This is a genomic window from Mucilaginibacter sp. (assembly GCF_028288225.1).
Classification (GTDB): domain Bacteria; phylum Bacteroidota; class Bacteroidia; order Sphingobacteriales; family Sphingobacteriaceae; genus Mucilaginibacter.
The window spans coordinates 55,828-113,357 of sequence record NZ_JAQBOC010000031.1; the positions used below are offsets into that span (position 1 = coordinate 55,828).

Sequence of the window (57,530 nt, forward strand, 5' to 3'; positions counted from 1 at the left end):
AAGTCGATAGTCCATAGTCGATAGACCATAGAAGGAATTGGAATAATGTTACTATATACCCTGACATTCAGATGCCCTTGAAATTAAAACAACCATCTTAAACCATGGTCTATGGTCCATCGGCTATGGACAATAAAATACCTAATCCAAATGAACGCCCTCGTACACGACGATAAAACCTTTGACGAAATAAGCTATGCCGGCACAACTGTAAACGGCAAGGAGTTTAATGGCTGCATCTTTAAAAAATGCGATTTCAGCAATAGCAACTTCGGTAACAATAAATTTATCGACTGTGTTTTTGATGGCTGCAACCTGTCGGTTATGAAACTTATCAAAACCACTTTAAGCAGTGTTGAATTTAAGAACTGCAAAATTCTGGGCGTAAACTTTACCGAGTGCGTTGATTTTTTGTTCAGTGTTGGCTTTGATGGCTGCATATTAGACTATTCGTCGTTTATGCTTAAAAAAATGCTGAAAACCAAATTCAGCAAATCGACCTTAAAAGAAGTAACCTTTACCCAGGCCAACCTCGCCGGCTCCGTATTTGATGACTGTGACCTTAACGGCGCCATATTTAACCGTACAGATATCAGCAGCGCCAACTTCATCACCGCCTATAATTATGATATTGACCCCGAGATAAACCTCATTAAAAAAGCCAGTTTTTCGGCACAGGGCATTCATGGGCTGCTGAATAAGTACCAGTTGAAGATAGTTTAGCTTACAGCATTATAATGTTTTATAATGATAAGCATTGCCATAAGCAGCGATGCCAGTAAAGCCATTGCAAACCATGGGTTGGGGTGTTTAATTAAGTTCATATTGTTGTGGTTTAAAAATGAGGATTTATAACTTTAGTGCTTATAAACTATCGCAATGAATTTTCTACTCCGGCTTAAAGCGTGGCAAATGTTTCTTGTGCATATTTTGCCTTATTTATTTTCAATCTATTTCAGCCATACGCACATTGGGTTATCCTTATACTTTTTTTTAATGTTATACATGAGCTGGATATACGCCATTGGAGTTAAGATGAATGCATTGATGCCTGTTAAAATAAGGCCCGGGGTTATGTCATTTAGGATTCATTGTATACTATTAGTAATTGTTGCGGTATTTATGTATAATGATTTACATTATTTAGTAAGTCTAACTGGTGGCCACCGTTATGAATTAGTTGTTATTATTGCTTTTACATTAATCTATTTTTACCTATTGTTTTCAGTTTGGATGTTTGCATCCCGTATGCTCGAATCAATGGTTAAAGGTTATTTTGTTAACCGGAGCGATGCTTTAAAGAGTTTCTTCTACTTTTGGATCTTCTTTTATGGTGTATGGTATATTCAACCCGCTGTGCAAAGGGTGCTTGCCAAATGCGAGCTAAATAATTCAGAACCAGACTTTCCAGCTAAAAACACTTCCCGTTTTTCTTCTATTACCCTATCCAAATCCCCGTCCTCCAAAACAATGTTATTTAAAAAGGCATCCAGCGCCAGCTTTTTGGCACGCATTTTAACAAGCGTGAGCTGCTCTTCGTTAACAGGGGTATGTTCTGTAATAGCGTTGGTGTACGCTTCAATTTCCTTTTTAATAGCGGTGCGTTCAATATAGGGCGAAATGATCAGCTTGTATTTGAGTTCAGCTATCAGCTCGCGGGTGGCATCGGCCATTATATCATATTTTTCATTGGGAGTAAAATGCAGCAGGTTTAGCCTGTCTAAAAAATTATAAACCGAGCTTGAAATGCCGGAGATGTCCTTTTTCTCCTTTTTGCGCTGCATGGCGTACATTGCGTTGTTTTTAGCGGTAGCAAATTGTGTTTGCAGATCAGGCACCGGTTTGGGCACATCGTTTGCAGGGAGCGCCTTAACCATGCCCGTGCGCCTGGCCGACAGCAGGTACTGTTCAATAAACCGCAAAAAGGTTACCACGCTAAGTCCGTAAAACTCACCAAACTTGCCACGGATGCCCAGCGCAATAGCCTCCGGGATCTCATTTAAACGGATAGAGGGATGGTATTTAATAATGTTATCCGCAAGCTCATTCACCAGGTACTCGCGGTCGGCCTCGCTAATCTCTTTCACGTTCATATCGGCAAAGGCGCGGGCAACGCTCATTAAAACAATGTTAAACAAGTCGCGTTTAGGGAGCTGCACAACCATTTCCTGCTTCAGTATTGCCCAGCCGCCGGTTACCGGCTCTGCGTTTTTAATAGTAACCGTTCTTTCTAATCTTTTATCTGTAAGCTCTCCCATTACACCGCCTCCCTCATTTTAACATCTGCAAACTTCATCGCTACGGCAACGCCCCTTAACGGCTGCTCTTTGGCCGACCGGCCGGAACTTTCTTTTTTAGCGCAACTTTTTTCTTTTTGCCCTGCTGCAAGGTATTTAGGGAGCCAGTAATAAAAGTTTCGGGCTATTTCTTCAATAGTTTTGTTGTTAAGATCGCCAAGATCAATTTTTGAATCGTAGAAAGTTTTGAACAGTGTAAGCATGCCGGTATTATCCAGGCCGAAACGGTCTTTGAGCATGCGGTTATTTTTTGTTTCCACATAAAAAGCAAAAGCCTGATCACAGCTAATTGCTACTACTTGTTTTGGTTTTGGTTTATTGTTTTTATTTAGCGGATCATTATCTGTAACAAAACCCGGATCACTACCCGGCTCAGTACCTGCGTAATTGTTAGTGGTAACAGGTTGATTTCTATCCCGGTAGGCATGTTCAAGATCGGTTAATTTATAGGTTACGTTTGGTGTGCCATTTATCGAGCGGAAATTTAAGATGCCCGCCTTTTTTAGTTTGCTGCGCGATCTGAAAAATGTGGCCCTTGACAGGTGCAGATCAGCCATTACTTTGGCATTGTTGCGTTTAAAAGGATTTACCCAGTTAGTGCTGTTGCAAACCTCTAACAGGTAAAAGTACAACGCAGTATCGGTACTGTTCAGGGCATGCATTTCGTGTTGCAGCCAAAAGCCTTTTATTTGTGTGATGTAGTTCATGTGTATTTCGAATTTTCGATTTATCGTAAATATGTTTTATATGCTATTTGGCATATGTGATTAATATAAAACCATATCTTCGCCCAGTGTTTGCGTTTCAATAAGCTGGGTTAGCAAAAGTTTAAGCACTGTATCGCGGGTATATTGCTGCTCATAAAGGGAGGCATCGTCCTGGTACCAGCGAATGGGGGCGTTTATCTCAATGCTATCCTTATACAAATAGTTTTTTGTGGGATGCATTTTCGAGCCTTCGTAGCTATTGAAGCTTTCGTCTTTTATTATTTTGGCGAATTGCTTCAAAGGGATATCAACCTGCAGGCATTCGTCAAGCGTGTTTTTAAAATCGTGTTTGTCTTCAAGCCAAAGGGTTAACACATCTTCGGTCAGGTCGTGGTCTGCAATAGTAATGCGACTGTAATCGTAATCAACTGCGATGATGAGCCACCACAGTTTGTCTTTTAATTTTTGAGAGATTTTTATCATTGTTGTTCGTTTAGTCCATGGTCGATGATCCATAGACCATGGTGTGTTATTAAATTTAATTATAAGTATTTGCGCTATGGACTATTGTCCATTGACTATCGTCTCCCTCAACGAAACTTCGGTACCCAGCCGGGGATATACTTTTGGATTGCGGCTATTTCCTGCCTGAATTTTTCGCAGGTTGCCTGGTAAGCCTGGTAGCGCAACATTAATTCGTTATCCGGTGCGTGCTGTTCGTTTTGTGGCTGTATTATATTTGTTATTCTTAATGCGGAATATGCAAGGTTCATATTGTGATCGGTGAAATCCGGAAGGTCAGTAAAATCTAAAGGTCCGGGTTGGTGGTTTAGTTTAATGTAGTATAGTTTATTTACAGGCGGGATGCTTATGACATAGATGCTTTACGGATCAACCCGTCGCCTGTTTGGCAAAGAAAGGAACAGGAACCATTCACTTTCATGCCGCTTTACTTTAAAATACAATGTGATTAAGGCGGTTCTCTCCCATTAAAAAAATATTCTGTATATTCTTTAGTCATTTGTTTGGCTTTAATAAAATTTGTAGTACTTTAGAAAAAGATTACAATGCAAATATAAAGAATAATTTGTATATTTGTAAAGAAAATAAATTAAAATATTTATCAACATTATGGAAAATTCACAGAAGCCCAAAAAAGTAAAGCTTATAAGGCCCGAAACGCTTGAGTTTATAATATTGTATAATCAGCTTAGAGGTAAGGCATTTAACGGAAATGCGCAGCTTGCCGAGGTGCTTGGTTTTAATAATGCCAGCTCAATTACAGAAATAATAAAGAGCAGGCAAAATATTGATCCAGAAAAATTAAAAATATTTAAAGAAAAATACAGCGATTTCTTGGTTGGATTGAAAACCACAATGAAATCTGAATATAGTATGATCTCAAGGCCGTATGAAGGGATTCCAATGTATGAGGTAATAGCCACTGCATCAGGCGTTGAGGTTTACAGCGACATAAATTATAAAGAACCTATGGGGCACATGAACTTTCCCGGAATTGAGGATTGTGACTTTGCCCTGCCCGTTTGGGGACACTCCATGTATCCATATTTAGAGAATGGCTGCTGGGTGGCGCTAAAGGTAATTCACGATAGAAAGATCCTGCCCGGTGAAGTATATTATATTGAATGGGGCGACTACCGCATGTATAAACGCCTGTTGGCCGGCGATAATGAGGATGAGGTAATTGCCCATTCAGACAATATAACCGAAATTGTAGGCGACCGCCTTAAGTATGCCCCCTTTGTTGTAAAGATCTCTGAAATTAAAAAGCTTTGTTTGGTGAAAGATATTCATAAGAAGCATAATCACTAGAGGGGAGGTGAGTGGTTGATTGAGTTGGATTAGGTTGATTGAGTTGGATTAAGTTGGATTAAGTTGGATTAAGTTGGATTGGGTTGCTTGAGTTGGATTGGGTTGCTTGAGTTGGATGAGGTTGATTAATGTTGGTTTTTACTCCGGAGGAGTGTCCTGTTTATAGACAATCACAATATTTCTGTCGGGGTTCTATCGGAGCCTCCTTTTAATGTGCTTGTCCTGATATAATCACCTAATCATTTTAATCAAAGGTTAAAAGTAGTAAAATAGTAGTATTTACAAAAAGTGTGCGCTTATCTCACTAATAATCAATAGTATTGATAAACTCATCAATTATTGATCTAATCCTATTATTATGAAATATTATATTGAAGGCTGGAATGCTAAACAAGCGTGGATTGACCTGGGGCAGGAAGAAAGAGGCGCTTACATGGCGCAGCTTGCACCGGCAATACAGCAACTAAGCGAACAGGGGGTGGAAATACTTAGCTGGGGCATAAATGATGCTGATACCGATAAACGGCTGGCCTTTGATTTTTTTGCGATATGGAGATTCCCCACAGACGAGTTCGCGAAAACCTTTGAAACCATGGTTGCCGACGCCGGATGGCATAACTATTTTGAGCAACAAAACATGAAAGGCAGTCCGGCCAGTCCGCAGGATGTTATAGGTAAGCTTATTGGGATGTAGATGAAAGTTGGGTAAGCCTTTATAACCAGGAACATTTGGTAGATAGGGTTGATTGGTTTTTAATATTTAGGATGCTTCAGATCGGCTCTCCTTAATAATCTCTATAAACATTTTCTTTCGGACTTTCCCAACTTTCCTCACTATATTTATCCATGCCCAAGTCCATCAAATATCCCTACAGTTTAAGCTATAGTTTGGCCAGCTTTTTTGTGATGCTGGTATTAATGCTGCTGCTGCTTACCAATGTAATGGGGAGCAATAGCAAAGCCGGGTGGATAGTTTATGGCCTGTTGGTAATTGTATTTGTTTTGATAAGTGCATTGCTGATAATTAAACGGCTGATTCCGGCCATTAAAGGGGGAATTGCGCTTGAACTAAATGAAACCTGCCTGGTTGACTATATCCGCAATATCACAATTAACTGGACAGACATTAAGGAGATCAGCCTGATCCGCAGCAGAAGCTCATCCATCATCAGGGTTCATTTGAAATGGCTATCTGACTATGGCAGCGAAATAGCTATTCCGCTCCGCTTTATTAAAGGCAGGGATAATGATATTTATAACGAAGTGAAGGCCTATTTAGCCAATGCAGATGGCGATATCACATTATAATATTATTTCTGATTAGGGAGCGATGAAATTGCTGCAACTCAATTAAGATCCTTCTAAACCTTAAATCACCTGTTATGGCAACCACCACTGTTAATGATGTACTTGCGCAGCTTGAGGGCATAATTGCCGAAAGCATTAAAACCAATAACCGAATGGGTTATTTTGCGGCCTTATATTATAAGGTAACAGCCAGCGTAAAGGATGGGATAACCAAAGGGCAGTTTGCAAATGGCCCCCGGATGGAAAAGTTTGACGTGATGTTTGCCAGCCGGTACCTTGATGCTTTAACGGCATGGAACAATAAGCAACCGCTTTCAGCATCGTGGCAGGTGGCTTTTGAGGCTACTAAAAGCTCATCGGCATTAGTGCTGCAACAACTGCTGCTTGGCATGAACGCCCATATCAACCTTGATCTTGGTATTGCGGCAGCCGAAGTATCCGGTGGACAAATGGATGGCGTACAGGCAGATTTTGATTCTATAAATACCATTATATCCGCATTAACTTACCAGGTGGTGAATGATATTGCCCGTATGTCGCCCTTGTTATCGTTGCTGGGACTGCATTATAATAACCAAACATCAATACTAATACAGTTTAGCATTGATAATGCCCGCGATGGTGCCTGGTGTTTTGCTGAAGAGCTGGTGAAAAAACAAGGCGCTGACTATACCGCTTGTACTACCCAGCGCGACCAAACCATTAAAAAGCTTGCCGACGGACTGATCCACATGCAGGGCTTTATGCGCTTCACCGTTTGGCTCATCCACCTGTTTGAGTGGAAAAGCGCATCAAGAATTATTAAGGCATTGCATGAGGATAGTAAGCAGAAGATTGTGGTGGGATAGGATGGGTGAGGAAAAGTAATTTGAAGATTCTATAATTTCAAGCAAAAAAATGAATTTAATAAAAAGATAATCTGCATCTCATTAATTCGGTATACCGGTTTAAACTAGTTTCAAAAGGCAAAACGTATGTATTTTTGCTGACAATAAATCTACTTGCTTTGGCTATTTTTGCAGCGATTTGTGCTTTATCATAAATGCATTATCCTGAAAATCCTTTAAATCAAAAAATCGTGTCCATGCTCATCCGCCTCGCTACCCTTACAGACATCCCCCCAATAATGCAGCTTATTGCCGAAGTTGTGCCGGTTATGATTGCCGCAGATAATTTTCAGTGGGATAATACCTACCCAAATTCACAGGTATTTGAAAATGATATTGCCTTAAACCAGCTTTGGGTGGCTGATATTGACGGCAGCATCGCAGGTATAACCGCCATCACTACCGACCAGTCGCCGGAGTATGCTGATGTGGGCTGGGACATTACTGAAACTGCTATAGTTACACACAGGCTGGCTGTTAGTCCGCTGTTCCAGGGCAAGGGGGTTGCCGCGGCTTTGCTGGTACAGGCAGAGGTGGTTGCCATTAACCGCGGAATTAAAGTGTTACGCATTGATACCAACACCAATAACCACGCTACCCAAAAGCTTTTCCCAAAGCTAGGCTACCAGTTTGCGGGCGAGATAGGCCTGAACTTCAGGCCGGGGATGCGGTTTTTGTGTTACGAGAAGAAAGTTCATTAGTTGATGGTTCATAGTTCATAGCAGGAAGGTTTGGATAGCCAAAAATGGTTGTCAACAGCACCTCACCACGCTTAAACGCACTATTTATTAAAAACCATGTACCATGAACCATGATCAAAGAACTTTTTCAAAATATTTCTTCAAATAACGTAACTACTTAGCTGCCAATAACGTAAAAATAGATCAAACCATAAATATTTTGGATTAGGTTACTGATTAATTTTAAAGCTATGGACGTATTTTTTTTCTTTTTGGTAGCAGGCGTAACCATTATAGTATTGATCTTAAAGTTCGATAAAAAACAAGCTGTAAAAGTTAAAGCTGTTTTAAGAGAGAGCAGGAGCGTTCCGCCGATGTTTTTATTGAAATCGACAGAGCATAAAATAGAAGCTTTAAAAGTAACCTTGCGTTTTGATGATGTGCCGCAAAATATGGCTGCAGCAGCAAGCATGGCATCTCTTTATAATAACAAAAGCGAAAGCCTGAGGCTTTCAAAAGTGCAGGAGCTTAAATTGCTTTCGGCAAAATATAATAATGGCCAGATCTCTATCGAGGCCTATAATGCCAAGCTTGACGAATTGCTTGATGTAGTTCATCAACACAGCGGCGAATTTGTAATGGCAGGTTAATTTGAAATTGAATAGTTTGATTGGTTAGTGTTTTGTTGGGTTTTTTTGAAAGGCTATAGGTTGTTTTTACAACTTATGGCCTTTGTTTTTTTATAGCCATTTTTAATAAATTAATTAACCCAATTTAACTCAATCAACTAATAGCATTTACTTATTGACAATCCCGCTACTTTGTTTATTATTGCAATCTGAATGTCTGACGAAGCAATAGTAAAACGGCTAAAAGTAATTGTAAAGGAACATGGCGGGCAACTGGCTCTGGCCGGTGCAATTGGTGTTGACCAGGGTTTTATTAGCAAAGTAATTAATAAAAAGCAGGACGTTAGCTATTATCTTATCCGCAAGCTGTGTTTCCAGCTAAAATATTCGCCTGAGTGGCTCATACTCGGAACCGGCGAAAAAAAGATCAACAAGCCCGAATCGGCCAAACTTATTACCGAGATCCAGATGATGCGCACCGAAATGGATATTCTGCATGCCCGCATGCGCGCCTATGAACTTGAGCTTAAAGAGTTAAAGGAGCATGGGGTTATAGGGGATAAGAAGGTAGGGTAGAAGGGAAAGCTTAAAGCCGAAAGCTTAGCCGAAAGCTTAAAGCAAAAAGCTAAAACAGGATTAAAGCCGAAAGCAATACCATATTAAAGCTGAAAGCAAAATAGGATCAAGGCTGAAAGCTTAAAGCAATACCGAACTTACTTTAAGCTTTGGACTTTTGCGCTTTAAGCTTTCTGCTTTGCGCTTTCAGCTTCCTCCCCCTCACCTGTTTATCAAAATTATCTCCAGCACATCAGCGGTGTTTTTGCATTTGTTTACGGTAGTTTCTAGTGATTGCAATATTTCACGGTATTTAATAAGATTGATGGGGTCTTTATCATTCAAAAAAAGGTCGGCCACGGCATTGTAATAGGTTCTGTCGGCCTGGCGCTCATATGCCTTTACCTGGCGGCATGCAGTTATAATAACATCCGCCCGGTGATGCACCTTTAACAGGTTAACAGATTTTTGGATCTCGGCACATGCTTTTTGTATTAATATGGCAAGATCTTTCATAGGCCTATTAAAATCGATTATATTATACAGGTTTATCCGGTTGCTTCCTTCCTTTATAATATCGGCAACATCATCTATGGCGGCAGCTAAAGCGTGTATATCGTTACGGTTTAATGGTGTAAATACTATCCTGTCAAGCGCCAGGTATATCTTATGGGTTATACTATCGCCATAATGTTCCATCTTCTCTACCTGTTTAAACAAAATGCTGCGCTCATCAGCCTGTTCGGTGTTTACAATGGCAACCAGTAAAGTTGCCATATCTGCCGCGTTTTTGGCAGCCATATCAAGCTGATCGAAAAATAAACCCCTATTTGACAGAAAATCCTGGAATAACACCCTCATAAACAGTTTTATTATGGTAAAGCCCAAAAATAACGCTGCTATGTTAAACACATATTAAACAGAATATGCGCTATGTTAAATCTGTGTTATCAATTTTCGTATAGGGAAAATTGAATGCAAATATTTGTTTATCAGATTTTTATGAATTATTAAAATATAAAAAACCGCATTTATGCATGTATTTTAGGGGTTTTACAAGTTAAGTTAACATTTAAATAATATCATCAAAGATTAATGATTACTTAACATTAAGATAATGCTGCCGCCCCACTTTTGAGGAGAAATTTATTTAATCCTCAATTGATTATGAAAACAATGTTTACGAAGCTTTTTAGTGCAGCCTTACTAGCATCCTTAATAGTAGGCTACACTGCTAAGGCACAAACTACCAGCTTAAATGCTGACCCAGCTGTACCAGCTGCAACAACTACAGCCACTCCGGCATCTATCCCAGCTGAGCCAAAAACTGAAGCAAAAGCTACCGCAAATACAAAAGCCGAAGTAAAAGCACCTGTAAAGGCAGCAGAAGATACTTCATGGAAGCCACAAAGAAGAATTTGGGGATATGCCTTCGGTGATCTTTATTTTGCTCAACACGCTCCGGCAATAACTTCCAGCCAGGGCAAGGAAAATAACTATACCGGAGTGCCTACCGGTAGAAATGCTTTCCAATTCCGTCGTGTTTATTTAGGTTATGATTATGATATAACCAAAAAGTTTAAGGCTGAAGTATTGCTGTCATCAGAGCCAAGTGCAAGTACAGGCGTTAATGGTACAACCTCTATACAAAACGGTGATAACCTGGTTGATGGCAAGATGAGTTTTTTTATCAAAAACTTCAACTTAAGGGTTAGAGACCTTTGGAACGGAACAGACTTAGTTGTCGGTGAAATGAGCACTCCTACTTTCGCATTAAATGAGCCCGGTACAAATGCACCAACTTCATTAGCGGAAGCAACCTGGAGCTACCGTTCAATCGAAAGAACGATTACCGATTATCATAAAGACAACTCATATGATCTTGGCGCTGCTTTGCAAGGAACTTTTGATCCGCAAACTAAAAACTTTGGTTACGTTGCAATGGTTGGAAATAACAGTACTTCAAGCTTATTATCAGCTGCTAACGCTAATACGGGTTTCTATAAAATATTCTATGGTACTTTATGGGGTAAGTTCCTTGACAAAAAGTTATATGTAGACTTTTACGCAGATTATGCACAAACTGCGCCAAATACCCCTACAGTAGGTGCACAATCTCATAATATGTTTAAAGTATTTGCAGCCTATAATGCTAAACTCTTTACTATAGGTGCAGAAGCTTACACTCAGAAATTTACAAATGGGGTTACAAATAAAACAACCACCCTGGCAGAAGATGCAACTGCACACGGCCTTTCATTATGGATCAGAGGTGCAATTGTACAAGGCAAATGGGGTTACTTCGCCCGTTGGGATACTTATAATCCGGATACTCAATTTAACAGCGCTGATCCTTATGCTGTTAATACTAACTACGGCTCTTACGACCCAACTACCAAAGAGCAATTTGTTACAGCCGGTTTAGATTTTACTCCTGCTAAGAACATACACTTCATGCCTAACATTTGGTTTACACAATACAAAGATAAGTTAGCACCAACCACAGCAGGCTATTTACCTGATAACCATACTATGGTTTACAGAATGACTTTCTTTTACACCTTTGGTAAATAAAATATATCCCCTTTAAAATGCTGATCTTCTAATATGAGGATCAGCATTTTGAAAAAAAGGCAACTAAAATCTTTAGAATATACAAGGAACAAACTAAAACTCACACAACACAAAAACAAAATGAAAGTAATTAAAAGTTTAAAGATAGCCGCCATAGCAATTGCTGCAAGTGCGATATCATTATCAGCATCGGCGCAGGACAATACTTTGCTGGGTGCAGGCAGTACATTTGTGTACCCGCTGTTCTCAAAAATATTTGCCGAGTATGGTACTAAAGCAAACGTTAAAGTTAATTACCAGTCAATCGGTTCAGGTGGCGGTATTTTACAACTAACCAACAAAACTGTTGACTTTGGCGGATCAGACGCTCCTTTAAATGCCGACCAGGCCAAAAAGATCGGTGTTCCGGTTCTGCACATCCCAATGGCATCAGGCGCGGTTGTAATTACTTACAATGTGCCAGGACTTACCACCGGTTTAAATTTAAGCGGTGCTGTTTTAGGTGATATTTACTTAGGTAAAATTACTGTTTGGAATGATGCTAAGATTGCCGCACTAAATAAAGGCACTAAATTGCCTGAAACTCCAATAGTAGTTATTCACCGTTCAGACGGTAGCGGTACTTCTTTTATTTTTACGGACTTTTTAACAAAAGTAAATCCTGAATGGGCTTCAAAAGTAGGTAAGGCATCTGCCGTTAACTGGCCAGCTGGCTTAGGCGGCAAAGGTAACGAAGGTGTTGCCGGTTTGGTTAAACAAACTCCGGGCGCTATTGGTTACAATGAATTAGCTTATGCTATTCAAAACAAAATGGCTTATGCTGACATTCAAAACAAGACCGGTAAATTTATTACCCCAACGCTTGAAACAACTACAGCATCAAGCAATGTTGAGCTGCCTGCAAATGCCGAAGTATCATTAACAAATACCGATAACCCTAAAGGTTACCCTATTACCAGCTTTACCTGGGCTTTAATTTACAAAGAGCAAAACTACAGCGGCCGTACTGCTGACAAGGCAAAAATGTTATTAAAATTAATGTGGTATAACATTCATGACGGACAGAAAAATTGCGCTCCTTTAAACTATGCACCGCTTTCAAAATCGGCATTAAAAGTTGCTGAAAAAATATTAAAATCTGCTACTTTTGACGGCAAAGCAATATTATAATTAGAAGCAGGAAATCAAGAAAGGAAGCAAGAAATAATTCAGATCTTTTTCTCCTGATTCCTGACCTTTTGAATCTTAATAAAATAACAATTACCAGTTTCCTAATATTTAAGGGGGCTGGTAATTGTGTTGTATAACAAAACCCAAATTTTGTGAAAAATAAAAGATTAGACCTCTCGTACAGCCAGATGAAATGGGAAACCATTTTCAGGCGGATCTTGATCTTTATGAGTGTTGTTTTGGTGCTGATTGTTATCGGCATATTAATAACACTGATAAAGGAATCAATGCCTTCCATTAAATCATTAGGGATTGGATATTTGTGGGGCAAGGTGTGGGACCCGGTTCAAAACATTTACGGAGCTTATCCTTTTTTAATAGGCACGTTGTTAACATCATTTATTGCCCTTATCATTTCTATACCTTTTTCATACGCAATTTCTATTTATCTGGGCGAGTATAACCCTAAGGGCTGGCTTTCAAACCTGCTAAAAAACACCATCGAGCTTATTGCAGCCGTACCCTCAATTATTTATGGTTTTTGGGGTTTGTTTGTTTTAGTGCCGATGATCCGCGTATTTGAGGCAAAAATTGGTGTTGCTCCATACGGGATTGGTATTTTTACAGCATCATTAATACTGGCTGTAATGATAATTCCTTATGCTGCATCATTGGGCATAACACTTATCCGCATGGTGCCATCGCCATTAAAAGAAGGCGCTTATGCATTAGGCGCTACCCGTTTCGAGGTTATTCGCAGTGTAATTATGCCGTTCACAAGGTCGGGTTTGTTTGCAGGTGTACTATTGTCATTGGGCCGTGCCCTTGGCGAAACCATGGCCGTAACTATGCTGATAGGTAATACAAGTACTTTAGCCCATACCTTTAAAGATTTGATTTTTGGACCAAGCAATACCATGGCCAGCGTTATTGCCAATGAGTTTACCGAGGCCGACCATACAGTTTACCTTTCCGCGCTTATTGAGCTTGGTTTAGTGCTATTTTTTGTTACTGTGGTCATCAACCTAATAGGTAAAAGGATAATCACCAGATTTACCAACAATTAACTATATGGAAGCACGCATAAGAATTAGAAATACCAAGAGTATTTTATTTAAAGGGGTTATTGTTTTTTTTGCCTTTTTAATTACGCTGCCGCTGATTATTATATTGCTTTACATAATAAAGCAGGGTGTTACGCAGGTAAACTGGCACTTTTTAACGCACGTACCTGCGCCTGTTGGTGAAACAGGAGGCGGTATAGGCAATGCCCTGTTAGGCAGTTTTATAATGGTACTGATGTCATCGATACTGGCCATACCAGTAGGGATGCTGGCAGGTATTTACCTAAGCGAAAACCCGCACACCAAACTTGCTTATTACAGTGGTTTGTGTGTTGATATTTTGCAGGGGGTACCATCAATTGTTGTGGGTATTGTCATTTATTTTTGGATAGTTAAGCCGCTGGGTACTTTCAGCGCCTTATCAGGTAGTGTGGCACTTGCCATCATGATGCTGCCTATCGTTATCCGGTCAACTGAACAAACGCTACGCCTGTTGCCGCCATCACTAAAAGAAGCTGCACTTTCATTAGGAGTGCCATACCACCGGGTAATTTTAAAAGTTATTGTGCCTTGCGGTTTTGCCGGCATTCTGTCGGGTATTATGCTATCAATAGCGCGTATAATTGGCGAAACAGCACCTTTACTGTTCACGGCGTTTGGTAACCCTTATTTATCATCGTCAATTACTAAACCAATGGAGAGCTTGCCCCACCTGATATTTACTTATGCCACCAGTCCGTATGATGAATGGCATAACCTGGCCTGGGGGGCATCGTTCATATTATTAATGTTTGTTTTAACTTTAAACATAATTACAAAACTGATTACAAGAAAATGGAACATACAGTTGTAAGCTCTTCAAAATTTAACGCCTGGTTTGGCGATAATCACGTGGTAAAAGATGTAACCATCGGGATAGAAAAGAACCAGGTTATCGCAGTTATGGGTCCGTCCGGCTGTGGTAAAACTACCTTTTTGCGTTGCATAAACCGCATGCATGAGCTTATACCTGGCGCAACCGCTAAAGGCTCGATGAAATTATACGACGATGAGGTTTATACCATGAACCCCATTTACGTGAGGTATAAAATAGGCATGGTTTTCCAGAGGCCAAATCCTTTTCCCAACCTTAGCATATATGATAATGTGGTGGCCGGTTATAAGCTAAACGGACTTAAAATGGCCAAGGCAGATATGGACAACATTGTTGAAAAATCATTAACATCTGCCGCTCTGTGGAAAGAGGTTAAGGATTCACTGCACAAAAAAGGTACATTCCTTTCGGGCGGGCAGCAGCAGCGTTTGTGTATTGCACGTGCAATAGCTATGGAGCCTGAGGTAATATTGTTTGATGAGCCAACTTCGGCGCTCGATCCCATATCAACATCAAGTGTTGAGCAGCTGTTTCATGAGCTCAAGGAAAAGTATACGCTTATTATTGTAACACACAATATGCAGCAGGCTGCACGTGTAAGCGATAAAACAGCATTCTTTTACCTGGGCGAGCTGGTTGAATTTGATGATACAAAGCAAATGTTTACCGCGCCAACCGATGTGCGCACACAAAATTATATTACAGGAAGGTTTAGTTAGGTTGTAGTAGTTGTAAAAGTTGTAGTAGTTGTAAAGGTTAAACCGCCTTTCAATTTTACAACCCTTACAACCCTTACAACCCTTACAACATTTTAAACTAAAACAGAAATGACACCATTAGAAAACGAAATTACCGCGCTAAAAAAGGAATTGGTTAGCATGTGGATCTTAGTTCAGTCACAATTGAACAAGGCGAAAGATGCCATGGTACAATTTGATAAGGACCTTGCCCGCGAAGTTTTAATAAAAGAAAGACGGGTAAACTCTTTTGAGCTTAAGATTGACAGGGATTGTGAAAATATTTTCGCCCTGCATTGCCCTGTAGCGGTCGACCTAAGGTTTTTACTTGCAGCACTTAAAATAAACACCAACCTTGAGCGCATCGGCGATATTGCTGCCGGTATTGCGTTGTATGTGGTTGAATCGTCAGTAAACTTTGACATAAAGGCATTGGAAAGCACTTCGTTGCTGAGGATGTATGAAGAGGCCGTTAATATTTTAATTGATACCCGTACAGCGTTTGAAAAAGAAGATACCGTACTGGCCCGCAGCATTTTTAAAAGAGATGATGTGCTTGATGCTATTAATGAAAGTGCCCCCGCAAGCGTTGCTGAGGTTATTAAAGCTGACTTGAATAGTATTCCTGAGGCGCTTTACATCTTGTCGGTAATCCGCAAGTTGGAACGTGTTGGCGATCAGGCTAAGAATATTGCAGAAGAGATTATATTTTATGTTGAAGCCAAGATCTTGAAACACCTGGAAAGCAGCAGCAGGAAGCTTGAAGGGGAAGAAGAAGATTAAGGATTTCGGAATTCGGATGTTAGATTTCGGATTTTAATGATTTTCGGATTTAATAAATTACGATTTTAGATTTTTTTAAAGAGATTAATTAGGTTGATTGATTAATAAATGAGGGCAAGGCGGATAGTGATATCCGCCTTTGTTGTTGATAATAGTCCATATATAAAACTATCTCATTGCGAGGTACGAAGCAATCGCGAACTATGCATTACGCATTACAGATTCTACACCGTTCTACCCGTTCTGTACAGTTTGCGGTTGCCTCCTCTAATCAGCGGATCGCAATTGCCAAAATGTTTCAATCACTTATTAAAAGGAACCTCATTAACCCAATGAAACCCACGCTTTAAAAGCGAGAAGTTTTTAGGATCCAGCTTGTGCACCCTGACGGATATTGAATCCTTCTTCCAGATACCCTTTAGTATCATTATATCAGGTTTTTCAAAAGTGTAGTTTAATGTGACAGCGTTATTTACAACTATCTGGTGTTTTACGGTATCCATGGTTGCCGGGTAGAATTTTGTACTATCGTTCATCAGCTTAATTGTTATTCCATCGACATAGCTAATCCAAAATTTACTCCAGCGCAAGGTATCGGTTGTTAGTGGTGGTAAAGTATCGTTGTTTTTTATAAAGCGTTCTACATTATAAATTCCGTAAAGCGGCGGTTTTTTTGCGTTATCGCCGTACTGTTTTGCTAGTGAAATGCTGTTAGCAAAATTAGAGAACAACGTAAAAGCTACTAACAAATATTTAATGGCAGCAAGTGTAATGTTTTTCCATTTAGCTTTAAAACGGTGTGGCGACAGGTTAGATGGCAGCGCCTCCCTGTTCCTGAAAAAAAAATTGATTAAACGGGTTGTATCCCTTATCATTAAAAACAGGCACATAAAAACCAAAGCCGTTGAAAGTAATTTTACAGGCACATCAAAGCAATAATTAATGGCCATTATATTGCCTGCAACTACAAGCCCTACAATTGCACCCAGCGTAGTGGTTTTACGGAAAAAAAGCAGGAGCCCCGCAATTAATTCGGCAAAGCCGGTAAAATAATTAAACCCAACAGAGTATCCCATGTAGGTCCAGGCCAAGCCCATTGGCGACATGCTGCCAACAGGTTCTATTAACCGTCCAAATGATGGCGAGGGAAACTGCAGCTTAATAATTTTAGCACTGCCATAACTAACCATGGTAATTGCTACATAATAACGCACAATTACGGTAAGCCAGTAAAGCAGCTTGTTATAGTTGTGCGTTTTTCTGCCGGTTATTGACCATATTATTGCACCAATAGCTGATAGTGTTGTAAGAAACAAAAGAATTACATAATCGTACGTGGTATCGCCGCTGCCGCCGGTAAATTCTGTTATTGGCCGGGACAGGTGCAGCACATGTTTTGCCAGCCAGGGGATAAGAGCGTGAAAAGGCGCTATGTAAAGATTGAATAACCCAAAAGTGAATGGCGCTACGGCATTAGGATTTAACAAAACATACAGAACAAAAAATATCATGAAAAAGCGGAAGGTAATTTTCTGGGCGGTTGACCAATATGCGGGTTCGGCTGTTAAGGTTGTCATAAAGTTTTTAGGTTGTCAAATTGTGATTATCAACTTCTAAAATAATGAAAGAAATAACAATGTTAATGGGAGGAACTAATATTTAGAATTATTTAACATTTTTTTCATACCATGTAGCGAAATGGCTCATAATATCGTAATTAATTAGAAACCAGCTATAAACAATATGAAAACTAAATATTTACTATTAATTGGAACAGGCGTAGCCTTATGTTTAAATGCCTGTAAAAAAAATGACGATAATAGCTCCAACGGCCAACTCGTTGGAAAATGGTATGAAAACAAGCTTGTGCTGCATGAAATAACGGGCACTAATACCTTTCGTGATACTACTTTCACAAGCGCCGACTTTACCACTGACGATTATTTTCAATTTAACCCTAATAGCACTGCAGTTATCTCTAAAAGCGGCACTTTTAGCTTTTCGGGCAAATCTACCGTTGAGCTGGCCAATAGACTTTATGATTTTGTAACCCACTACAACTATAAAATTAAGGACTCGTTGATAACAATGACGCTAACAGATCTGATACCAACTGCAGTAACCGGCAGTGATAACTCAATTACCAGGATCGAGTCCATTGTTCAGCTGGATGCCAACCATTTAGTAATGCATATTGATATTATACCGCAGAGTTCAACAACCTATCCGCCGGGTTTAACTGCAACCGCTTATTTTACGAAGGAAAAATAAAATGAAAAAATATTATCTATTGGCGATTTTTTGCATTGTGCTAGGATTAGCAGCATGCAAAAAAAATAATACAAGCCCCGCGAATCCAATTATTGGCAAATGGTATGAAACCAAGCTAACAATACATGAATCTAACGGTACGGCTGTTGATCATGATACAACGTTTACGGGCAATTCATTTACTGCATCAGATTATGTTCAGTTTGATGCAAATAAAACAGCTGCAGTTTCGCAAAGCGGGATCTACACAATTACGGGCAAAGGCCAGGCAATTAGCGGGGGAACTATTGATGTATCATTAATAAACTACACCTATGAAATTTCGGATTCAACTTTAACATTAATGCCAGTGCTTCGTCATCCTACAAATGGAGGTGGCGGCAACGGAATGGAAAGTATAGTTCAGTTAGATGCCACTCATTTGGTTTTGCGCACCTATTACTATTCGCCGTTGCCTTTTAGCCATAGCGAAACCGCGTATTTTATAAAAAAGAGTTAGGGCTTTAAACAGCTTGCAATAAAATCTTTTGCGTAAGCTTTTATCAAATCACGTACTTTTCTAAACTCGTTCATTACCTGTTTAGCGTCCCCGCTTGCTTTTGCCGGATCGGGAAAGTTTTGGTGAAAGCGCCCAACATTACCGGGAAAGAACGGACAGGCCTCATTTGCGTTATCGCAAACAGTGATCACATAATCAAAGGGGATGCTAATATATTCATCTACGTTATTTGAGGTATGCTTGCTAATGTCTATGCTGTCTTCGGCCATCACCTGTATAGCTTTTGGGTTTACACCATGTGTTTCAATACCTGCGCTATAAATGTTTGCTTTATCGCCCGCAAAATGCCTTAAATAGCCTTCTGCTATCTGGCTGCGGCAGCTGTTGCCTGTACAAAGCACCAGTATGTTTTTCATGCGTTGATTGTTTTTATTTTTGTTGGATAATATTTTTTACGTAGCCAGAAAGCCACATTCACCAGCGCTATTAATGCCGGTACTTCAACCAGCGGACCTATTACACCTGCAAAGGCCTCACCTGAATTTATCCCAAATACGCCAATAGCAACCGCTATAGCCAACTCAAAATTGTTGCCTGTAGCTGTAAATGCTATTGAGGTGCTGCGCGAGTAATCTGCACCAAATGATTTGCCGATAAAAAAGCTAAGCAGGAACATAATGGTAAAATATACCACCAATGGGATAGCAATGCGCACAACATCAAGCGGAATGTGGACTATCAAATTGCCTTTAAGGCTAAACATCACTACGATAGTGAACAGCAAAGCAATTAGTGTGATAGGGGAGATGAACGGAACATATTTATTTTGAAACCATTCTTCGCCTTTAAGTTTTATCAGCGCATAACGGCTGATTATTCCGGCCGCAAACGGGATGCCCAAATAGATGCCAACACTTTTTGAAATTTGTAAAATGGTAATGTTAACCACCAGGCCTTTAAAACCAAAAAGCGGCGGCAATACGGTTATAAATACATAAGCATAAACACTGTATAACAATACCTGGAAAATGCTGTTTAGCGCAATTAAGCCGGCTGCATACTCCCTGTTTCCTTCGGCCAGTTCATTCCAAACAACCACCATTGCAATGCACCTGGCAAGGCCAATTAATATCAGTCCGATCATATATTCAGGATAGGCATGTAAAAAGGTAATGGCTAAAACAAACATTAAAATTGGGCCGATGATCCAATTAAGCACTAATGATGCACTTAATACTTTAGTATCTTTAAATACTTCGCCCATGTTTTCGTATTTCACTTTTGCCAGCGGCGGGTACATCATTAATATCAATCCAATTGCCAATGGTATGTTGGTTGTGCCACTTGAATAAGAATTTATAAAGGCAGATGATGATGGAAAAAAGTACCCTTCAGCAACACCGATAGCCATGGCTAGGAAGATCCACAAGGTTAAATAACGATCTAAAAAGCTCAGCTTTTTTCGTTCTGATGCCGGGGCATAATTATTTGCACACATTATAATTTGTTAATAGATTTTAGCATCGCTATAGCCGATTGCGGGCAAACATGGCTAAACTCAGATGATTGCTTTACTTCGGGCGGCACATCTTCCCTGGTGATCTTTTGATAACCTTTCCGGGTAAAATAACCGGATGCTGTTTCTGTAAGCAGGTAAATGGCTTTTAGGTTTTTTGCAGCAGCGAGTTGTTCAATATGCAGCAGCAGTTCATTTGCTATGCCTTGATTACGGAAATTATTATCTACAGCAAGAGAACGCAATAGTCCATAATCGCCATAAATTTCTAAACCGATTACTCCTGTTATTTCTTCATCCTGTTTGGTAACGGCAAAGTTTTCCAGTTGATCAGGCAGATCGGTAGCCGGCAGTTTTTCTGCTGTTAATAGAGCAATAATGCTTTCCCTGTATTTATCAGCTTGTTCTACTTTCATGAGTGTATTTTATTAGCAGCAGCCACCGCCAGGTGTACAGCAGCTTTCAGCCGCAACGGCCAGGTTCTTTAATTCAACTTTTGATTTTTCAATAGCCGGAGTGCAGCATTCTTCGCCGGTTGCTGTTGTCCCGCAGCTGCCACCGCGGCTGATTGCTTTACACTGAACAGTATCCGGGCGAAGATCAACCAGCAGGTTATCGCCGCTTACAGTAATTTCATTAGGGTACATTTGCCGGGTATCAAACTCTGAATTACCGAATTCAATTTTTACTGTTGCATTTGCATCCAATGGTAATAATTTTTCAACCACGTTTATAATTGATAATGCTTTGTCAACTTTCATGGCCCGTTCCTGTTGCCCGTCAGCAGGCTCCCAGAGCTGAACAATTACTTCCGTCCAGTTATTCATCACTCCGCCGCAATCAACGGAGGTGATAGGGGTTTGTTTAATTTCGGTAATGTGATAGGAGGCATCTACCCACTTGTTTTCTGCATATTGAAATTGCAGCTCTAAGCCGGGGTTTTGTAGCAATGCTGCTTTAAAAGCGCTCCAGTTTAATGATGTTGTATTGTTCATGGCTTTATATTTATTGCAATATTACGATGGATGGGGTCAATTTTTTTTTAACAGCAGTTAGGTTTCAAATCCGCTAAGTTTAAAAAGCCGTTTAGTTGTTCTTTGAATAGTACCCAGGCTTTTGGCTCAATGCAATAGCACACGCTTACGCCTTCAATGGTGCCCTGGATTAACCCGGCAGATTTTAACTCTTTTAAATGCTGGGATATGGTAGCCTGTGCCAGCCCAAGCTCGATAGAAAGATCGCCGCAGATGCAGGCGTTTGCTGCCATTATCTGCTGTAAAATGGCAATCCGGGCTGGGTGCGCCAATGCCTTAAGCATAATAGCCAGCCTGTTTTGCTCGTCGGTAAATATTTCTGTTTTAGTTAAGCCCATATATTATATTGCAATATTACGATGAATGGTTGGGATTAGCAAATGTTTAATAATAAATGATCGTTGAAATTTATTGTTGATATTTTTTAAGTCTATAGTATTATAAAATTAATTGTTTTTAAGGTTATAGTATTAATTAAAATTTGTTTTTTAATATTATAGTATTAAATTTGATATGGTTTTAAGTTTTAGTGTTATGAAAGATAAAAAACAACATTTATTAATTGAGCAAGTAGATAAAAAGCTGATGGTTTTTAAGCCAGCCGAAAATATGCTTGTTCCTTCAAAGGGATGGTTAAATGCTGTGCGGACATCTTTAAATATGACATTACAGCAATTAGGCCAGCGATTAAAAATTACACCCCAAAGTGTACGCGATCTGGAAATTCGTGAAGCAGAAGGTACAATAACCATTAACAGATTGCGCGAAGCCGCAATGGCGATGGATCTGAAATTGGTATATGGTCTTGTCCCAATGGATGGGTCAATCGATAAAAAAATTGAAAAAAAAGCAACGGAGGTGGCAAGGAAAATAGTTTTAAGAACATCCGACTCGATGAAACTTGAAGACCAGGAAAATTCAAAAGAAAGAATAGAGAAAGCCATACATGAAAAAGCGGCTGAAATAATAGATGAACTACCTAAATACATATGGGAATAGACTTTGCTTATGAGGAAGGACAAACCCCTTTGGACGAAGAGGAAAAGGACGGGTTACTTATTTCAACCGTAACTACCAGGGAAGAACTGGATGAATTTGAACAGTTGAATATTCAAAAAGCTATTGAGTGGACATTAAGAAGAAAATTTAAAAAAGAAAAGATCTTAACGGAAGATTTCATAAAAGCTTTGCATAAAAAAATGTTGGGCGATGTTTGGAGATGGGCTGGAACGTTCAGAAATTCAAACAAAAATATCGGGGTTGATCGTTTCCAGATTAGAACCGAATTTAGGAAATTATTAGATGATACTAAATATTGGATTGAGCATCAAATATATGAACCTGACGAAATTGCCATCCGTTTTAAACATCGGATCGTATCTATACATTGTTTTGCTAACGGAAATGGGCGGCATTCAAGGTTAATGGCTGATATCCTAATTGATCAGCTGTTTTCTTTGCCAGTCTATTCATGGGGAAGCTCTAACCTGGTTAAAGCAGATGAAATAAGGGCAGCGTATTTAACAGCTATCAGGCAGGCCGATATCGGCAATGTACAACCGTTGATAGCTTTTTCAAGATCTTCAACTTGAGTAATGTTCAGTTAATTCTAAAGTAATACGTATTTAGCCACAGCACGAATCCCCAGCCTGTATTGGCGGACACTTAACCGTACCATAACTGCAAAATACGCAGCAATCGCCGGGCAGAGGTTTTAAATGAGCCCGGCAGCCTTCGCAAATATAAAAATACTGACAAGCATCAACAGGCATTATTTCGGCCTTCTGATACCCGCAGGCAGGGCAGGTGAGGGTGGACTGTAATTGAATTTCTTTTGCCATAAATGCCCCTAATTTAAATTCATGGTATCCCTCTTCAAAGGTATCCCGTTTGAATGTTCCTTTACAACCATATTCTCTATTGATAAAGTCATCAAGCTCAATAAGGTCATTGTTTTTCTTCGTAGACATTCAATCAAATATAACTAAAAATAGCTTTAATGGGCAACCTTATAATGATGATTATGTATTGCAAACAAAAAAACCAACCCCGCAGGATTGGTTTTATCAATATTGAATGTTCTAACCTTTTAGCTTTTGCCTTTCAGCTTTCACCTCAAATTATTGCTGAGGCTGCTGCCTTTGTAAAACAGGAGCAAACTTATTGCTGTAATCTTTTAATTGCGCGCTAAGCTTGGCGCTTAAAGCTGTTTGGTGGTTATCACTAGTGATGCCTACCATCGCATTAATAAACGATACGCCGTACTGTACATTACGCAGATCTAAATTGCCTGAATTATTTTTCAGCAGGTTATAGTTATAATCAAGCTGGTCAACAATGTAATTATCTACGCTGGTTATAAACTTGTTGGCTAAAACATTATCATGCAGGCCATAGGCTGTTTGCGCCATAAATATTTTACGGTCGGCAACTTCCAGTCCGGGGTTTATATCAGGCATTACGTCATCAAATTTATGCAGGGCCTTTATTGCCAGGTCAGGGTGACCATCTTTTACCAATCCATCGGCCAGGTCAAGGAAGGTTGTTACCATAACCGGGTAAAACATAGTGGTAGACTCATGATCCAAATATTTGGCAGTTTTAAAGTTGCCATATTTAAACTTGGTCATCATGTTGTTATACATCACCAGGCTATTGATCTTACCTAACTGATCGTGGGTGCTGGTATCAGGCTTAAATGGTATCAGGTGATAGGTGAAGCCTTCTTTATAAAGATAAGGCTGCAATCCTATCAGGTTTTCGTTACCAATAGTTGTGGTAAAGCAAATAGGCCTTTTCCAGTTATTATGTGCCAATATGTCAAGCATAGCCAGGTTTTCTTTGGTCACATAGTTGGAGGTGTATTTCCACTCCATAACTGAAGCAAGCTTATCTTTCTGTTCGGGAGTTATTACATGGTTCTTTAATACATCATCAGGATTGATGGTGATCTTGAAGTTTTTAGTAGGCAGGTAGTTTCCATAATCGCCGCTTTGGTATTGTACCTGCGCAGCTTTATCATCTGACGATATAAAATCAAAAACCTCTTTTACCTCAACAGATCCCGCAATCTTTTTATCATCAAAATAAATAACATCACGTACACCTTCTTTATATTTATCATAAGGCATGGTAATAGGCAATGGTTCAGAAGCATTCATTTTACCCTGCATCTGGCGGATGTACCAATCGCCTGTAAATAAGCTCAGGTTAACTATGCGTACATCCGGACGGATGCCTTCAACTTCCTGGTCATACCATAACGAGTAAGTATCATTATCGCCATAAGTAAATAAGATAGCATTTGGCGGGCACGATATAAGGTAATTATAAGCCATATCATGCGGCGTCATTTTGGTTGAGCGGTCATGCGCTTTCCATTCCTGTTTTGCCATAATAACCGGGGCAGCCAGCAGACAAACAACGGTAGCTAAAATAGCAGCAACCTTAGGGCTTAACTTAACGCGGATAAGCTCGGCAAGAGCAATTACCCCAAGGCCTATCCATATAGCAAAGGCATAGAAAGAGCCAACATAGGAGTAGTCACGTTCGCGTGGTTGAATGCTCGGCTGGTTTACATATAATACAATGGCTAAGCCAGTAAAAAAGAACAGCAGCAGCACTACCAGCGCATCGCGTTTTTTACGTTGAAAATGATAGATGGCACCCAGTAAGCCAATAATTAAAGGCAAAGCATATAACGGGGTATAGGTGGTGCCTAACTGAATTCCCTGGTTTGGGATCTTTGGACCGCCCACAACAGATTTTGGCAGGTGTCTGCCGCCATCTAAAATGCCGCTTGTCCAGTTACCGTCAATGCCGGTCATGCTTTGTTGCCCGTCGGCATCGTTATAGCGGCCAACAAAGTTCCATAAAAAGTAGCGCACATACATTTGGTAAACCTGCCAGCTGGCCAGCCATTTTAGGTTGTCGGCAAATGTTGGGGCGGCGCCTTCATCCATTTGTAACCATTGACGATAAAATTGCGGGTCCTGACCTTCGCTGCTATACATACGCGGCAAAAAGGTGGTATGGTCATAAACATAATTTGTTTTTTTACCGGCATTTTCATAGCTGGTTTTACCTTTACGATAAAGCGTGCTGCCTTCGGTTTGATCAATAACCTTGGCATCAAAATACTGGCCGTATAACAAAGGTGCTTCGCCATACTGAATGCGGTTTAAATAACCATAAAGCGTAAAGGCATTATCCGGATGTGAGTTATTCAGATCGGGATTAGCTGTGGCCCTGATAGGGATATAAGCAAATGAGCTGTAACCTAAATAAACAAAAGATATACACAGGAATGCCAGGTTCATTAAAGGCTTTTTATTACGGATACTGTAAATAATACCAGCAACCAAAATGCCTGCAATTATAAGGAACCACACAAATGCACCGCTCCAGAACCCTGTACCTAATGAGTTTACAAAGAAAAGATCGAAGTAAGCGGCTATTTTTATAGAATATCCCCTTATGCCATATTGAACAAATACTAATATAAGCACACCTATTAAAAATGTACCGATAGCACCGCTTACGCTTATGTTTTTACCGCGGCGGAAATAATAAACCATAGCAATTGCCGGGATAGTTAACAGGTTGAGCAGGTGGATGCCTATTGAAAGGCCAATTATATAGGCTATAAATACCAGCCATTTATCTGCACCCGGCTCATCAGCATGGGCATCCCATTTCAATATCGCCCAAAAAACTACTGCAGTACATAGCATTGATAATGCAAACACGATGGTTTCAACAGCTGAGAACCAGAAAGTATCAGTATAGGTAAAGGCAAGTGCGCCAACCAAGCCTGCACCCATTATAAGAATTATGCGGTTTTGATCTTCCGGATCGCCGGGTTTGCCTGCTAACATTTTTTTAGCAATGGCAGTAATGCTCCAAAAAAGGAACATAATGGTTGCACCGCTGGCAATGGCCGACATTAAGTTAGTAAAGTAAGGCACCTTTGCATTGTTGCCAAATGATAACAACGAAAATACTTTACCCAGCATAGCAAACATTGGGTAGCCGGGCTGGTGGGCCACCTGTAAACGGTATGCGCAGGAGATAAACTCGCCGCAGTCCCAAAAACTTACAGAAGGCTCTAAAGTAAGGATGTAGGTAAGTGATGCTATGGCAAAACAAAGCCAGCCTAAAAGATTATTTATTTTTTTGTATTGCATGGATTACAAATAATGGTTTATTGCAGGGTAAATATCAGGATTTTTAACACTTTTTTCACTAAAACAGGTTCGGCTTAACAACTTTTAACATATTAATAGGCTGCACGGCTTTAAAAGTTGCAAATATGGTAAAAAAGTCGGGAAAATCAGTAAGGTCCGGAAGACCGTAAAGTACTAAAGAAGAAAAGGTAATTGCCATTTAAGGTTAAATACATTTACAAAAGTAGCCCAAATCAAATTTTTATTTCACCGTAAATAATACTTATTTTGTTGCGATGCAAAATATTGGCTGTTTACCTATGAGGAAACTAATACTACTTACTATAATTATAGCGTTTTCAGTCAATTTAAGTAAGGGGCAGTCTGTTTACCTGCCTTATTCATACCAGCTCGATCAAAAATTTAATTCAAGCGTTTATTCCATACAAAGTTCACTTCACACATCATTAAAGCCATTTTTAATAGACAGCACCTTAAGCTCCACGTATAATGCGATTATGAACCGGGGCGTTGATAGTAGCCGCAAAACTTGGATAGTGCGCAAAATATTTAATGAGCATGTGTTTGATGTAAAAACCAAAGAGTACACTTTTTATGCTGATTACCTGCCCGACCTGCTGATAGGCCGCGATTTTACAGACAAGGTTACCACTAACCTTAATACCCGGGGGTTCCAGGCCGGTGGTACAGTTGGCGATAAGTTTTCATTTTATACCAGCGGTTTTGAAAATTCGGCTAAGTTTCCCGGCTACTATAATGATGTTGTTAATAAATATGCCTTTATCCCTGGCCAGGCTTATAACAGAAGCTATCATGGACAACCTACAGGCTCGCAGGACTGGTCGTACGTAACGGCTATAATATCATATACACCTATAAAACAATTAAATATTACTTTAGGTACCGATAAAACATTTATTGGCGATGGCTACCGTTCATTGCTGCTCTCTGATTTTTCGGCCAATTACCCATTGCTGCGCTTAACTGCAAATCTGGGAAAGGTTCAGTATATGATGATGTGGGCATACCTGGAAGATATTAACCTGCATAAATTTGACACTTTTGGCAGCAATCGCCGTAAATGGGCAGTTTTTCACTATTTAGACTGGAACATTACAAACCGACTATCGTTAGGTTTTTTTAATGCCCTGATAGCACAGGAAGCTGATGACAATGGTAACTTTCATGGCTTTGATGTGAATTATGTAAATCCACTGTTTTTTTCAAGCTCGCTGGGGCCATCATCACAGCCTGATAATGTGCTGGTAGGCTTTACGGGTAAATATAAAATATTTGACAAAACAGCTGTTTACGGGCAATTACTTATAGATGATTTTAAAGCAAGCAATTTCTTTTCAGGCAGTAATACTACCGATAACACCAATGGTGTTCAGTTGGGCATCCGGGGTGCCGATTTGTTTAGGGTGAAAGGCTTTAACTACCTGCTTGAGTATAACAGCGTTAAACCATATACTTATGCAAGCCCACAGGCAATAACAAGCTATACTGATTATAGCCAGCCGCTCGGCGATCCGCTTGGAGCAAACTTCAGGGAGTTTATCGGGATCCTGAACTATTCGATCGGCAATTTTGATTTTACGGGTCAGTTTAATTATGCACGATACGGAGTTGACCCTGCAGATATGAATTTTGGTAAAGACCCTTTCAAACCTACTACTTCGGCATCAGCCACAACAACAGACATAGGGCAGGGACAAACTGCCAGCTTACATTATGCCGAAGGAACAGTATCATACCTTGTAAACCCTAAATATAACCTCCGTTTTGAGTTAGGCGGCCTTTACCGTGAAGAGAAGAACAACAGTACCGGCATCAGAAAAACATCATTAATTACCTTTGGCTTGCGCAGCACATTCAGAAGCATTTATCATGATTTTTAGGAGAAGTCCGAAAGTCGGTAAAGTCCGGAAGTCCGAAAGATAGGATGGTGTTATGTTGAAATTTAGCCTTGAGCCCAAAGTCGTTAGTCTTAAGCCAGGAAAAGAATAAAACTCACTTAAGACTAATAACTTTGACTTAACACCAATAAATTTCAACACAAATAATTTTTCTTTCGGACTTCCGGACTTTCCCGACTCCCTTCTAATTTTTGTTGCCTCAAATCAAATATAATCCGGCATTATAGCGTTATATATCCCGAAACCTGATTAAACCATTTATCAACAAACCAATCCAACTTAGTATAGCCGACACTTTTACAAAACTGATTGATTTAACTATGCTTAAGCGGATATTAATACTTGATGATAACCAGGATATATTAGACGTTGTTAAAGAAGCGCTATTATATGAGCGGTATGAAGTTACAATAACTTCAGAAACCGAAAATATTATTGAAGCCATACAGACCTGCAAACCCGACCTGGTTATGCTTGACTATAAATTGAACGGAACCAGGGGCGATGATATTTGTCGCCAGATAAAAGCCCACCAGCAGCTTAACAATATTCCCGTAATTATTTGCTCTGCTTACCTTAATAAAGATGACCTGCTTGCCTGCGGCTGCGATGCCATTATATCAAAACCCTTTGGTTTGGATGAACTTGTGGATACTGTGAATGGGTTGGTTTATTGTTAGTTTAAAAGAAAAAAAAAGAAGCCGCCTCTTGTGGATACAGCTTCTTTTTTCAATGCAATTATAAATTATTGAACAATTGTTACTGTCCCCATATCCCGTACAGAGCCATTTGCCACAGTAACGTTATTAACTACTTTTATAGCAAAAGGACTAACAGGTAAAAATTTAACACTATAAGTTCCTGCTGCAAGGCCTGAGAAATAAAATTTACCGGAAGCGTCAGCTACGGTGCCAACCGTATCGGTACCTGTTATTGCATACACTTTTGGGGAGGACAAAGCTGGGCTAACTATACCGGTTAACGCGCCGGAAACCGCCTCGGAATATGCGCGTATAACGGGTTTTAAAATATACTTACCATTACCTGTAAGCACAATTGACTGTGCTGCATCAAAATCAAGCTTCAAAGTATAGTCAATACCTGCAGTAAGGTTATCATGCAAATTTAGTTTTACTCCGGATGTTTGTCCGCTGGGTGTGGTTAAATCATACGAAGTTCCGTTCACAATAACAGTGTTGCCGGTTGTATTGAGCACTAAACGTACCTGTTGTATGGTGCCGGCTGGAATATCCTGCGATGCCAGCAAGGTATCTTTACCCAATCTGAAATGAAGAATATCAATTGGGCCCCCACCAACATTAAGGGTATGCTCACCTGTTGCGGTAACTATCACCACACTTTTTATATTTAATATAACAGCACCATAAAGCCCGGGCGCATCAGTTAATTTAACGTTAACATGTGCAGAGCCTGAGCCGGAACTATTTTTTTTGCACGACGAGAAACCTATACATAAAAATGCAGCGGCGAGTAAAATGTAATTTTTCATAGTAAAATTTAGTATTTAGTTTATATTATTCAGGCACAACGGAAATATTACACAATTGTTTCTTTACAATAAAATTGGTTGACTATCAATTACATAAAAACATGCGTTACATTTAGTAGCGTAAAGGGTATTTTTGCTTGTCGCTGTGTTGGTCTTTGGCTTTGTATTAATACACTTCATTTAAAAACAACTGCTTTCTTATTAAATCCAATCAATCAAAAAACACTATTTTTGCGCAAATTTTAGCGGGATGAGTAAAGTAAAAGTAGGTCTGGTACAAATGAGCTGTACTGCCAACAAACAGGAAAATTTAGATAAAGCGATTGTTAAAGTTAGGGAAGCAGCCCAAAAAGGCGCACAGATAGTTTGCTTGCAGGAGCTATTTACCTCGCTTTATTTTTGCGATGTTGAAGATTATGACAACTTTAAGCTGGCCGAGACTATTCCCGGTCCATCAACAGGTGCACTGTCGGCTGTGGCAAAGGAGCTTGGCGTGGTGATAATTGCATCTCTTTTTGAAAAACGTGCACAGGGACTTTACCATAATACTACCGCAGTTTTAGATGCCGACGGTGCTTATTTAGGTAAGTATCGCAAAATGCATATCCCTGATGATCCGGGTTTTTACGAAAAGTTTTACTTCACTCCCGGCGACCTGGGCTATAAAGTATTTAAAACCAAATTTGCTACCATAGGAGTGCTGATCTGCTGGGATCAATGGTACCCCGAAGCCGCCCGGATCACGGCGCTTATGGGTGCAGAGATCTTGTTTTACCCTACCGCAATAGGCTGGGCCACCACGCAGGACGAAGCAACAAACATTGAACAATACAACGCATGGCAAACCATCCAGCGCTCGCATGCAGTAGCTAATGGCGTACATGTGGTAAGTGTAAACAGGGTAGGTGAAGAAGCGGGTGTTAAGTTTTGGGGAGGATCATTCTTTGCCAATCCGTTTGGCGCTTTGATCCATCAAACATCAACTGATGACGAAGTGGTTGTAGTGCAGGAGCTTGATCTGGCTAAATCTGATTATTACAGGAGCCACTGGCCATTTATGCGCGATAGGAGAATTGACTCTTACCAGCCAATCACTAAAAGATTTTTAGACGAGGAGTAATTTAGTCCATGGTCGATGGTCCATAGACCATGGTAGGAAAATGCAAAGTAGATCATTCGGAATAGTCCATTGTAAAAGTTAATAAATAACTTAAATATTTTATGGCGTTTAAATTTGAAAATCTTCAGGTATGGCAAAAGGCATTAGACTTAACTGATGAAATTAACTTACTAACCAAAAGTACTTTCCCAAAGGATGAGTTATTTATTTTAACCTCACAAATAAAAAGAGCTGCAGAGTCCGTAGTGCTTAATATAGTCGAAGGATGTACCGGTCAAACTAATTTAGTTTTCAAAAATTTCCTTAGTTATGCATTAAGATCCGCTATTGAAGTGGTTGCCTGTTTATTTATTGCTAAACGAAGAAAGATAATTGGTAAAGATGATTTTCGAAAGCTGTACAATGAATATCAGTCGTTAACAAAAATGATCACTGCATTAAGAAATACATTATAACAACCCAAAAACTACTATGGACCATCGACCATCGACTATGGACAATTTTCATTTCCCCGCCGAGTGGGCAAAACACATCGCTACCTGGCTTAGCTGGCCGCATAAGGAAGCGTCATGGCCGGGTAAGATAGATCTGATCTACCCAAAATACTGCGAGTTTATTAAAGTAGTAAGTGAGGGTGAGTTGGTGCGCATTAATGTAAAGGATGAGCAAATGGCTGCCTTTGCCAAACAGCAATTGATGGTTGCCGGTGTTGATTTGAAACGCATTGAGTTTTTTGAGTTTGAAACCAATGATGCCTGGTGCAGGGATCATGGTCCGGCGTTTTTGATAAATAATGATACTAAGCAGAAGGCAATTGTTGACTGGGGCTATAATGCCTGGGGCGGCAAGTATCCGCCGTTTGATTTGGATGATGTTATCCCCACAAAAATAGGAAAGCATTTTGATTTGCCGGTATATCATCCCGGGATTGTGATGGAAGGCGGCTCGGTTGATTTTAACGGGAAAGGCACTTTAATAACCACAACAGCCTGTTTGCTTAATAAAAATCGTAATCCGCATTTAAACAAGCAGCAGATAGAAGAATACCTGCAAAACTATTATGGAGTGGAGCAGGTTTTATGGCTGGGCGATGGTATTGCAGGCGATGATACCGACGGCCATATTGATGATATTACCCGCTTTGTAAATGAGGATACCGTTGTTACTGTTGTTGAAGAAAACAGGAATGATGAGAATTATCACTTGCTGCAGGAAAATCTGCAGGAGTTAAAAACCATGCGCCTGCTTAACGGCAGGCAGCTGAATATTGTTGAGCTGCCAATGCCCGATGCGGTGATCTACGAAGATCAGCGATTACCCGCATCGTATGCTAACTTTTACATTGCCAACTTGGCCGTTGTGGTGCCTACCTATCGTTGTGCTAATGACGATAAAGCTCTTGCTATTTTACAAGACTCTTTCCCCGATAGAAAAGTTGTTGGCATTGATTCAACCGATATAATCTGGGGCCTGGGCAGTTTTCACTGTTTAAGCCAGCAAGAACCGGAGGTGTAAGGGCTTTCATTAGCTTAAGCTCTATGCTGTTCAATAACTTTGATTCGCTTTTATAATATTGATTTTTAGATATCTATAACTTGGTATAACAAGCTTTTGTTGTGCGTCACCATAGCTGTTAGGGAGATTATTCTGGAGGGTCTGTGCGATTCCCTCCCTTGGGAGGTGTATGGACCGGGTTTCTACACCAAGCTTTTACGCATGATTGGCCAGGGTATCATAGTTCGTGAAACCCCTACCTTCCCTTCCCCGAGGAAGGAATCGCACCTGCCACGGCTTGTTCTGATTCTTCAGGACAGTTTTGGGGCAATGATAAAGGAAAAGGAGCTGCTGAGTTATTATTCCAATTTTCTTGTTTCTTTTTCACCGACAATTTATCCCTCCACACCGATTTCTAGAAACACCTCGCCAACATTCCATTGTTGTGCTTTAAATACTGCTGTACTTTTAGGTAATATTTAAAACTTAATATAATGGAAACTATCATAAATAACCCAAACAAATATAGCGGCAAAACAATGGCCGGAATAATCATTGTTATCATTGGCGGTTTATTACTTATCGATCAGCTTGACCTGTTCTTTGTTCCTGACTGGTTGTATAGCTGGCCAATGTGGATAATAGGTTATGGTCTTTATATGGGCGGAAAATATAACTTCAAAAAACCAGTTTGGATCTGGATGATAGTTATAGGTACAGCCTTTTTATTCACCGAAAACATTGATAATGCCGACCGTGTAGTTTGGCCGTTAGCCATAATAGGTACAGGTGCATGGATGGTAATGAAACACAACAAACGAGCGGAAGCTCCTTACCAGGAAAGCAAATTTAAAGAGATCTAATAAAAAACATTTTTCATAGCGGTTGAGAGCTGCCCTGGTTATCCGGGGTGGCTTTCTTTTTAGTTGGAAAGTGTGTACCACGGTATGTTTAAGAGGCCTTTCTTCAAATAAACATCAATTCCATCGCCTTCCAAATACCTGTTAAACCTGGCTTGTGAAACTTCAATATCTTTTGGTGCGGGATCATCATCCCATGACACCAGTTTGAAATGATAATGGGTACGTTTATTGTATTCAGTGTACTTATTATAAACTTTGGTATGAATTAACGTTGGCGGCGCTTTATCCATTTCGCAATTTACTTGTACGGTGCTACCATAACCATAAAAGCAGGATAATACTATCATAAAAATTACCTGACCTTTTACCGCATCCGTATTTTTGTTGAAACCGGTTGCATACAACAGAAAAAAAACAATCACTCCAATCGGAACAGCAATTATCCAAATATGCCCATATCTTAAAATATCAAACTCTAATAACCCTTTAATAAACAATGTTAACGCCGGAATATAAAAGCCAAACATTACCCAAGGGTACACGCTTCTTTTCTTGTTAGAAATGAATTTTATCAGTCCGCCGCTAAACTTCATAACAACAATACCCAGCAGCGGATATATCAACGATAAAGCTGTTAGAACGGGGCTTTCAAAAATAATCATTGGAAGGCCAATTGCCGCACCTGCCACATTGTAAAATATAGCTACTTGCCGAGCTCTTTTCAATTTCTCCTCGTGTTCATTCTCTGTTGATCCAAAATCAGGGTCTTTCAGGAATAGCAGCTTTTCTTCGGCGAGATCTGCCTCATCTAAATCCGTAAAATTTTCTCTTAGCCAGTCAACTAGTTGTTCCGAACCTGCAAACTCGCTATAGTTTTTTATACTGAGCTTATATTCTGAAAAGGATTCAATTAAGATCAATTTGCTTCCGACTCTAATGCCTTTTACATCACTAAATAGCAACTCCTTATTTGTGAAGACGTTCACTTTTCTTATGCGGTCATCGTAAATAGATATTTTAGCTTTAAACTGATTGATAAGAATTAATATTCCACCAGCCAGTAATAAAATAGGAAGTATAAATATTAGTTGTTGGGCCCCCGCCTGCAGATTAGAAATTTTAAAAAGGAATAATGAAAAGAAAATCACTAAGATCCCTAAAATTGAATTAAATATTTTTGAGCCTTTTGATATTGTATACTCCGTCTCCATTTATATAAATTGTGATGCGCTAAATATATTAAAATCCATTAATTTGTGCGATCAATATCAATAATCAGCATGAATAAAACTTTACGAGCACTTATTTTCCTGGTAGCGCTTTTGTTTTTGGCAAGGTTCTCATCGGCACAAAATAAAATAGTTGTTTTCCAGTCGGATTTTGGGTTGAAGGATGGTGCAGTTTCTGCAATGAAAGGCGTAGCCATGGGTGTATCAACCGAGTTGAAATTGTTCGACCTTACCCACGAGATCCCTGCCTATAACATTTGGGAAGCAGCTTATCGCCTCGAACAAACTGTAAGATACTGGCCTGCCGGCACCGTATTTGTTTCGGTGGTTGATCCGGGTGTGGGCACTGCGCGTAAATCGGTAGTGCTTAAAACAAAATCAGGTCATTACATAGTTACGCCCGATAACGGCACTTTAACATTGGTGGCCCAGTCATTAGGGATTGATGAGGTAAGGGAAATTGATGAAGCTGTAAACCGCCGTAAAGATTCGCAAAAATCATATACCTTTCATGGCAGGGATGTATATGCCTTCACCGGGGCACGTTTGGCGGCAGGGATCATTAGCTTTGAACAGGTTGGGCCGGTATTGCCTAAACAGGTGATCAGGATCTCATACCAGCAGGCGGTAATGGAAGGCAAAATTATAAAGGGCGATATCCCGGTGCTTGACGCGCAATACGGCAACGTATGGACAAACATTCCGGATATTTTATTTAAACAGTTTAAACCAAAATTTGGGGATATGGTGCATGTTGTAATCTTTAATAAAAACAAGGAAGTTTACAAAGGCGATATGCCCTACAGCCAAACCTTTGGCGAGGTTGCAGAAGGGAAGCCGCTGGCTTATTTAAACAGCCTTTTGCAGCTTTCATTTGCCCTGAACATGGGTGATTTTGCCAAAACCTATCAAGTTGCAAGCGGGGGTGAATGGAGCGTGGAAGTTAGCCTGAAATAAACAGAAATCTCAGTGCTTCCTTGTGCGCTTTGTGATTTAAAAATTAACCGCAGAGATCGCCAAGACGAAAAAGAGAAACACGGAGATTTATAAATTCAGATAAACTCCAACTTTTTCACCGACACTTTACATTATCTTACCGACTTCTTTAAATATACTGCCAATTTTTGTTTGGCACACTTATAATGTTACCTTAGTTTTGAATACGATTTAAAATGCTAATAATATAATGGACAACGATATAGTACACCCTAACAATCCCCGCAATGGCAAAGCCCTGGCGGGGATAATTTTACTAGCCGTAGGCGCCCTGTTACTGGTAAAGCAGCTCGACTTCTTTTTTGTTCCGGGCTGGTTGTTTAGCTGGCCAATGTGGCTTATTGGCTGGGGCCTTTTTATAGGCGCAAAAACCAATTTTCATAAGCCATCATCTTTTTTGCTGATACTTTTAGGCATTGTTTTTTTGATAAATGAAAACTTTGATCGTGCCGACCGCGTAGTATGGCCAATTGCCATTATCGGCTTTGGTTTATGGCTGATATTAAGGCGCCATAGTCATTTTGATAAAACACAGTGGAATAAGGATAATAAATGGGGCAGTGCGGCTTATACCCCGCCGAACCCGGGTGAGCCTGTAGTTGATTATACAGGTACTACAGATTATACAACAATTAAAGAACCCATTAATCCATCAGCTTCATACAAACCAACAGGTGACGATTACCTGGACACTGTATCGGTTTTTGGATCGGTAAAGAAAACCATCCTTTCAAAACATTTTAGGGGAGGCGAGATAGTAAACATATTTGGCGGCGCCGAACTTGATTTTACCCAGGCTGATATTGAAGGTAAAGTAATAATTGATATTACCCAGATCTTCGGTGGTGTAAAAATGATTGTGCCTCCACACTGGCAGGTAGTTCCGGATATTGCCGCTGTATTTGCCGGCATTGAAGATAAACGAATGAAAAGTACAGCTACCGCAGGCAGCGAAAAGATCTTAGTGCTAAAAGGTGTTTCAATTTTTGCGGGAGTGGATATTAGAAGCTATTAGCTTCAGACCGAAAGTCCGGAAAGTCAGTAAAGACCGAAAGAAGGAAAAGTTGGGGAAGACCGAAAGTCCGGAAAGTCAGTAAAGACCGAAAGAAGGAAAAGTTGGGAAAGACCGAAAGTAAAAAATGAATTATCTTCAGTTATGAGTTTTAAGTTCGAAAAGTTAATTGTTTGGCAAAAGGCGGTGGATTTGGCTGCTGATGTTCATGAACTGACAAAGGCTTTTCCAAAAGATGAATTATTTATTTTATCAGCCCAAATTAAAAGAGCCGCCGATTCGGTTTCATTAAATATTGCGGAAGGATCAACAGGTCAATCAAATGCAGAGTTTAATAAATTTTTAAGTTACGCACTACGATCAGATATAGAAGTTGTTGGATGCCTGTTCTTAGCTAAAAAAAGAAATTTAATACAGGAAGATAATTTTAATAAACTATATAAACAATGTGAAGAGATATTAGCTATGCTAAATTCACTACGCAAAACGCTAAAAACTTAACTACTTAAAAAACACTAAAAACATCTTCCGGACTTTCGGTCTTTACTGACTTTCCGGACTCAAAAAAATGGCCTTACCATCAAACCTGACATCATCAAGACTCTATGCAGGGTTCATCGTCTGCGGACTGGTGTGGACCGGCCTGCAGAGCTATGTAGTGCATAGTTTTGACTTTAACTGGTACATTGCCTTTACCGATGGGTTGGTTTGTTCAATTTTGCTTGCTTCGGCTTGCTGGCTGATTAATAATAACCTCCGCTATTATCAGCCCGAAAAAGGCAATTATCTAAATATATTGATCTGGATAGCTGCCCTGGCTGCAATCTGCACATTTGGAAGCCGGTGGATCCTGCCATTTTTGGCTACCGGTCCGGCGTATACCAAGTTTTTAGTGAACTCATTAATCATCCGTTTCTTCACTAATTTTTTGGCGATAGGATGGATGGCGATGATCAGTATGATCTATTTCTGGCAGCTTGACCAAAAAGACAACGAAAAACGCAAAGCCGAGGCCGAGCAACTGGCCCGCGATGCGGAATTATATAATTTAAGGCAACAATTACAACCTCACTTTTTATTTAACAGCCTAAACTCAATAAACGCTTTAATAGGCTTTAAGCCTGATGAAGCCCGCCGGATGATTCACCAGCTTTCGGACTTTTTACGCGGTACGTTAAAAAAAGACGATCAGCAGCAGGTGCCTTTAACCGAAGAGCTGGCACACCTTAACCTCTACCTTGATATTGAAAAGGTGCGCTTTGGTCACCGTTTGCAAACTGAGATTAGTTGTGATGAGAAATCGGGCCAGGCTGTGCTGCCATCCATGTTATTACAGCCGCTTGTTGAAAATGCCATAAAATTTGGTTTGTACGATACCATAGGCGATGTGGTGGTAAGCATAAGGGCCGAAATGGAGGGTAATTACCTGATAATGATGGTACAAAACCCCTACGATCCGCAGACATCAAGGCCTAAAAAAGGTACCGGTTTTGGGCTGAGAGGGGTACAGCGCAGATTATATTTACTTTTTGCACGTAATGATTTGATGGAAACTCATGCAAATGATAATATATTTACAACTATTATTAAAGTACCGCAGTTATAAATATGAAACGTGCCTTAGTTATTGACGACGAGCCTTTGGCCAGGATGATTGTATTAGAGTATTTGCAGGCCTTTCCGCAGATAGAAGTTATGCAGGAATGCAATGATGGTTTTGAAGGCCTGAAGGCTATTCAGCAGTATCAGCCCGACCTAATCTTCCTGGATGTGCAGATGCCCAAAATAAACGGCTTTGAAATGCTGGAGCTGGTTGAACAGCAGCCCGCGGTAATATTTACAACTGCTTTTGACGAATATGCCATAAAAGCTTTTGAAGCACATGCGGTTGATTACCTGTTAAAGCCTTTTAATAAGGACAGGTTTAACAAGGCCATTGAAAAATACCTTGCCCAGGCACCCGAGGCCCCTACGGCCAAAAAGCATACCGAAGAGTTGCTGGAAACCGCCTCACATTCGCCGGCGCAGCATGAGCGGATTGTGGTGAAAACAGGTACCAAGGTAAAAATAATCCCGGTGCAGGATGTGCAGTACCTTGCTGCAGACGATGACTATGTAAGTGTATATACCGCCGAGGGATCATTCCTGAAAAATAAGACCATGAACTTTTTTGAGCAGATGCTTGACCCAAGGCAGTTTGTAAGGGTGCACCGCTCCTATATTATAGCTATACAGCAAATAACCCGGATTGATCCTTACGAAAAAGATGCCCACCTGGCCATCCTTAAATCGGGCGCTAAAGTGCCGGTTAGTAAAACGGGATATGTGAAGCTGAAGCAGGTGCTGGGAATTTAGAGGGATTTCGGATTTCGGAAGTTCGATTTCGCAATTAGGAGATCGCAGTTAATCCCAGATTTAATAAATGAAAAAAATTAATATCGATGGTGATGGGGTGTTTTTTTTAATATTCGGGCCTATTGTTATAGCGATAGTATGGATTAATTACGGATTTAAAACGGTAATCACGTTACCTTTTGTTTTTGGAGCATTGTATAGCTACTATATGATGTTTCTAAATATAATTTATGCGGTTAAGGATAAGAAATTAGAATCTTATAAAAATAAAATTGTTACATATTCTGTTGTTAGCACGTTTATTTTTATTTGTAGTACAGTAAGCTATGGCTTCGCATTTTCTTTAAAGCCTTTGGTAATTATTTCGGTTGTATCTGCGACACAAGCAATTCTCATATTAAGACGTTAGTTACTTTAACCAATAGTTACATTGTCAAAGGGGCAACCGGTCGTGCCAAAGAGCCTTCCGGTATTTTACTGCCTTAGAGGTAGTAATTATGCTCTGTGATTTCGGATGTTCGATTTCGGAAACCGGGGTACGATTTGTTTGAGAAAAATCATATACCACCGGTTGCGGGAATTAGGGGAAGGGATTATGCTTTTTGAAAGTGAAATTGATTGTTACGAACCCATGATAGATTATATTGAACGCGGGAGGTGTCATCCTGAACTTGTCGAAGGACGATGTGCGCATAGGCCCGTCCACGTGCTAAGCATGGCGCTGAGGCCTTTGCCCGCGTGCTTCGACTAGGCTCAGCATGACAGCCGTTTTGTCTATTCCCCTTCATGTTTCCCATAGAATCTACATTCTTAAAAAAATAAAGTTAAGAGTTCCCTCTCATCATCCGTCCGTAAAAATCGCCACAAAAAATAAAACCTAATCTCTTCCTCCGCATCTTTACAAAAAAAAGTAATTATGCCACATCTGTTTTCTCCCATAAAAATAAAAAATATCGAGTTTAAGAACCGTTTGGTAGTATCGCCAATGTGCGAGTACAGCAGCGAGGATGGTTTTGCAAATAACTGGCACCTGGTTCATTTGGGCAGTCGTGCTGTTGGCGGTGCTGCGCTGATCATTACCGAGGCCACTGCGGTGTCTGCCGAGGGCAGGATCTCCTATGGCGACCTTGGGATCTATAAAGACGAACACATTGAAAAGCTAAAAGAAATAACTGATTTTATTCATGCGCATGACGCTGTTGCAGCTATACAACTTGCCCATGCGGGGCGTAAGGCCAGTCATGAAGTACCGTGGCTTGGGAATGCACAGATCCCTTCCGGGCAGCCAAATGGTTGGAAAGCGGTAGCGCCAAGCGCTATTTCCTTTACACCAGCCGAAGAAGTGCCGGTTGAACTCGATAAAGCCGGGATTGAAAAAATAAAAGCGGATTTTAAAACAGCCGCAGCACGTGCTTTAAAAGCAGGTTTTAAGCTGATTGAGTTGCATGGTGCACATGGCTATTTGATAAATGAATTTTTATCGCCTTTAAGTAACCACCGAACTGATGAGTATGGCGGTTCGTTTGAAAACCGGATCCGTTTTTTGCTGGAAGTTATTGAAAGTGTGAAAGAAGCATGGCCGGCAGAAAATCCGTTGTTTGTCCGCATTTCGGCAACCGACTGGGCTGAAGGGGGCTGGACTGCCGATGATTCGGTTGCTTTAGCAAAGATACTGATCAATAAAGGGATAGATCTGGTTGATTGTTCATCAGGCGGTAACGCAGCCACTGCTAAAATACCTTTGAAGCCAGGCTATCAGGTTCAGTTCGCTGAAAAGGTAAAGAAAGAAGCGGGGATCCTGACAGGTGCTGTTGGACTGATAACAGAATCGGAACAGGCTGATGAAATCATCCAAACAGGCCAGGCCGACCTGGTAATTATGGCGCGCGAGTTTTTACGCAACCCTTATTTCCCGATGGGTGCCGCGCATGAACTGGGGCACGAAGTAAAATGGCCCGTTCAATATGAAAGAGCTAAATGGTAATAAGATTTGAATGTTGAACATCGAATTTTGAATATCGAACGCCGAAGTAGTACTTTTGTCATAACTTCGACATTCAGAATTCAATATTCGATGTTCGTTATTATAAAATCAATGAAAAAGTACCTCTCCTTAGTAACCTTTGCGCATACCATTTTTGCAATGCCATTTGCCTTTATTGGCTTTTTTTTGGCAGTAACAACCACAGATTATCGTTTTGATTGGGTAAAGTTAATACTAATGGTACTGTGCATGGTGTTTGCGCGTAACTCGGCAATGGCGTTTAACAGGTATTTGGACAGGAATATCGATTCAAAAAACCCGCGCACCAAGCAGCGCGATATACCATCGGGCCGGATCAGCCCGGCATCGGCGCTAACTTTTACTATAATTAACTGCCTGTTGTTTATAATAACTGCGTGGTGTTTAAATAACCTGTGTTTTTACCTTTCGCCGGTAGCTTTGTTGGTGGTGCTGGGTTACAGCGCTACCAAAAGGTTTACGGCGCTTTGTCACATGGTGCTGGGTTTGGGCCTTTCATTAGCGCCAATTGGGGCATACCTGGCTGTAACCGGTCATTTTGCTTTAACACCATTGTTTTTCTCATTAGCTGTATTATGCTGGGTTAGCGGGTTTGATATTATTTATGCCCTGCAGGATGAAGATTTTGACCGCGGCGAAAACCTGCATTCAATCCCGGCATGGCTGGGTAAGGTAAATGCGTTAAGGCTATCCACTTTTTTACATGTGCTGTCGGCAGCGTTTGTTATTATGCCGGTGTTTTTCACACAGGTTGGCGTACTTTATTACGTTGGGATCTTGTTTTTCTGCGGGATGCTTATTTACCAGCACCTGCTTGTAAAACCAAATGACCTAAGCCGGGTTAACTTTGCGTTTATGACCACCAATGGCATTGCCAGCGTAGTATTTGCGGTTTTCTTTTTGCTGGATAGGCTTTGGATTAGATAAAGTCGGGAAAGTCCGAAAGGCAATAAAGTCCGGAAGAAGGAAATTGTATATTTACAGATTCAAACATTCGCACGTCTGCATATCCACGCATTTGCACATCAATAACATGGATACATCAAGAGCACAAAGCATTTTCAGGGAGCAGCTTAAAAAGTATGTTGAATTTAACGAGGCTGAGTGGATAGTTTTCTCTCAGCATCTTGACTTCAGTATCCTGAAAAAGAAAAAATACTTTGCTGAACCCGGCACTGTTTGTAAAGATATCGGCTTTATTGCTAAAGGATCTGTTCGGTATTACCACGTTAAGGATGGCGAAGAAATTACCGGGTACTTCAGTTTTGAAAATGAATTTGTAAGCTCATACAAAAGCTATTTAACCCAAACCCCATCGTTGACATACGTCCAGGCACTTGAAGATACGGAGCTGGTAACCATCACCCATAAAAACATGCAGCTAATGCTGGCAAACCCCATGCTGGCCTATAAAATGGAACGCTTCGGCAGGTTGATTGCTGAGCAATACCTGATCTGCTATGAAGACCGCATTTCCTCCTTCATCACCCAAACCCCCGAAGAGCGCTATCTTGATCTGCTAAGTACCGGCCGCGAAATTTTGCAGCGCATGCCGCAGCATTATATTGCCCACTTTTTAGGAATTACCCCGGTTTCGTTATCAAGGATCAGGAAAAGGATCCTGGCTAGTGTCTGAATCAGAATTCCCGGAATTTAAGAATTGGCAGGATGCCTGGTGCCCAATTATGCATCACCTATCTAAACAATGCAAGCCTAATCTCTAATCTCTGGTCTCTAATCACTAATTTCTTATCTTTTGTTAACGTTTTGATAATCAAAGCTGACTTATCTTTGATTAAATCAAAAGCGAAACATTATGCACACTATATTAGGAGCCGGCGGCGCAGTAGCAAACGCATTAACCCGCGAACTGGAAAACAATAACGAAATTATCAGGCTGGTGAGCCGCAGGCCAATTGTAAACAACAATAAAAACGTAAGCTGGAAAAAAGCCGATCTGTTAAATTATGCTGAGCTGCTGGAAGCTGCAAAAGGTTCAACCGTAATTTATCTTACTGCCGGGCTGGTTTATGATAAAAAGATCTGGGCGGCACAGTGGCCCGTTATTATGCAAAACTTTATTAACCTGGGCAAAGAAACCGGCGCCCGGCTGATATTTTTTGATAACGTTTATATGTACGGCCTGGTTGATGGCCCGATGAAAGAGGATACGCCTTATAAGCCATCGAGTGTAAAGGGCAGCATCCGTGCTAAAATTGCAAACATGTTAATGGATGCTGCAAAAGCCGGGACCGTCCGTGCCAGCATAGCCCGCGGCGCTGATTTTTATGGTACCGACAACATGTTTGGCTTTGTAGATATTATGGTGCTTGATAAATATGCCAAAAAACAAAAGGCGCAATGGATAGGCACCCCCAACAAGCTGCACAATTTTAGCTACACCCCTGATATGGGGAAGGGTATGTTCCTGCTGGGCCAGCATCCTGAAAGTGATAACCAGATCTGGCACATGCCTACTGCACCTGCAATAACCGGCAAGCAATTTATTGAAATGGCTGCCCGTGTTTACGGAGTTGAACCTAAATATTTTGCTATTAATAAGTTTATGCTTTGGGTATATGGCCTGTTTCAAAAAGTGGTTATGAGTGTTGTGGAAATGTATTATCAATACGATCACGACTACATATTCAACAGTGATAAGTTTGAAAAAGCGTTTAATTTTAAACCAACAAGTTACGAGGAAGGCTTGAAGCTGATGTCGGAAACGTTGTATGCGAAGAAGTAGGCAGGAAGTCCGAAAGTCGGGAAAGTCTAAAGTCCGAAAGAAAAAATCTTGTTAATTCGTCATGTCAATCGGCATCACGTTTTTACATTGCGTTAACCTTTGATCTTTCCAACTTTCCGTACTAATCTGCATATTTGCATATCCGCATATTTGCACATCCATAACCATGATCCACAAAAAAACAAGAACATATATAACCGCAGGCTTCGAAATTAAGTGGGAAAGCCTGGAACCGCTTTATACAGAACTACGCGACCGCCCTATAACTTCAGTTGCCGACCTGGAAAAATGGCTGCATGACCGCAGTGAAGTAGAGGCTGCATTGGAAGAGGATTTTGCATGGCGTTATATCCGTATGACCTGCGATACCACCAATGAAGAGCTGCTGCAAAATTTTCAATATTTTGCTACCGAAATAGAGCCTAAAATTGCACCTTACAGCAACGATCTCAATAAAAAGCTGGTTGCCAGTCCATGGGTTGATAAACTGGACCATAAAAAATATTTTATATACCTGCGTGGCATAAAAAAATCACTGGAGCTGTTTAGGGAAGAGAATATCCCGCTGCAAACCGAGATCCAGGTTGAGCAACAAAAATACCAGTCGATAACCGGCGCTATGTCTGTTCATATTGGCGATAAGGAATTTACTTTAGAGCAGGCATCTGTATTTTTAAAGGATACAGATCGCGCTAAAAGACAGGAAGCCTGGGAAAAAATAACCGAACGCCGCTTGCAGGATAAGGATCAGCTTGATAAATTGTTCGATCACCTGCGAGAGCTAAGACATAAAGTAGCATTGAATGCCGAATTTGAAAACTTCAGGGATTATATGTTCCAGGCGTTGGGCAGGTTTGATTATACCCCCCAGGATTGCTATGCCTTTCATGAAGCCATTGAAAAGGAGATTGTACCTATACTGCACAAGGAGGCGGAAAAGCGTAAAAAAGCATTAAAGTTAAATACCCTGAAGCCATGGGATATGGATGTAGATATATCCGGAAAACCTGCTTTAAAGCCATTTAACAGCGGCAGTGAATTGATTGAAAAAACCATCCAGTGTTTTAGCAATATCAACAGGTATTTGGGTGAACGACTGGAGATAATGAAGGATAATAATCTGTTTGATGTGGAAAGCCGCAAGGGCAAAGCGCCGGGCGGGTATAATTACCCGTTATCAGAAACAGGCGCCCCGTTTATTTTTATGAACTCGGCAAATACCTTCCGTGACCTGACCACAATGGTTCATGAGGGGGGCCATGCGGTACATACTTTTTTGACTGCCGACCTTGAGCTGAACGATTTTAAACATTGCCCGAGCGAAGTAGCAGAATTAGCTTCTATGAGCATGGAGTTAATTTCGATGGATAATTGGGATGTTTATTTTGATAACGAGGAAGACCTAAAACGCGCCAAGCGCGACCAACTTTTTGACGTATTGAAAACCCTGCCATGGGTAGCCGTGGTTGATCAGTTTCAGCATTGGATCTATACCAACCCTAATCATACCGATGCAGAGCGTACCGAGGCCTGGATCCAGATCTATGAGCCATTTGGCGCCGGCTTTGTTGACTGGAGCGATCATAAGGAAGCAGAAAACAACCTGTGGCAAAAACAGCTGCACATTTTCGAAGTGCCGTTTTATTATATTGAATATGGAATGGCCCAGCTTGGTGCAATAACTGTATGGAAAAACTATAAGGAAAATCCTGAAAAAGGATTACAACAATACCTTGATGCCTTAAAATTGGGCTACACTAAAACCATCAAAGAAATTTATGAAACAGCGGGGATCAAGTTTGACTTCAGTGCCAGGTATGTTAAAGAACTGGCTGCATTTGTAAAAGGGGAGATGGATAAGTTGTAAATGTCAGAATATTTAAAAACTTTAAGTAATAAATTAAAAAGCGGGTACTGAAAAGTTATCCGCTTTTTTGGTTAAATTGTCATTTGAACCATGGCGCATTATTTTCCAGACGAGTAAGCATATCTGTAAATGATTCTCCAATTTCGATATGATATTGTTTGTCAAGATCAATAAATGGAGAAAGAATTATTCGGAAACTATTTTTTTCATACAGCTCAATTGCAATAAATTCACCACCTCCATTAGATCCAATACCAATTGTATATGGGAGATTATCGATAATGCCATAGCCATTATTGTGTTCCATGATATTATCAATATCCCATAATCTTAAAAACTGAGGACCTATAAAAACGTCATGTTCCATATAGTTTATAAGATAGTATTTGTAATCATCTGGTAGCTGGAAGCCCGCTATATTTTCGATTTCTTTGAAAATAGTTGGAGCCTGCTTTAAACGCTTAGGGAAATTATACTTACGCAATATTTCTTCAAGCTTTTTCATTTTTACCTGTCTCTTGTTAAAAGATATATTAATTGCTTTATTTATAAGCCTCAATCAACGGCCCTACCATTTTTGTTGCCTGTAAACGCCAGTTAACTTTTACAACTTCATAATCTGTATAAGCGTTGTATCTTTCAAAATTCAATTTTGTCGATCCCGGTTTATAAGGGCCTGTTAAACCGATGAGTTCATTTTTATCATCTCTTTCCGGCAATAAAAATTTAAATGCATAGTAAACCGCGCCATTTTTTATAATGCTGCCCAACAATGTAATTTTTGTGGGGGTGCCATCATCCTCCTGCGAAAGAGACTGGTACAAGCATAGCTTTGCATATTCGGACTGAGTTTTGTACTTCAGCGGTACCAGTCCGAGCTGGTTTTGCTTGCTAAATGCTTCCATTACATCGTAACGGGTGCCTACACTATCCAGGTATTTGTTAACCAATTGCTGATTATTCGGTAAACGGTTTTTTATCCGTGCAATCAAAGCATCAGTAGCGTAAAAACCGTTCGGGTCTCTTGCTAAATAACTGTTGGTTAATTTATCATTGAGCTCGCCGTTTTTTATTTGCCCTATTAGCTGCATGTAATTATACATTTCGCCATTGTACATATTATCGGTACTATCACGCAGCAGGATATAATTATCTATATCAGCCTGGGCATGGGCCATCAGGCTTGGATAATTGGCCTTTAATTTACTTGCGAAAGGATCGTCCTTTTTGTTTGCCATTTGTTGTGCTACACGCAAAATGTAGGTACGCAAGTTTTCATATTTAATAAGCGGCAGTATTTGCTCAAAGTGCGCTGCCGCAAACTCGAGCGAATCATTTAAAGGGTTGAAAATTTGATAACCCTCTTTTACATTTACCGGCGGATCGGTAGTGAGCAGTTTTAAATAGTTATCATAGCCATTCTTTTTATCAACGGTGGTTATTATACTTAAAACAGATCCCTTCAGGATGTCTTTCCCTTTTAATTTGGGATATAAGCTTATCAGGAAGTTTGCAGTTGTATCATTGCTAGCACCTCTGAATTTTTTTATTAGCGTTGCCCTTACGCCGGTTTTTAATGAATCGTCAGGATAGCTTTTTTGCAGCGCTTCATAAACGGCCGGGTACTCGTCTGCCTTAAAATCATAATAGGCAAGCGCGCCCAACGCATTGTTGTAAACGCTGGTATCGCTTGCATCAAGCGCCTTAAATATTTGGGCGGCCTTTGAAGCAGCCAAATAAGTATTTGAGGGGTTCGGATTGGTAATTTTTAATGAGTTGTAGAAAGTGTTGCTGGTTTTATCAAACAACTCTGAATTATCCAAATGGCTCACCAAATAAAATACACCATCGCCGCTAATTAGCATTCTTACGCGGCTTTTATCATTGGTTGCTTTTTTTTGAGTTAAAAACTCGCGGCCTTTTACGCCGTCAATCGTAATGGTATCAACTTTTAACAGGGTATCCTGGTAACCTATAAGGCTCTTTATCATCCGGGTGTATAAAGAATCGGTGTTGCTGATCCTGAAGTAAGGGCGGATTGTTGAATGCTCAAACCCATAAACGCCGCCCGAGTTTGGGTTGGTAGAATAATAAGTGACGATGTTTTTAACATAGTTGGTGTAATTTGTAGTGCTGGCACTGTCAATCAAAACCTTAGGTTTCGACACCATTTGTACCTCATACCTGTTGCTGTCGTCCTTAAAATTATAATAAGCAGGCTCAATATAAGGCGTGAACTGAAACGAGTCAAAAAACGCGTCCACGTTATCATCTTTTAAATCGGGCTGAATTATTTCTTTCAACAATATGTATATCCTGCTGCCCCTTATAAATAATTTTATTGTAGCATTAAACCCGCCTTTTAAAACTGCTTTTATTTCGCGTCCTTCGTAACCATCTTTCCATATTTTAACAGGGCCGCTAATAATCTTTCCGGTGTTTTTAAAATCATTAACCAGGCTATTTAATATGGGCCCTTTATCATCAACAAACATGCCTTCAGGATAGTCGTTATATCTAACAAGGTATGATATCGAGTTAACCGTATCAGTGCTTACATACATGTTAAGCTTAAAGCTCATTTTTTCAGTTTTTGTCTGCGACGGAATTTCTTTAAGTATATACTGCGGCTGGTCGGGGAATTTTACTGTAAATGCGCCAGCGGGGTTGCTATAAGTTATCCATGATGCAGGCACTTTTTGAACAACCGGAAAATTTACAAATGAGTTTAGAAACCGGTTGGTTGAAGGTTCATTTAAATGGTTAACTTTTGAGCCGGCATAAAATGAGTAGAGTTGGTTGTTTGCAAGAAGCAGGCGCATCCGCATGAAGCCGGAAACAGTTGTCATTAATACTTCAGTGCAGGGCATTTTATTAAACACAAAGTCTTTTCTGCTTATAACATGGTTTTTGGGGTTACTGCTTATTGTAGTTAAAAATTTAGTGATAATTTCAGACCTGTTGGCAGGCTTTCCGGGGGTTCCCCGGGGAATAGCATAAACACCATAATAAACATCATTTGCCAGGTCGGGATAAATAAAAGTATTTACACCGTTTATTGCGTATTTGATTGGCGTACCCGGAAAATTAACTGAATAGCCCATGCTCTCATCTTTGTATAGCGGCCAGTTCATTTTTAAATAATCAATATGGTAGGTATTAGCCACACCTGTAAATGTTGCCTGTACACGGCTTACAGTATAACCTTCTTTCCGTAATAGGGCTATAACACCATCCTCGCCTGATAAATGGGCTGCTCCAACGGCTGTAAAAAGGGAACCATCTGCCATATACTTGATCATGCTGGCGGCCATTACCTTATTGCGGGCTATAATTATTGAATCCACCATGCCCAAATTTTGAACATACTTATAAATTTCATCCAAATTACCTGTGCTGTAAATTTTTATCATTTCTTCTTTGCTTTCATCTTTTGCAGTTTCTGTATCATCGTCAAGCAAATCAAGCAGCCGCTCTTTTACTGCATCTTTTGATCCGTAATATAGATCAAATTGTGATGAGGCATCTTCCAGGCCTAATATGTTTTTATTGAATGTGCGGGCTATGCCATACAAGTAAGCATCAATGAACGAAACCTTATCACCGGCTTTTTTATCATCCCTTTTCATTAATGATTCCAATACCATTGGGTCCGTTTTACCCAGGGCATAGCCGTTTTTGTCTTTAAATTTTTTGGCCAGTTTTTCATAGTCTTCCTTGCTAAGCAGTTTATCAATATTGCGCAGGCTATCGCCATTTTGCAGTGCTGCAAACATTTTGATCATTAAGGTATCAGGATGAACCTCCATGGCAAAGCGGGAGCAGCTTTGCAGGGATAGCATTACGGAATCGCTGAAATTAAATACACGCTTGTCTTTAACATGCATAGTGCCAAACAGGTATGAAGGCTTACTAAGATTCTTTCCGGTTATTTTCCATAACAGGCTGTAATTTGATTTTTGCTGCGCGATAACATTTAATGCAAAAAAAGAAATAAATAAGATCGCAATGCTTTTGCGGAAGAGTGATAGGTTAATAGTCACAAATGAGGTATTAGGGTGTTAAACGATAGTTTTTACAGGAGGAATTAATGATGCTTTTAGGTTTATTAATTACACATCCAATATATAAAATTTATTGAAACGAAATGAGGTTGTAATAATATTAAATAGCCTGTTTTAAAAAATATCGCCGTAATATTTGCTTAATTTCATCATTTTTTAACTATTTATTTTAAATAATTAAATACATTTCAAATCGTATTATTTGTCATAATTAACTTAAAAACAACTAAATATGTCATAAAAATATCATTTCATATAAGTTACAACACTCATAATTAAAACTAATTCAATTTTTGGGAGTTTAATATAATATGAAAAAGATAATTTTAAGTTTCGCCCTTATATTTTATATTATATCGGCGTTTAGCCAAACAGCACTTAAGCCCGTAAAAATAGATAACCTGGTAACAGTTTCGTTGCCGGTGGGCTTCCAGAAAAAAGACACTTTAGGCCAGCGTATATATTCTGCTAACGCATTATACGGTTTTATGACTGTTATAGCTGCTCCTAACGAAAAAAACAATACACCGTTAAATAAGGAAAATGACCTTAATAATGTATTAAAAAAATATATCACCAGCATACAAGGCCAATCTGGCGCTGGTAGCAGTGCCCAGCATGTTAGGGATACAACTATTGGTACTTTAAAAGCAAAGGTTTTTACTTTAAAAAATGATGACGGCAATGGCACAATACAGCTGATAAATTTTACGCTGCTTTATACCAAGGATACAACCTATACATTTGAATATGTGTATCCTGCAGAAAGAAAGGATGTTGTAAAGACCGAGTATAAAGCCTATTCTTCATCTATTCGCCTTTCGCCACAGCTGCAGCGCAATGACCAATATTTGTCTAATGAAAAAGCGCTGCCGGTTGGTAAAATAGCATTATATGGCGGCGGCGCCCTTGTTATTATACTGGTAGTAGTATTGGTAGTGAGAAGAAAAAAGAAACTTTCTTTAAGTTAATTGATCCGGGAGTTTGGAGTTACAAACTTAAAGTCACATAACGGCTATTGGCTTATGACTTCAGGCCCTGTACTCAGGACTTTTTCAAAAGCCCTTTATTCCATTTAGGGGTATGTAAAAATTGTTTATTGTCTATATAACTTATCCAGCAAACAGTAATTACTACCCCTATCACAGATCCCACTGTTACATCTTCAAAAAAATGTTCGCTAAGATACATCCGCGAGTAACCTACCGCCGCAGCAATTATTAATAGTAAAATACTCCATTTTTTATTTTTAGTTAGATATGCTATAACTACGGCTGCCGAAAATGCAGTTACTGTATGGCCCGATGGAAAGCTGTGGTACTGAAGCATATCAACCCCCTTTACCAGGTGGATAAGGTTTAGTTTATCCTTATAAAGTAAGATAGGCCGTGGGGCATCAAAAATAAACTTCGCTACCTGCGCCAATATTGAGGTTATTGCATAGCTGGTTATCATTAAAAATGCTGTGCGATAATTATACAACACCAATAAAGCTGACAAAATAATTATTGTCCAGCCATTACCTATATCAGTTATATAGGGCGCAATTTCATCGCCAAAGGAATAATTTTTACTGTTTACCGCAAAGTAGATAACTTCTTTGGTAAACATTACTTTAACTGTTAAACAGGCGCAAAGCAAAATAAGATAAATGATAAAAAATAGCCTGATTTGTTTTAAAACATCATTTATTCCTATATTCATCGTGCAAAATAAGCATATCCTTACTGAATGCAAAAAAATGGTTATGTTTACAATTGCTGATCTAATTATTTAAGCGAATGTCTAAGAGTTTATTCCGTAAAAAATCTATTCATAAAATTTTAACTGATGTTGCAAGTGGGTTTAGTGATGCAGAGCATTCCGGAGGGTCACATTTAAAAAAAGAATTAAATGTAAAGGATCTTACGCTGATGGGGATTGCTGCAGTAGTAGGGGCAGGGATCTTTTCGACTATAGGGCTGGCCTCTTTTCATGGCGGCCCCGGTGTAACCATATTATTTGTACTTACCGCAGTTACCTGCGGGTTTTCGGCTTTATGTTATGCCGAATTTGCTTCGCGGATCCCTGTAGCCGGCAGCGCTTATACTTATGCATATGCCTCATTTGGCGAACTAATAGCCTGGATAATTGGGTGGGACCTGCTGATGGAATATGCTATAGGCAACATAGCGGTGGCAATATCATGGAGCACCTATTTTGTGAACCTTTTAGAAGGCTTTCATATCCACATGCCCGAATATCTCACCATGGATTATTTTACGGCATTTAAAGCACATGAGGCAGTGCAAAACCATACCGCCGAAATAACTGATACCATAAAACAGGGAGCATTGGCATGGAACACGGCTCCTGGGTTTGGAGGGGTTAAACTGATTGCTAATATCCCTGCGCTGCTTATAGTTATTGTGATAACTTACCTGGTTTATATCGGGATCCGCGAAACCAAGAAGGCTACCAATGCCATGGTTTTTTTAAAAATAGCCATAGTTATTGTGGTAATTGCAGTAGGATTTTTTTACGTTACACCCGCCAACTGGCATCCCTTTATGCCAAATGGTTTTAGTGGTGTAATGAAGGGGGTATCAGGTGTATTTTTTGCCTATATAGGGTTTGATGCCATATCAACAACAGCCGAAGAGTGCCAAAGCCCGCAGCGGGACCTGCCGCGAGGGATGATCTATTCACTTATTATATGTACGGTGCTGTATATATTGATTGCGCTGGTACTTACAGGTATGGTAAGCTATAAAAAGCTTGCAGTGGGCGATCCGCTGGCCTACGTGTTTAACCAGGTAGGATTAACCAAAATGAGTGGTATTATTTCGTTTAGTGCTGTTATTGCAACAGCAAGCGTGTTGCTGATATTCCAGTTGGGGCAGCCCCGCATTTGGATGAGCATGAGCCGTGATGGTTTATTACCCAAAGCATTTTCACGCATCCATCCTAAATACCACACACCCTCATTTGCTACTATAGTTACAGGTTTTGTGGTTGCAATACCTGCTTTGTTCATGAACCTTACAGAAGTTACTGATTTAACCAGTATAGGTACCTTGTTTGCCTTTGTACTGGTTTGCGGTGGTGTATTACTGCTGCCACGTGAAGCTTCACAGAAAGGGCGTTTCCACCTGCCATACATTAACTCAAAATGGATTGTGCCTGTGGTATTTATTGTCGGAGCATATTTTTTAAAGGATCATATATTGACCTTGTTTACAGGCAAAAACGCGCATGAAAATTTCCCAATCTTTTTATTCATTATTTTATCAACCGTGCTTGCTGTTTTGGCCTTTGTTAAAAACCTTTCATTAATACCTGTACTTGGTTTGCTAAGTTGTTTTTATTTAATGACGGAATTGGGATATACCAACTGGCTGCGGTTTTTAATTTGGCTGATAATTGGCCTGGTTATATATTTTACCTATGGTTATAAGCACAGTGTGTTAGGTAAGGAAAAGGCAAATAGTTAAGGGATTGAAATAAGGGATTGTTTAATTCAACAATAGGAAATGAATAAAATTGTATCTTCATTTCAAAAAGGAAAGATATGACTACAACCACTATTATTGGCTATATGGCGGCATTTGGTACTACAGTTTCCTTTTTACCGCAGGCAATTAAAACAATCCAAACAAAAAACACTTCGGGTATTTCATTATATATGTATGCCTTGTTTACGGCGGGCACACTTTTTTGGCTCATTTATGGTTTAATGAGCGGGAGTCTGCCTGTGGCAATTGCCAACGTTATAACCTTTGTTTTTGCCAGTATTATACTGGTATATAAGATAATTTACAAGTGAGGTTGATTAAGTTGGATTAGGTTGATTGAGTTAAATTAAGTTGAGAAAGATTAAGCCGGGAGCGTATTATAAAAGCAAAAGAGCCGGATTTTACGAATGAAGTACAACTACCCCAAACCAGGTGTTCAGCGCTCAATATCCGATATTGTTTATTCCTAACTACTTCAATCTTTACAACAACTTCAACTTTTACAACCTCTCTACAGCTCCATAGCAAAAGAAACTCCCTTTACACCATCCTGGTACATCGGCATTACCATGGTGTGTTTTCCTGTTTTGTCTGTATGCGTTAATTTATTACGAATGTAAGGATAAACCAAATATGCTGCTTTTGTAGAAAGGATCCCAAAGCCTGCACCGGCAACAACATCACTAAACCAATGGTCGCGGTGATACATTCTTAAAACACCTGTGGTAACAGCAAAGGTATAACCTACTATGCCGTATATCGGAGATTTCCCTGAATACTCTTGTGCCAAAAACTCGGCCCCCATAAATGCATTGGCCGTATGCCCCGAAGGAAAGGAAAAATAATCACCCTTATTGGGTCGTAAACGATGAGTGGTGTTCTTTAAGCCATAAACACTTATTCCTGCAATTCCGGCAGAAAGCCCAAGAAGGGCAGTACGGTCAATAAAAGTATTTTTCCCGGAAACGCCAACAAGATTTAACCCATACGTTAATACAACGGGTGCAAATTGAAAATAATTTTCAATACTTCCGGGGTAGCGGGGGTAATACTTATTGAAACCGCTGTTTATATAATAATCAAAACGGCGCACAGGATGAATTATAAATGTTGCCACTCCATAGCCAACCAAAATGGCGGGTGGTATTAACGCTGCCGTTTTACTGTGCAAATGTTTTACCGTATCCGGAGCAGTTAAAAGATCCTTTTTTATGGTGTCAGCAATTTTCTTTTTTGCAGTATCTTTAACCTGCGCACTGGCCTCAAACGAAATAAAACACAATAAAGCAAATAATATCTTTCTCAATGGCTGATGTTTCAATTTTAACAGTGTTTGTTCGTTATAGTTTTTATGTTAATAATATTAATATAACAATATCAGGATATATTAAACACAAACAAGGTAAAAATATTACTTAAATCTGTAGTAATTCTGAATTAATATTGAGTTAACGTTAAGGATATACGTTAAGACTGTTGCAAAGGTTGTAATTGTTGAAATGTTTAGTGAATGTTTTTTAACAACTTTAACTGCTTACTACAACTCCAATAACTTAATCCTAAATCACCCGATGGATCTCAACAGTTTCAGGTGCAGCCAGCATTAAAGGTACTTTTTCAACCGTAACAAAGCTCAGGTCGAGCCCGAAGCCGCGCTCCTCTGATAAGCTTATCTTTTTCAGGATCTTATAAAAAGCCATTATAAAGCTTTCATAAAACGAAAGGTTATGTGAGCGCGAAAGTACTTTTTCAATAACAACAAACCTGAAATCGCCAACAATTTTATGTCTGTTTAATGACTTATAGGTACTGGTGATATCAACCTCGCCTTTTTTTACAAGGTCTTCAACTACTTTTCTAAACAGCAGGTTTATCTGTTGTTCAACCCTGAAACCGAGTTTGAAATCAATTCTTATCAGTTTGTTAGGTACAAGGAAATCAACCTCGTATTCTCTTTTGTATGGCTCATCAACAACATCAACATGCACCAGCCAGTAAACATCTGCCCGTTTGGGTTGCTTTTGCAATATGGAATAAACAATTTTTGATTCTACCTCTGAATTGAAGTTTGCGCTGGTAAGGTAAACCAGCTGCGACGCATATTTGGGTACTGTTTCGTCGTCACTTAATTCTTTAAGAATGCTAAAATAATCCTCGATCTCAATAAATTTAACATACCGGTTGCGGATTTTGCGGGCTGTATGCCATGCCCACATTACGGTGAATAAAAAGAAACCAACCGATAAAGTGAACCAACCACCATGAACAAATTTGACCAGGTTACCTGCTAAAAATGTACCTTCAATAAGCAGATAGATCACTAAAAATATGCCTACTATATAAGTTGGAAGTTTTTTTCTCCGTAAAAAATTTGCTACCAGTAATGTAGTCATTAACATGGCAACTGTAATGCTCAGGCCGTAGGCGGCTTCCATATTAGCCGACTCTTCAAATAAAAGCACTACCCCAACACAACCTGCGCATAACAGCCAGTTTACACTCGGTACATACAACTGGCCTTTTTGTTCGGATGGATAGTTGATGCGTACTTTTGGCCATAAGTTTAACCTTACAGCTTCGGCAATAAGCGTAAATGAACCGGATATAAGCGCCTGGCTGGCAATAACTGCAGCAACCGTAGCAATCCCGATACCATATATTAAAAACCACGAAGGCATAATTTCATAAAACGGATTATGTAAATTCAAATCCATTCTTTGACCGTTATGTTGTAAAAGCCAAACAGACTGGCCAAGATAATTAAGCACCAGGCAGGTTTTTACATAGATCCAGCTGATCTGGATGTTTTTACGGCCGCAATGGCCCAGGTCGGAGTATAAAGCCTCGGCACCAGTAGTACACAGAAATACTGCGCCTATAATTACCAGTGGGTGAGCTTCGGGAGAATGACTGGTTAATAATTTTAAAGCATAATATGGGCTTAATGCTTTAAATATTGTTGGCGATTGAAAAATAAAAGTAAGCCCTAAAACGCCCATCATGGTAAACCATATAAACATCATGGGCCCGAAAGCCTTGCCTACCAATGATGTACCAAACTGCTGAATAATAAAAAGAAAAATTATTATAGCAATAACAATTGGCATGGTTTGCAGGTGCGGAAATGATGTTTGCAGCCCTTCAATTGCTGATGAAATAGTAATGGGAGGGGTAATTATTCCGTCTGCAAGTAATGCACACCCACCAATAACGGCCGGTATTATTAGCCATTTGGCACGGCGGCGCACTAATGAAAACAGCGAAAATATGCCGCCTTCACCTTTGTTATCCGCACGTAGCGTAATAACAACATATTTTAAGGTGGTTTGCAGGGTAAGCGTCCAAAAAATGAGTGAAACGCCCCCTAATATTAATGTTTCGGAAACATGCTGGTGGCCAACTATGGCTTTAAACACATATAATGGTGAGGTACCTATGTCACCGTAAATTATTCCTAAACTTATTAACAGCCCCGCGGCAGTTAGTTTTTGCAGCTCTTTATGATTCGACACTTTATACTTTCAAAGGCTCAAAAGTATTAAAAATTACAATTAACTGATTAAATAATAAATATTAACAAAAGAAAAGCTAAATTTATGGCTGGGTTAAACCTTACACTGTTAAATTTTGTTAAAATGTATTATAAAATGGCAAGTATCTAAGTTGATAACAGCTTTATTTATACTTTTGTAAATAATATACAACATGAGGCGAAATTCTACCTATAAAAATTCATGGTTCATAATAATTGCGATAGCAATATTTATGAATTTCGCCTTTTCCAGCGCGATGAGTTATCAACGGAGCGATACAAGCATCCTGCATTTTTTAAAACCGAAATCAACAAAAAATACATTTAAAAATAGCCTGCATTTGGTATTGCCGCCAATAAGGCCGGCTGTTATATCAACAACCAAGGTTAGCGTTGCAAAACCTGATGACAAGCTGCTAACCAACGTACAGGTATATCCAAATCCGGTTACAGATCAAATTAATTTAAAGTACGAAATTTCGCGTTCATCAAATGTTACCATAAAAGTTGTGGACGTTTTAGGAAATGAACTCATCACCCTGTACTCACAAAGGGTTGAACCCGGTGAAAAAGTAGTAAGCTATCAGTTAAACAGCAAATTAACCAAGGGATTTTACTTTTTAAGGGTTGTTGCCGGTACTGAATCAGTGATTAAGAGAATTTCGATTCTCTGATTTCGGATTTCGGATGTTCGATTTCGGA

General features: G+C 39.8%; 59 protein-coding genes. 39 read left to right on the forward strand and 20 right to left on the reverse strand.

The genetic code is table 11. The features are described 5' to 3' along the window. Positions 1–150 precede the first annotated feature (150 nt). Entirely contained in the window at positions 151–723 is a 573-nt protein-coding gene (locus tag JWQ54_RS09210; RefSeq protein WP_299583447.1) for a pentapeptide repeat-containing protein, read from the forward strand. Positions 724–1,346: 623 nt separating this feature from the next. Here the strand turns inward: JWQ54_RS09210 and JWQ54_RS09215 are convergent. The 4 genes from JWQ54_RS09215 to JWQ54_RS09230 form a co-directional block, all read right to left on the reverse strand. After that, the gene (locus JWQ54_RS09215) at positions 1,347–2,258 is read right to left on the reverse strand and encodes a hypothetical protein (RefSeq protein ID WP_299583449.1); all 912 of its coding nucleotides are present in this window, start codon (positions 2,256–2,258) and stop codon (positions 1,347–1,349) included. Then, positions 2,258–3,004, reverse strand: coding sequence for a hypothetical protein (locus JWQ54_RS09220; protein WP_299583452.1), 747 nt, complete (start codon positions 3,002–3,004; stop codon positions 2,258–2,260). Before JWQ54_RS09220 ends, JWQ54_RS09215 begins: the two co-directional genes overlap by 1 nt. A 60-nt stretch (positions 3,005–3,064) precedes the next feature. Then, a complete protein-coding gene (locus JWQ54_RS09225; protein ID WP_299583455.1) occupies positions 3,065–3,487 on the reverse strand; it encodes a hypothetical protein in 423 nt (140 codons plus the stop codon). Between the two features lie 107 nt (positions 3,488–3,594). Next, on the reverse strand, positions 3,595–3,777 hold the full coding sequence (locus JWQ54_RS09230) for a hypothetical protein (protein ID WP_299583458.1): 183 nt from the start codon (positions 3,775–3,777) through the stop codon (positions 3,595–3,597). A gap of 358 nt (positions 3,778–4,135) precedes the next feature. Between JWQ54_RS09230 and JWQ54_RS09235 the strand changes: the two genes are divergently transcribed. From JWQ54_RS09235 to JWQ54_RS09265, 7 genes are all read left to right on the forward strand, one after another. After that, complete coding sequence (locus tag JWQ54_RS09235) at positions 4,136–4,837, forward strand: S24 family peptidase (RefSeq protein WP_299583460.1); 702 nt, start codon at positions 4,136–4,138, stop codon at positions 4,835–4,837. 358 nt (positions 4,838–5,195) lie between these two features. Next, complete coding sequence (locus tag JWQ54_RS09240; RefSeq protein WP_299583463.1) at positions 5,196–5,531, forward strand: DUF6616 family protein; 336 nt, start codon at positions 5,196–5,198, stop codon at positions 5,529–5,531. Between the two features lie 152 nt (positions 5,532–5,683). After that, on the forward strand, positions 5,684–6,145 hold the full coding sequence (locus JWQ54_RS09245; RefSeq protein WP_299583466.1) for a hypothetical protein: 462 nt from the start codon (positions 5,684–5,686) through the stop codon (positions 6,143–6,145). Between the two features lie 74 nt (positions 6,146–6,219). Continuing rightward, on the forward strand, positions 6,220–6,993 hold the full coding sequence (locus JWQ54_RS09250) for a DUF5995 family protein (RefSeq protein WP_299583468.1): 774 nt from the start codon (positions 6,220–6,222) through the stop codon (positions 6,991–6,993). Between the two features lie 236 nt (positions 6,994–7,229). Continuing rightward, on the forward strand, positions 7,230–7,733 hold the full coding sequence (locus JWQ54_RS09255; protein ID WP_299583471.1) for a GNAT family N-acetyltransferase: 504 nt from the start codon (positions 7,230–7,232) through the stop codon (positions 7,731–7,733). Positions 7,734–7,963: 230 nt separating this feature from the next. Beyond that, positions 7,964–8,362 (forward strand): hypothetical protein, encoded by a 399-nt coding sequence (locus JWQ54_RS09260; protein WP_299583474.1) that lies wholly within the window; start codon positions 7,964–7,966, stop codon positions 8,360–8,362. Positions 8,363–8,554: 192 nt separating this feature from the next. Then, positions 8,555–8,917 (forward strand): hypothetical protein, encoded by a 363-nt coding sequence (locus JWQ54_RS09265; RefSeq protein ID WP_299583477.1) that lies wholly within the window; start codon positions 8,555–8,557, stop codon positions 8,915–8,917. A gap of 201 nt (positions 8,918–9,118) precedes the next feature. Here the strand turns inward: JWQ54_RS09265 and JWQ54_RS09270 are convergent, their stop codons facing one another. Further along, positions 9,119–9,757, reverse strand: coding sequence for a DUF47 domain-containing protein (locus tag JWQ54_RS09270; protein ID WP_299583480.1), 639 nt, complete (start codon positions 9,755–9,757; stop codon positions 9,119–9,121). A 306-nt stretch (positions 9,758–10,063) separates the two neighbouring features. Between JWQ54_RS09270 and JWQ54_RS09275 the strand changes: the two genes are divergently transcribed. The 6 genes from JWQ54_RS09275 (at position 10,064) to phoU (ending at position 16,098) form a co-directional block, all read left to right on the forward strand. Further along, positions 10,064–11,470 (forward strand): hypothetical protein, encoded by a 1,407-nt coding sequence (locus JWQ54_RS09275; RefSeq protein ID WP_299583483.1) that lies wholly within the window; start codon positions 10,064–10,066, stop codon positions 11,468–11,470. Positions 11,471–11,590: 120 nt separating this feature from the next. Next, entirely contained in the window at positions 11,591–12,640 is a 1,050-nt protein-coding gene (gene pstS / locus JWQ54_RS09280) for a phosphate ABC transporter substrate-binding protein PstS (RefSeq protein ID WP_299583486.1), read from the forward strand. A gap of 152 nt (positions 12,641–12,792) precedes the next feature. Next, positions 12,793–13,707 (forward strand): phosphate ABC transporter permease subunit PstC, encoded by a 915-nt coding sequence (gene pstC, locus JWQ54_RS09285; protein ID WP_299583489.1) that lies wholly within the window; start codon positions 12,793–12,795, stop codon positions 13,705–13,707. 4 nt (positions 13,708–13,711) lie between these two features. Continuing rightward, on the forward strand, positions 13,712–14,557 hold the full coding sequence (pstA, locus tag JWQ54_RS09290) for a phosphate ABC transporter permease PstA (RefSeq protein ID WP_299583492.1): 846 nt from the start codon (positions 13,712–13,714) through the stop codon (positions 14,555–14,557). Continuing rightward, positions 14,539–15,297 carry a phosphate ABC transporter ATP-binding protein PstB gene (gene pstB, locus JWQ54_RS09295; protein WP_299583495.1) on the forward strand — a complete coding sequence of 253 codons (759 nt, stop codon included), beginning with the start codon at positions 14,539–14,541 and terminating at the stop codon, positions 15,295–15,297. Before pstA ends, pstB begins: the two co-directional genes overlap by 19 nt. Before the next feature lie 108 nt (positions 15,298–15,405). Continuing rightward, entirely contained in the window at positions 15,406–16,098 is a 693-nt protein-coding gene (gene phoU / locus JWQ54_RS09300) for a phosphate signaling complex protein PhoU (RefSeq protein WP_299583498.1), read from the forward strand. A 302-nt stretch (positions 16,099–16,400) separates the two neighbouring features. On the opposite strand, the gene JWQ54_RS09305 is transcribed toward phoU, so the two are convergent. Continuing rightward, entirely contained in the window at positions 16,401–17,675 is a 1,275-nt protein-coding gene (locus JWQ54_RS09305) for a hypothetical protein (RefSeq protein ID WP_299583501.1), read from the reverse strand. A gap of 166 nt (positions 17,676–17,841) precedes the next feature. On the opposite strand from JWQ54_RS09305, the gene JWQ54_RS09310 reads away from it, so the two are divergent. Together JWQ54_RS09310 and JWQ54_RS09315 are read left to right on the forward strand one after the other, a co-directional pair. Then, positions 17,842–18,369 (forward strand): hypothetical protein, encoded by a 528-nt coding sequence (locus tag JWQ54_RS09310; RefSeq protein WP_299583505.1) that lies wholly within the window; start codon positions 17,842–17,844, stop codon positions 18,367–18,369. A gap of 1 nt (position 18,370) precedes the next feature. Continuing rightward, positions 18,371–18,868: a hypothetical protein gene (locus JWQ54_RS09315; protein ID WP_299583508.1), complete on the forward strand. Its 498-nt coding sequence runs from the start codon at positions 18,371–18,373 to the stop codon at positions 18,866–18,868. On the opposite strand, the gene JWQ54_RS09320 is transcribed toward JWQ54_RS09315, so the two are convergent. The 5 genes from JWQ54_RS09320 to JWQ54_RS09340 are packed head-to-tail and all read right to left on the reverse strand — an operon-like array spanning position 18,865 to position 21,756. Continuing rightward, on the reverse strand, positions 18,865–19,284 hold the full coding sequence (locus JWQ54_RS09320; RefSeq protein ID WP_299583510.1) for an arsenate reductase ArsC: 420 nt from the start codon (positions 19,282–19,284) through the stop codon (positions 18,865–18,867). The genes JWQ54_RS09315 and JWQ54_RS09320 overlap by 4 nt on opposite strands. Beyond that, entirely contained in the window at positions 19,281–20,366 is a 1,086-nt protein-coding gene (gene arsB, locus JWQ54_RS09325; RefSeq protein WP_299583515.1) for an ACR3 family arsenite efflux transporter, read from the reverse strand. The genes JWQ54_RS09320 and arsB overlap by 4 nt, the downstream gene beginning before the upstream one ends. Next, positions 20,366–20,800 (reverse strand): arsenic resistance N-acetyltransferase ArsN2, encoded by a 435-nt coding sequence (gene arsN2, locus JWQ54_RS09330; RefSeq protein ID WP_299583518.1) that lies wholly within the window; start codon positions 20,798–20,800, stop codon positions 20,366–20,368. Before arsN2 ends, arsB begins: the two co-directional genes overlap by 1 nt. Before the next feature lie 12 nt (positions 20,801–20,812). Continuing rightward, the gene (locus JWQ54_RS09335; protein ID WP_299583521.1) at positions 20,813–21,379 is read right to left on the reverse strand and encodes a DUF6428 family protein; all 567 of its coding nucleotides are present in this window, start codon (positions 21,377–21,379) and stop codon (positions 20,813–20,815) included. A 47-nt stretch (positions 21,380–21,426) separates the two neighbouring features. After that, complete coding sequence (locus tag JWQ54_RS09340; protein WP_299583524.1) at positions 21,427–21,756, reverse strand: helix-turn-helix transcriptional regulator; 330 nt, start codon at positions 21,754–21,756, stop codon at positions 21,427–21,429. 196 nt (positions 21,757–21,952) lie between these two features. Between JWQ54_RS09340 and JWQ54_RS09345 the strand changes: the two genes are divergently transcribed. Both JWQ54_RS09345 and JWQ54_RS09350 read left to right on the forward strand, forming a co-directional pair. Beyond that, complete coding sequence (locus JWQ54_RS09345; protein WP_299583527.1) at positions 21,953–22,417, forward strand: mobile mystery protein A; 465 nt, start codon at positions 21,953–21,955, stop codon at positions 22,415–22,417. Beyond that, positions 22,408–23,010, forward strand: a complete 603-nt coding sequence (locus tag JWQ54_RS09350) for a mobile mystery protein B (protein ID WP_299583530.1) — start codon at positions 22,408–22,410, stop codon at positions 23,008–23,010. The genes JWQ54_RS09345 and JWQ54_RS09350 overlap by 10 nt, the downstream gene beginning before the upstream one ends. 33 nt (positions 23,011–23,043) lie before the next feature. Here JWQ54_RS09350 and JWQ54_RS09355 read toward each other — a convergent pair whose 3' ends face one another. Together JWQ54_RS09355 and JWQ54_RS09360 are read right to left on the reverse strand one after the other, a co-directional pair. Continuing rightward, on the reverse strand, positions 23,044–23,259 hold the full coding sequence (locus JWQ54_RS09355; RefSeq protein ID WP_299583886.1) for a GDCCVxC domain-containing (seleno)protein: 216 nt from the start codon (positions 23,257–23,259) through the stop codon (positions 23,044–23,046). A 279-nt stretch (positions 23,260–23,538) separates the two neighbouring features. Then, entirely contained in the window at positions 23,539–26,604 is a 3,066-nt protein-coding gene (locus tag JWQ54_RS09360; RefSeq protein ID WP_299583533.1) for a DUF2723 domain-containing protein, read from the reverse strand. Positions 26,605–26,903: 299 nt separating this feature from the next. Here JWQ54_RS09360 and JWQ54_RS09365 point away from each other — a divergent pair, with 299 nt between their 5' ends. Both JWQ54_RS09365 and JWQ54_RS09370 read left to right on the forward strand, forming a co-directional pair. Then, positions 26,904–28,505, forward strand: coding sequence for a gliding motility protein RemB (locus tag JWQ54_RS09365; protein WP_299583536.1), 1,602 nt, complete (start codon positions 26,904–26,906; stop codon positions 28,503–28,505). Between the two features lie 338 nt (positions 28,506–28,843). Next, entirely contained in the window at positions 28,844–29,203 is a 360-nt protein-coding gene (locus JWQ54_RS09370) for a response regulator (RefSeq protein ID WP_299583538.1), read from the forward strand. Between the two features lie 65 nt (positions 29,204–29,268). Here JWQ54_RS09370 and JWQ54_RS09375 read toward each other — a convergent pair whose 3' ends face one another. Beyond that, a complete protein-coding gene (locus JWQ54_RS09375) occupies positions 29,269–30,033 on the reverse strand; it encodes a DUF4382 domain-containing protein (RefSeq protein WP_299583541.1) in 765 nt (254 codons plus the stop codon). Positions 30,034–30,283: 250 nt separating this feature from the next. Between JWQ54_RS09375 and JWQ54_RS09380 the strand changes: the two genes are divergently transcribed. From JWQ54_RS09380 to JWQ54_RS09395, 4 genes are all read left to right on the forward strand, one after another. Next, positions 30,284–31,153, forward strand: a complete 870-nt coding sequence (locus JWQ54_RS09380) for a carbon-nitrogen hydrolase (RefSeq protein WP_299583544.1) — start codon at positions 30,284–30,286, stop codon at positions 31,151–31,153. A gap of 101 nt (positions 31,154–31,254) precedes the next feature. Next, positions 31,255–31,608, forward strand: coding sequence for a four helix bundle protein (locus JWQ54_RS09385; protein ID WP_299583547.1), 354 nt, complete (start codon positions 31,255–31,257; stop codon positions 31,606–31,608). Positions 31,609–31,645: 37 nt separating this feature from the next. Continuing rightward, positions 31,646–32,668 (forward strand): agmatine/peptidylarginine deiminase, encoded by a 1,023-nt coding sequence (locus tag JWQ54_RS09390; RefSeq protein WP_299583550.1) that lies wholly within the window; start codon positions 31,646–31,648, stop codon positions 32,666–32,668. Positions 32,669–33,141: 473 nt separating this feature from the next. Then, on the forward strand, positions 33,142–33,510 hold the full coding sequence (locus JWQ54_RS09395) for a DUF5668 domain-containing protein (RefSeq protein WP_299583553.1): 369 nt from the start codon (positions 33,142–33,144) through the stop codon (positions 33,508–33,510). Between the two features lie 59 nt (positions 33,511–33,569). Here the strand turns inward: JWQ54_RS09395 and JWQ54_RS09400 are convergent, their stop codons facing one another. Further along, entirely contained in the window at positions 33,570–34,721 is a 1,152-nt protein-coding gene (locus JWQ54_RS09400) for a hypothetical protein (RefSeq protein WP_299583556.1), read from the reverse strand. Positions 34,722–34,790: 69 nt separating this feature from the next. On the opposite strand from JWQ54_RS09400, the gene JWQ54_RS09405 reads away from it, so the two are divergent. The 11 genes from JWQ54_RS09405 to JWQ54_RS09455 all read left to right on the forward strand — a co-directional run bounded on the left by JWQ54_RS09405 (position 34,791) and on the right by JWQ54_RS09455 (position 45,738). Then, a complete protein-coding gene (locus JWQ54_RS09405) occupies positions 34,791–35,696 on the forward strand; it encodes an S-adenosyl-l-methionine hydroxide adenosyltransferase family protein (protein ID WP_299583559.1) in 906 nt (301 codons plus the stop codon). 229 nt (positions 35,697–35,925) lie between these two features. Continuing rightward, positions 35,926–36,750, forward strand: a complete 825-nt coding sequence (locus tag JWQ54_RS09410; protein ID WP_299583562.1) for a LiaF domain-containing protein — start codon at positions 35,926–35,928, stop codon at positions 36,748–36,750. 141 nt (positions 36,751–36,891) lie between these two features. Next, positions 36,892–37,248 (forward strand): four helix bundle protein, encoded by a 357-nt coding sequence (locus JWQ54_RS09415; RefSeq protein WP_299583565.1) that lies wholly within the window; start codon positions 36,892–36,894, stop codon positions 37,246–37,248. 67 nt (positions 37,249–37,315) lie between these two features. Continuing rightward, the gene (locus JWQ54_RS09420; protein ID WP_299583568.1) at positions 37,316–38,353 is read left to right on the forward strand and encodes a sensor histidine kinase; all 1,038 of its coding nucleotides are present in this window, start codon (positions 37,316–37,318) and stop codon (positions 38,351–38,353) included. A gap of 2 nt (positions 38,354–38,355) precedes the next feature. Continuing rightward, positions 38,356–39,102 (forward strand): LytTR family transcriptional regulator DNA-binding domain-containing protein, encoded by a 747-nt coding sequence (locus JWQ54_RS09425; RefSeq protein WP_299583571.1) that lies wholly within the window; start codon positions 38,356–38,358, stop codon positions 39,100–39,102. Positions 39,103–39,169: 67 nt separating this feature from the next. After that, a complete protein-coding gene (locus JWQ54_RS09430) occupies positions 39,170–39,511 on the forward strand; it encodes a hypothetical protein (RefSeq protein ID WP_299583574.1) in 342 nt (113 codons plus the stop codon). A 507-nt stretch (positions 39,512–40,018) separates the two neighbouring features. Continuing rightward, positions 40,019–41,086: an NADPH dehydrogenase NamA gene (gene namA / locus JWQ54_RS09435; RefSeq protein ID WP_299583577.1), complete on the forward strand. Its 1,068-nt coding sequence runs from the start codon at positions 40,019–40,021 to the stop codon at positions 41,084–41,086. Between the two features lie 111 nt (positions 41,087–41,197). Then, a complete protein-coding gene (locus tag JWQ54_RS09440; RefSeq protein ID WP_299583580.1) occupies positions 41,198–42,052 on the forward strand; it encodes a UbiA-like polyprenyltransferase in 855 nt (284 codons plus the stop codon). A 106-nt stretch (positions 42,053–42,158) separates the two neighbouring features. Beyond that, on the forward strand, positions 42,159–42,761 hold the full coding sequence (locus JWQ54_RS09445) for a Crp/Fnr family transcriptional regulator (protein ID WP_299583583.1): 603 nt from the start codon (positions 42,159–42,161) through the stop codon (positions 42,759–42,761). Between the two features lie 180 nt (positions 42,762–42,941). After that, positions 42,942–43,871, forward strand: a complete 930-nt coding sequence (locus JWQ54_RS09450) for an NAD-dependent epimerase/dehydratase family protein (RefSeq protein ID WP_299583585.1) — start codon at positions 42,942–42,944, stop codon at positions 43,869–43,871. 166 nt (positions 43,872–44,037) lie between these two features. Then, positions 44,038–45,738, forward strand: coding sequence for a M3 family oligoendopeptidase (locus JWQ54_RS09455; protein ID WP_299583588.1), 1,701 nt, complete (start codon positions 44,038–44,040; stop codon positions 45,736–45,738). Positions 45,739–45,817: 79 nt separating this feature from the next. Here JWQ54_RS09455 and JWQ54_RS09460 read toward each other — a convergent pair whose 3' ends face one another. Then, positions 45,818–46,243 (reverse strand): SMI1/KNR4 family protein, encoded by a 426-nt coding sequence (locus JWQ54_RS09460; RefSeq protein ID WP_299583591.1) that lies wholly within the window; start codon positions 46,241–46,243, stop codon positions 45,818–45,820. Between the two features lie 37 nt (positions 46,244–46,280). After that, on the reverse strand, positions 46,281–49,781 hold the full coding sequence (locus JWQ54_RS09465; protein ID WP_299583593.1) for a TraB/GumN family protein: 3,501 nt from the start codon (positions 49,779–49,781) through the stop codon (positions 46,281–46,283). A gap of 332 nt (positions 49,782–50,113) precedes the next feature. Between JWQ54_RS09465 and JWQ54_RS09470 the strand changes: the two genes are divergently transcribed. Continuing rightward, entirely contained in the window at positions 50,114–50,773 is a 660-nt protein-coding gene (locus tag JWQ54_RS09470; RefSeq protein WP_299583596.1) for a hypothetical protein, read from the forward strand. 73 nt (positions 50,774–50,846) lie between these two features. Here the strand turns inward: JWQ54_RS09470 and JWQ54_RS09475 are convergent, their stop codons facing one another. Then, on the reverse strand, positions 50,847–51,506 hold the full coding sequence (locus JWQ54_RS09475) for a phosphatase PAP2 family protein (RefSeq protein WP_299583599.1): 660 nt from the start codon (positions 51,504–51,506) through the stop codon (positions 50,847–50,849). Positions 51,507–51,583: 77 nt separating this feature from the next. Between JWQ54_RS09475 and JWQ54_RS09480 the strand changes: the two genes are divergently transcribed. Beyond that, on the forward strand, positions 51,584–53,275 hold the full coding sequence (locus JWQ54_RS09480) for an amino acid permease (RefSeq protein WP_299583602.1): 1,692 nt from the start codon (positions 51,584–51,586) through the stop codon (positions 53,273–53,275). 77 nt (positions 53,276–53,352) lie between these two features. Next, positions 53,353–53,607, forward strand: a complete 255-nt coding sequence (locus tag JWQ54_RS09485) for a SemiSWEET transporter (RefSeq protein ID WP_299583609.1) — start codon at positions 53,353–53,355, stop codon at positions 53,605–53,607. 200 nt (positions 53,608–53,807) lie between these two features. Here JWQ54_RS09485 and JWQ54_RS09490 read toward each other — a convergent pair whose 3' ends face one another. Together JWQ54_RS09490 and JWQ54_RS09495 are read right to left on the reverse strand one after the other, a co-directional pair. Next, entirely contained in the window at positions 53,808–54,602 is a 795-nt protein-coding gene (locus JWQ54_RS09490; RefSeq protein WP_299583612.1) for a phosphatase PAP2 family protein, read from the reverse strand. Between the two features lie 253 nt (positions 54,603–54,855). Next, positions 54,856–56,808, reverse strand: coding sequence for a KUP/HAK/KT family potassium transporter (locus tag JWQ54_RS09495; RefSeq protein ID WP_299583615.1), 1,953 nt, complete (start codon positions 56,806–56,808; stop codon positions 54,856–54,858). A 193-nt stretch (positions 56,809–57,001) separates the two neighbouring features. Between JWQ54_RS09495 and JWQ54_RS09500 the strand changes: the two genes are divergently transcribed. Beyond that, positions 57,002–57,502 carry a T9SS type A sorting domain-containing protein gene (locus tag JWQ54_RS09500; protein ID WP_299583618.1) on the forward strand — a complete coding sequence of 167 codons (501 nt, stop codon included), beginning with the start codon at positions 57,002–57,004 and terminating at the stop codon, positions 57,500–57,502. Positions 57,503–57,530 lie beyond the last annotated feature (28 nt).

What these genes read in the sequence shown, in the direction of transcription:
- JWQ54_RS09210 (WP_299583447.1), top strand. Translation starts at nt 151, where the DNA reads ATGAACGCCCTCGTACACGACGATAAAACCTTTGACGAAATAAGCTAT.
- JWQ54_RS09215 (WP_299583449.1), bottom strand. Translation starts at nt 2,258, where the DNA reads ATGGGAGAGCTTACAGATAAAAGATTAGAAAGAACGGTTACTATTAAA.
- JWQ54_RS09220 (WP_299583452.1), bottom strand. Translation starts at nt 3,004, where the DNA reads ATGAACTACATCACACAAATAAAAGGCTTTTGGCTGCAACACGAAATG.
- JWQ54_RS09225 (WP_299583455.1), bottom strand. Translation starts at nt 3,487, where the DNA reads ATGATAAAAATCTCTCAAAAATTAAAAGACAAACTGTGGTGGCTCATC.
- JWQ54_RS09230 (WP_299583458.1), bottom strand. Translation starts at nt 3,777, where the DNA reads ATGAACCTTGCATATTCCGCATTAAGAATAACAAATATAATACAGCCA.
- JWQ54_RS09235 (WP_299583460.1), top strand. Translation starts at nt 4,136, where the DNA reads ATGGAAAATTCACAGAAGCCCAAAAAAGTAAAGCTTATAAGGCCCGAA.
- JWQ54_RS09240 (WP_299583463.1), top strand. Translation starts at nt 5,196, where the DNA reads ATGAAATATTATATTGAAGGCTGGAATGCTAAACAAGCGTGGATTGAC.
- JWQ54_RS09245 (WP_299583466.1), top strand. Translation starts at nt 5,684, where the DNA reads ATGCCCAAGTCCATCAAATATCCCTACAGTTTAAGCTATAGTTTGGCC.
- JWQ54_RS09250 (WP_299583468.1), top strand. Translation starts at nt 6,220, where the DNA reads ATGGCAACCACCACTGTTAATGATGTACTTGCGCAGCTTGAGGGCATA.
- JWQ54_RS09255 (WP_299583471.1), top strand. Translation starts at nt 7,230, where the DNA reads ATGCTCATCCGCCTCGCTACCCTTACAGACATCCCCCCAATAATGCAG.
- JWQ54_RS09260 (WP_299583474.1), top strand. Translation starts at nt 7,964, where the DNA reads ATGGACGTATTTTTTTTCTTTTTGGTAGCAGGCGTAACCATTATAGTA.
- JWQ54_RS09265 (WP_299583477.1), top strand. Translation starts at nt 8,555, where the DNA reads ATGTCTGACGAAGCAATAGTAAAACGGCTAAAAGTAATTGTAAAGGAA.
- JWQ54_RS09270 (WP_299583480.1), bottom strand. Translation starts at nt 9,757, where the DNA reads ATGAGGGTGTTATTCCAGGATTTTCTGTCAAATAGGGGTTTATTTTTC.
- JWQ54_RS09275 (WP_299583483.1), top strand. Translation starts at nt 10,064, where the DNA reads ATGAAAACAATGTTTACGAAGCTTTTTAGTGCAGCCTTACTAGCATCC.
- pstS (WP_299583486.1), top strand. Translation starts at nt 11,591, where the DNA reads ATGAAAGTAATTAAAAGTTTAAAGATAGCCGCCATAGCAATTGCTGCA.
- pstA (WP_299583492.1), top strand. Translation starts at nt 13,712, where the DNA reads ATGGAAGCACGCATAAGAATTAGAAATACCAAGAGTATTTTATTTAAA.
- pstB (WP_299583495.1), top strand. Translation starts at nt 14,539, where the DNA reads ATGGAACATACAGTTGTAAGCTCTTCAAAATTTAACGCCTGGTTTGGC.
- phoU (WP_299583498.1), top strand. Translation starts at nt 15,406, where the DNA reads ATGACACCATTAGAAAACGAAATTACCGCGCTAAAAAAGGAATTGGTT.
- JWQ54_RS09305 (WP_299583501.1), bottom strand. Translation starts at nt 17,675, where the DNA reads ATGACAACCTTAACAGCCGAACCCGCATATTGGTCAACCGCCCAGAAA.
- JWQ54_RS09310 (WP_299583505.1), top strand. Translation starts at nt 17,842, where the DNA reads ATGAAAACTAAATATTTACTATTAATTGGAACAGGCGTAGCCTTATGT.
- JWQ54_RS09315 (WP_299583508.1), top strand. Translation starts at nt 18,371, where the DNA reads ATGAAAAAATATTATCTATTGGCGATTTTTTGCATTGTGCTAGGATTA.
- JWQ54_RS09320 (WP_299583510.1), bottom strand. Translation starts at nt 19,284, where the DNA reads ATGAAAAACATACTGGTGCTTTGTACAGGCAACAGCTGCCGCAGCCAG.
- arsB (WP_299583515.1), bottom strand. Translation starts at nt 20,366, where the DNA reads ATGTGTGCAAATAATTATGCCCCGGCATCAGAACGAAAAAAGCTGAGC.
- arsN2 (WP_299583518.1), bottom strand. Translation starts at nt 20,800, where the DNA reads ATGAAAGTAGAACAAGCTGATAAATACAGGGAAAGCATTATTGCTCTA.
- JWQ54_RS09335 (WP_299583521.1), bottom strand. Translation starts at nt 21,379, where the DNA reads ATGAACAATACAACATCATTAAACTGGAGCGCTTTTAAAGCAGCATTG.
- JWQ54_RS09340 (WP_299583524.1), bottom strand. Translation starts at nt 21,756, where the DNA reads ATGGGCTTAACTAAAACAGAAATATTTACCGACGAGCAAAACAGGCTG.
- JWQ54_RS09345 (WP_299583527.1), top strand. Translation starts at nt 21,953, where the DNA reads ATGAAAGATAAAAAACAACATTTATTAATTGAGCAAGTAGATAAAAAG.
- JWQ54_RS09350 (WP_299583530.1), top strand. Translation starts at nt 22,408, where the DNA reads ATGGGAATAGACTTTGCTTATGAGGAAGGACAAACCCCTTTGGACGAA.
- JWQ54_RS09355 (WP_299583886.1), bottom strand. Translation starts at nt 23,259, where the DNA reads ATGGCAAAAGAAATTCAATTACAGTCCACCCTCACCTGCCCTGCCTGC.
- JWQ54_RS09360 (WP_299583533.1), bottom strand. Translation starts at nt 26,604, where the DNA reads ATGCAATACAAAAAAATAAATAATCTTTTAGGCTGGCTTTGTTTTGCC.
- JWQ54_RS09365 (WP_299583536.1), top strand. Translation starts at nt 26,904, where the DNA reads ATGAGGAAACTAATACTACTTACTATAATTATAGCGTTTTCAGTCAAT.
- JWQ54_RS09370 (WP_299583538.1), top strand. Translation starts at nt 28,844, where the DNA reads ATGCTTAAGCGGATATTAATACTTGATGATAACCAGGATATATTAGAC.
- JWQ54_RS09375 (WP_299583541.1), bottom strand. Translation starts at nt 30,033, where the DNA reads ATGAAAAATTACATTTTACTCGCCGCTGCATTTTTATGTATAGGTTTC.
- JWQ54_RS09380 (WP_299583544.1), top strand. Translation starts at nt 30,284, where the DNA reads ATGAGTAAAGTAAAAGTAGGTCTGGTACAAATGAGCTGTACTGCCAAC.
- JWQ54_RS09385 (WP_299583547.1), top strand. Translation starts at nt 31,255, where the DNA reads ATGGCGTTTAAATTTGAAAATCTTCAGGTATGGCAAAAGGCATTAGAC.
- JWQ54_RS09390 (WP_299583550.1), top strand. Translation starts at nt 31,646, where the DNA reads ATGGACAATTTTCATTTCCCCGCCGAGTGGGCAAAACACATCGCTACC.
- JWQ54_RS09395 (WP_299583553.1), top strand. Translation starts at nt 33,142, where the DNA reads ATGGAAACTATCATAAATAACCCAAACAAATATAGCGGCAAAACAATG.
- JWQ54_RS09400 (WP_299583556.1), bottom strand. Translation starts at nt 34,721, where the DNA reads ATGGAGACGGAGTATACAATATCAAAAGGCTCAAAAATATTTAATTCA.
- JWQ54_RS09405 (WP_299583559.1), top strand. Translation starts at nt 34,791, where the DNA reads ATGAATAAAACTTTACGAGCACTTATTTTCCTGGTAGCGCTTTTGTTT.
- JWQ54_RS09410 (WP_299583562.1), top strand. Translation starts at nt 35,926, where the DNA reads ATGGACAACGATATAGTACACCCTAACAATCCCCGCAATGGCAAAGCC.
- JWQ54_RS09415 (WP_299583565.1), top strand. Translation starts at nt 36,892, where the DNA reads ATGAGTTTTAAGTTCGAAAAGTTAATTGTTTGGCAAAAGGCGGTGGAT.
- JWQ54_RS09420 (WP_299583568.1), top strand. Translation starts at nt 37,316, where the DNA reads ATGGCCTTACCATCAAACCTGACATCATCAAGACTCTATGCAGGGTTC.
- JWQ54_RS09425 (WP_299583571.1), top strand. Translation starts at nt 38,356, where the DNA reads ATGAAACGTGCCTTAGTTATTGACGACGAGCCTTTGGCCAGGATGATT.
- JWQ54_RS09430 (WP_299583574.1), top strand. Translation starts at nt 39,170, where the DNA reads ATGAAAAAAATTAATATCGATGGTGATGGGGTGTTTTTTTTAATATTC.
- namA (WP_299583577.1), top strand. Translation starts at nt 40,019, where the DNA reads ATGCCACATCTGTTTTCTCCCATAAAAATAAAAAATATCGAGTTTAAG.
- JWQ54_RS09440 (WP_299583580.1), top strand. Translation starts at nt 41,198, where the DNA reads ATGAAAAAGTACCTCTCCTTAGTAACCTTTGCGCATACCATTTTTGCA.
- JWQ54_RS09445 (WP_299583583.1), top strand. Translation starts at nt 42,159, where the DNA reads ATGGATACATCAAGAGCACAAAGCATTTTCAGGGAGCAGCTTAAAAAG.
- JWQ54_RS09450 (WP_299583585.1), top strand. Translation starts at nt 42,942, where the DNA reads ATGCACACTATATTAGGAGCCGGCGGCGCAGTAGCAAACGCATTAACC.
- JWQ54_RS09455 (WP_299583588.1), top strand. Translation starts at nt 44,038, where the DNA reads ATGATCCACAAAAAAACAAGAACATATATAACCGCAGGCTTCGAAATT.
- JWQ54_RS09460 (WP_299583591.1), bottom strand. Translation starts at nt 46,243, where the DNA reads ATGAAAAAGCTTGAAGAAATATTGCGTAAGTATAATTTCCCTAAGCGT.
- JWQ54_RS09470 (WP_299583596.1), top strand. Translation starts at nt 50,114, where the DNA reads ATGAAAAAGATAATTTTAAGTTTCGCCCTTATATTTTATATTATATCG.
- JWQ54_RS09475 (WP_299583599.1), bottom strand. Translation starts at nt 51,506, where the DNA reads ATGAATATAGGAATAAATGATGTTTTAAAACAAATCAGGCTATTTTTT.
- JWQ54_RS09480 (WP_299583602.1), top strand. Translation starts at nt 51,584, where the DNA reads ATGTCTAAGAGTTTATTCCGTAAAAAATCTATTCATAAAATTTTAACT.
- JWQ54_RS09485 (WP_299583609.1), top strand. Translation starts at nt 53,353, where the DNA reads ATGACTACAACCACTATTATTGGCTATATGGCGGCATTTGGTACTACA.
- JWQ54_RS09500 (WP_299583618.1), top strand. Translation starts at nt 57,002, where the DNA reads ATGAGGCGAAATTCTACCTATAAAAATTCATGGTTCATAATAATTGCG.